Consider the following 47,452-nt stretch of genomic DNA (forward strand, 5'->3'; position numbering starts at 1 on the left):
CGTCCACCTCGATGCGGACGTCCAGGTCGAAGACACCGTCCTCAAGCTGGGTGTCGGCAAGGACCGGAAGAATGGCAGTGCTCATATCAATCTCCTCGGTGTGGTTGTCGGAGCGGTAAGCCGTGCGAGGGGAGGCTAGCCACGGCGGCCTGAGCGGCGCTCGAGCCGACTGGCCGGGCGCTGGCTTTGTTCACGACTTCGAGCAGCACTTGTTCACAGCTCCGGGAGGCGCCTGGCGACCCCGAGAGCCGATGTTCACGAAGACGGGAGGCACCCGCCCGCGGTCGGCAACGGCGCGACGGCCACAGCCGCCTCCGCGCGTAGCCAGCGCTTTTGCCCGGACCGCCGTGGCGCCGTCGACGGCAACCTGCCGGCCACCACCGCGGTGCTGTCCGTTCTCGTGAACGTCGGACGCAGGCGGGCGCCTCCCGAACTGCTGTCGAAACGCTGCCCCGCGACGTGAGCAGAGCCAGCCGGGGAACGACGGTTCGTCTGTGCTCACGTCGGCTCCTGCGGGGCGCCGTACAGGCCCGCGCAGCACTCGCAGGCCCGCAGGTCGCCGACCGGGAAGCGGAGCGACGCCGCCGTCCCCTCGCACCAGAGGCACGACTCACCAGCGCTTTGCCGGTTGGGACATCACTCCCGCCTCCCCGGGGACGATCGGCCGATACGATCACTTCTGGTGTCGCATCTGTCGATGGATCCCAGGGGGCAGCAGTGGCCGAATTGGTCCGGCAGCAGCAACTGGACGTCGAGGTCGACCACTACGGCTTCGCCCTGCAGGACGCAGACGACACTCACGTGCCCCTGCAGTACCCAGAAGGACGGGAAGCCGGCGGTGCGTTCCTGACGGCTCATGAAGGGCGCCTGGACATCGAGAGCGCCGGTCACACGCACACGGCCGCTCTGGCTGCCGAGGTGTGGGACGCTGAGGCGCCAGCCGCCGGTGATCGCGGGGACTGGGAGGAACAGGAGGAAGCCCTGCTGCACTGCCCGTCGGGCGAGCTGGCCGTGTGGGGAGTTACTGCTGGGCCCAGGGACACCTATCTGCACCTGTCCGACACGGAAGGGATGTGGCAGGTGCGGGTGCATTGCGAGGGCCGTCAGGAAGTGCGGCGTCTGGCACAAGAGGGGGTGCCGGAGGGCATCGAGCGCTACCTGGTGCAGTTCTGGCCCGCCACTGGCTGAGGCGGCCGGGACCCGGGCCGGGTCCCGGCCTGACGGCCTGCTAAGAAGTGATCTTGATGAGGAAGCCGTCGTCCATGCCGTCGATGATGCGGTTCTTCTTGTAGAACTGTGCAAGCAGGATGCCGGCGTCCTGGTTCTGCTGGCTGATCACAGGCATGACGGAGAAATTGTTCTCCTCCGCGTGAGGGGCGAACTCGGCCTGAGCACAGCCCTCGTAGGTGCTCTGGAAGGGGAACTCGTCGCAGTCCTTGGTGCCGTGGTCGGTGTAGTTGGCGCCGAAGTAACGCCGGCAGCTGCTCACAGCGCGCGCGTGGTTGGTCTTGCGGCGTCTGTCGTCCAGGTATAGCCGGTGCAGCGGGTTGGACGGTGTCTGTCCGGCGATCTTCTTGTTGCGGTTCGGCGGCTTCGTCGCACTCGGCGTGGTGTAAGCCTTCTTGATGTGCGCAGCCACGCCTCGTTCGGGCGCGGTGGAGTTGGTGCTGTATACGACAGTGGCCACGTAGCTGAAGGACGCTGCGCCCTTGTTGGCTGGGTTGCCGCCGCCGGTGGGGTTGCCGAGATACTTCCCGGCGTCCCAACGGGGGGCGATCATGGCGGGCTTGCCCACTGCGGGGCTGTTGCCGACCCAGCCGGGCGGCAGTGTGGTGGTGACGACCGGCTGGTAGACGCCGGAAACGAAACCCCCCGGTCATGCACGATGGCGAATCCTTTCGCCACCTGGTCGCCATCGCCCCTATCGAACAAGTGATCAACAATGCGGTCGACACACCGGGACTGGCGAGATCACACCGTCACACTGGCCGAGACACAGTGCTGAGACCGGGGACGGTTCGGATCAACAACCACCTGGCTGTGACGGCGATCGGCCACGGCCGGACAAGCGTCACGGTCCGTGACCAAACTTCCCGGCGTGCCACTTGAACTGGCCGTCAGCGGGACCGACAACTGGCCGTACCCGGGGAAAGGATCTGGCCGCTGACACCTCGTGCCCCCGCCCGTGGGGCCGATTGGCCCTATGCCTCGGGAGGTGATCGATGCGTTCTGGGTCGTAGTACGAGAAGCCCTGGCGACCGCGCTGGCCGACGCACGGTCTGCATGACACGCCAAGAGCGTGCCGTGTGGACGGGATGCGGCAACAGAGGGTTGACGCCGACGACCCCGCTCACCCGGGGTGCTGCCCGCCCTGCCCGTCGTGCAAGGAGGGGGCGTAGGAGATCCCGACGATCAAGCCGTCCGCCGTGAGAAGTCTGGCCACCGTCTGGCCCCACGGCTCGGTGCGGGCTTGGTGTACCAGCTCGAAGCCCGCGCGCTGAAGCTCGGCACCGGCGGCTGTGACGGCTTCCGCGTTCGCCACCTCGAACTCGATCGATGCCTGCGGGACCACCCGGTCGGCGGGCCGCTGTGCCGTGCCGAAGCATGCCTCGGCTGCCTGCGAGAGCGGCCACAGGCCGAAGTGCTTGCTGCCGGGGACGTTCCCGCTGGAGTAGTAACCGTTGCCTTCCCCCTCCAAGGGCAGACCGAGAGCCTCGATGAACAGCTTCCGGCTCAGCGGCGGGTCGGCGACGACCACCGCCACGCTCGTGATGAAGAGAATGTCCATGCCGGTGGTGGCACTCCCTGCTGCGACTGGACTGCAAGGGCCGGAAATTCGGCCGCGTCACCGCCGCCTCCAGCGGCCGGATCCCGCTCAACCTATCCGCCTGCACCCCAAGGACCGAGACCCCGCGCCAACACCGCCCTTGAGTCACCCGACCGCGCTGGCTCTAGTGAATCCGCAGCCGACCCGGAGCCAGGGGCGCGGAAGCCGCCTTCACGTCCCGCGCGGTTTCCCTCTGCGCACCCGGCGCACAGGCACCACGCGGCTGCACCGCTGGGAGTCAAGTCCAGCCGGGCGGGCGGTCCCGCGGACTGCACAGGGCCCGTGGGCTGCACATGCGCCGGGGACTGGGGCCGGCCGGTCCGCCCGCCCGTCTCGTCATCTTGCTGCCTTCGCGGAGGCTGGCCGGTCACGGCGCGCCGGCACCGCACCACCGGCTCCCCGAACAGCTCATAGACACTCACCTCGCAAGGCCACGCACGGCGACGCACTCCGTCGGGGCGGCGCCGGCAACCTTGAGGTCGAGATGGCCCAGGGGCACTTCGCCCTGATCGATGCCGAGACACTGCGCCCGGATCTGACCGGACTGCCCGACCTGGTCACCCTCGCCTACCTCGGACAGGTGGATGTCTCGGACAATTCGTCTCCGGCCAGCCCGTCGCCCGATCGTTGGCCGCTGGCACCCGCGGAACCCGGCGGGCAGTCACCGGCCGCTTGCCCTTTCACACCCCAGTTACCTTGAGCTGGCCCCAAACATGAGGGCGAGTCCAGCCGCAACGGCGCCGACCTGCCCGGCGCTGCCACCCTCGCCGGGCTGCGGCTCGGCCCGGCGGCGGTCTCCCTGCGACAACTCGGCATCGACCTCGTCCGCTCGGTGGAGCAGCGGTGTGCCGAGGGAGGTGCCGTAGCGTCCCTCACCGCCCGGGGCAGCGCGAAGAGTACCCAGTCACCCGAATGGGATGACTCCTTAATTTCACGCGCACGGTGTTCACGCGCGTGAGGTCGCTGGCCAGAAGCGGGCAGGCCTCAAGCCCCGGCGCGTCTACCTCCTCGGCGTCACCGCCCATCCGCGCGGGGCACGCTCGTGCGATGGAACCGACGAGCCGGTTTCACCCCGGTGGAGGGCGGCGGTCAGCGAGAGCAGCAGAGCGAGCGCGGCGAGTACAGAGGCACCCAGGAACGCAGCGGTGAGGTTGGGCTGGTGTCCCGAGGCGGTACCGGTGGCGAGAGCGACCAGGGCGGCCAGGCCGACGGCGCCGCCCATCTGGCGCGCGGTGTTGACCAGGCCGCTGACCAGGCCCGCCTCGCCGGGTGCGGACCCAGCGACGGCCAGCGAGGTGATATAGACGAACGCGGTGCCGATTCCGGCGCCGATCAGCAAGAACGAGCCGAGCAGGCCGTCGAGGAAGTGGGCGTGGGGATCGGCTCGGGCCAGCCACGCCAGCCCCGCCACGAGCCATGCGAGTGCGGTGGCCAGGGCGATGCGGATGCCGAGCGCGGCGGCGATGCGGGGTGCCAGCAGCCCGCCGGCGGTGACGGTCAGGGCGATCGGCAGCTGGGTGAGGCTGGTCGTCATGGGCGTCATGCCGAGCACGTTCTGCTGGTACTGGGGCAGGAAGTAGAACACCCCGGCCGCTGCCGCGCCGAGCATCGACATGATCGCGTTGGCGATGGCCAGGCGGGGACGGGTGAGCACGGGCAGTGGCACCAGTGGCCGTGCGACTCGGCGCTCCAGTGCGACGAAGGCGGCCAGCGCGGCGATGCCCGAGGCGAGCGCGGTGAGCGTGACAGCGGCGGTCCACCCCGCATCGGAACCCTCGACCACTCCCAGGGCGAGTCCCGCCATCGCCAGCGTGACGGTGACCGCGCCGGCGATGTCGAAGGTACCCCCGGCAGCGGGGAATGGGCGCACTGCTGCCAGCACCGCCGCGCCGACGGCCAGTGCCACCGGGACGTTGATGACGAAGATCCATGGCCAGCCGAGCGTCTGGCTGAGGATTCCTCCCAGGAGCACCCCGGCGATGCCTCCCGCGCCCGACACTCCACCCCAGACTCCCAGGGCGCGGGACCGGGCGGGACCGTCGGGGAACAGCGTCATCACGATCGACAGTGCGGCCGGTGCCATGACGGCCCCGCCGGCCCCCTGCGCGATCCGCGCGCCGACCAGGACCGGCCCGTTGGGAGCGAGGGCACAGACCGCCGAAGCCGCCGCGAACGCAGCCAGGCCGCCGAGGAGCACCGCCCGGCGGCCGAACACGTCGGCGAGGCGTCCGCCCAGGAGCAGCAGACCTGCGAAGGCGACCAGGTACCCGTCGACCACCCAGGACAGCTGCGCCGGGGTGAGATCCAAGCCTCGCCGGATCGAGGGCAGTGCCACGTTCACGATCGAGGAGTCCAGGATGACCATGAACTGCGCGGTCGCCAGGCCGGCCAGCGCCAGGCCGCGGCAGGTGGTCCGGCGAGCGGGCGAGGTGTCTGCGGCGGCTTGTGAGGCGTGTGATGTGGGCACTGGCATGTTCCATTCCTTTGCGGATGTCATGGATGGCGGGGGCGGGCGCCCGGTGCGCGAGGGGCATAGGTGGGCGGGCCGATCCACGGCCCGCCCTCTTCATCTCTCGCCTCGCGGGTCAGGCGAGCGGTGGGGACGCGGCGGAGGTGCACAGTGTCGGTGCACCCTGCCGCGGCGGTGATCAGCAGCCGACGGACGGTTCGGGGTCGGCGTCGACGGTCGGTTGTGCGGTCACTCGCCGGGGATCCAGGAGCCGTGGAGTCCGGCGCTCACCCGGTGGGGCAGGTGGACGGTGGCGATCCGGTCGAGGCCGGATGCATCGACGATCAGCAGTTGCGAGGCGTCCTGCTTGAGGTCGGAGACGACGGTGAGGAGGTAGCCGTCGTCCTCGCGGGTGGCTCCGGCAGCAGGGACGAAGACAGCTTCGCTGGGCATGCGGGCGTCGCCGGCCTGGTGGATTCGGCGGGCGCCGGTGGTGCGGTCGTACTTGACGATGCCGTAACCGCCGAAGCCCTCCTCGTCGGGGAAGGAGATGGCGTACTGGTAGCGGTTCTCGGCGCCCAGGTAGTTCTCGTTGAGGGTGGGAAACTCCACTGGCAGGTCGTCGATGATCTGCTCGTCGACGCTACCGTCGGTCAGGTCGATGACCCAGCGGCGGGTGTAGGAGCGGGCGACGGGCTCGGTGCCGCGTCCGGGCGCGCCGATCCACCAGTTCCAGGAGAGCCGGAAGCCCTCGCGGTCGACGGTGGGGCCTTCCAGGACGATGCGGCCCTGGCCGTCCTCGTAGGCGTTGGAGACGTGCAGCATGTTGCCCGGTTCGATGGAGAACCAGCGCACGCTGTGGGTGCCGTCCTGTCCGCGGGGCATGACACCGATGCGGGCGGGCTGCCGGTCGCTCCAGCCGTAGGGGATGCCGGAGTGGTCGGCTGGGTCGAAGGTGACGTTTCCTTCGACGAAGACCACGTGGTGGCGGGTGATGGCGAAGTCGTGCTTGAGGGAGGCGCTCGCCCCGGGGATTTCGGCGCTGTGGACGATCTCGCCCTTGGCGTCGGCGACGTAGTACACCAGGCGGGGCGGGAACGGCGAGGATCCGAAGAAGTGCAGCTCTCCGGTGACCGGGTCCTCCTTGGGGTGCGCGGTCATCGCGGTGCGCAGCTTGCCGTTGAAGTCGAAGGCGCCGACGGTGTCCAGGTCCCGGGTCAGCTCGAAGGGGAGGTTGGCCTCGCACAGCGCGAGCAGGCGGCCGGCGTGTTCGATGACATGGGTGCCGGCAGTGCTGGCCGTCAGGTCGGGGCCCGTCTCGGTCATGTACGGGGCGCCGTCGAGGGCGGGGGTGCGCACCCAGCGGTTGCGGTACCACTCGGCGCGGCCCTCGCGCAGCCGGATGCCGTGGACCATGCCGCTGCCCTTGAACCAGTGGGTGGGAGTGATGGCGGGCTTGGGATTGTGGCCGTTGCGGAGCAGGGCGCCGGTCAGCTCGGGGGGCACGTTCCCTTCGACGGTGAGTTCGGTGGCGGTGATCTCGTCGGCGACGGGGGTGTAGTGGCCGGTCAGGTACGGCTTGTCAGCGGTCATGGCAGCAATCTCTTTCAGAAGGTGTGATGGGTATCGGGGAATCCGCATGGATCGGGTGTGGGTGTGCTGGTTCGACAGGCGCTGCCGGACGGGCGCCACCAGGCGAGGCGGGTGGAGCGGATGCGGTGGCACCGGTATGCGCTTCCGGCTGCCGGTCAGTTGGTGGGCGGCGTCCAGTCGGCGGGCAGGCCGGACTGGGCGAGCACGGCGCTGAGGCTGTAGTGGTCGTGGTCGGAGACGATCTGGCAGCGGGCGTTCAGGTCGAGGAGCGTGGTCATCGGGACGGCGAAGGGGTTGGGCGCGTCCTTCAGGTGGCCGGAGTAGACGGCGTCGACGGTGATGCGGTCGCCATCGCGGTGGGCTGCCTGCACGGTGACGTGGACGTTGTCGATGAGGTCGTCGGCGCGGGCCTTCCAGCCGGCGATCTCCGGGCGGCCATGGAAGGTCACGCCCACGGCCTGGTCGGTGTAGGTGCCGTCGGCGGTGAAAAGGGCGCCGAGCGCCTGGGGATCGGTGCCGTTCCAGGCACGGGCCCAGTCGGTGACGACCTTCGGCAGGCGCTGTTCGGCGTCCTGCGCGGCGAAGGCGGAGGTGCCTAGCGCCGCGTAGACGGTCGCGGCACTGATCAGCACGGTCATGACACGGGGCGAACTCGGATTCATGGTGACTCACATTCGGTTGATGATGTGTCAGGTGATGGATCGACGGACAAGGGTTCCCGCACAGCTACGGGCCGTTGCGGGGTACCGGCGTGGCCGGGACGGCCTGATGCGGTCCGGAAGCCGGCGGCCGGCGTCCCGGGACGGTGCGCGTCGGGGAGCCAGCGCGACTTCGATGGTGGTCACGCCAGCGTCCAGCGCTTCCTGGTCCGTGGCCGGGGCGAGCTCGGCCGGGGTGATGGCGGCGGCCGCGGCATGGAGGACGGGGCGGCGATCAGCACGCTGGAGGAGGCGGCCGGTCCTGCTGCCAGCGAGGTGGCCGCGAACAGGGCGAGACCGGCGATCAGCATCCGGCGAGGTCGGCCGCCCGCCCGCCAGGAGGGGTGCCCCGAACGCCAGTCCGTGGGCGTTGACCACCCAGGGGGCTGCGCTGTCCGACAGGCCCGGCCCGGCGCGGATGCGCAGCGCCATGTTCACGATCGAAGTGGCGAGATTGGTGATGAATTGAGCTGCGGCGAGCGTCGCGAGCACCGCTCCCGGCCGGTGGGCTCGGCCTGCTGCCTGGTCAGTCTGCTGTCTGCGTCGTTCATGGCAGACAGACTCGTGTCAGGCGGTGTCCACTTTCCAGGCCCGCCAGGCCCCGGGGACTGTCCACTGCTGTCCACATCTGTCCACCGCCTGGCCACGCAGTCTGGCCGGAGGGTGCCTCCGCGGTGACTACCGGGGGTCGTGCAGCTCCTGCTGCCACAGGGTTTCGCAGAGCAGGTCCAGGCCCTGGCGCAGGTGGCGGCGGTAGGTGCCATACGGGAGGCCCAGGCGGCGGGCGGCGGCCTCCTGGGTGGGCGCGCCGGAGAAGTAGCCCGCCGTCAGGGCCTCGCGGGCGCGCACGCCGCGCGGGACGCGGGCGAGGTCGTCCACGCTGTGGCGCAGAAGGGCGCGCAGCCCCTCGGTGGGGTCGTCGAGGTCGGCCGCCAGCCGGGTGCGGGTCAGGGCGCAGGCGGCGAAGGCGGCCGGGTCGCGCCAGTACGACAGAGCCTCGCGCACGGCCTGGTCGAACGAGGCGCGCGAAAAGCCGGAGGGCCCGGACGGGGGTGGCACCTCGGTGGACGCGATGAAGTGGCGCAGCCAGGTCTCGACGGGCACTTGGCGCCAATCGACGCAGAACACCCCGTAGGTGTGCTCGCCGACCCGCGGCCGCGCACCGGTGTCGGCGAGGCTGCCCTTGACCCGCGCCGCCCAGGCCTCGGCGTCCCGCCAGACGGCGAAGCCGTAGGCCCGTCCGCGGGCACGGGCGGACTCCGCCTGGGCACGGGAACTGCTCAGGTCGATGACGCGCGAGGGGACTTGGTACCGCTCGGGGTAGATCGTGAAGCGGCTGATGCCGATGTGCTCGCCCGGGCTGACCGGCGCGGCGGCGTCGGTGTGCGCCCAGGCGGCCGCCACGACGGGGTCGGTGGCCAGATCCTCGGGGTCGGGCGGGGCGGGCAGGGCGAGCCGGGCGGTGAACGCGACGATCCGGCCGGTGCTCACCAGGCGGTAGACGCTGAAGGCCTGCGGCTGGCGCTGCGCCCAGTAGCGGACCAGCTCCGCGGACTCGGGGCCCTCGGTCTCCTCGGCCATGCGCAGCACCACGTCGAGGTCGTCCGGGTGCAGGGGGCGGTCGTGCACCTCGTCCTCGCGGGACCAGGTGCGCAGCCGCGCCACGATCTGCCCGTCCCGGAAGAGGTAGAACAGTTCATCGGTGACGGTCCAGACCCGCTCCTCGGGTGCCTCGCGCAGCAGGCGCAGGTACTCCTCCGCCAGCTGCCGGCGCATCGACACGAAGGCGTTGGGGGCTCGCCAGCGCAGGTCGGCGGCGAGCGTCTCGCGGGCGGCGTCGTGCGGGTGAAGCCCCCGGTGGGTGGACTCCATGAAGGGCAGGTCCCTCAGCCAGGCGAAGAGCAGGTGGGCGTCCTCCTCGGGCAGGACCGCTGTCAGCAGTTCCTCGGAGGTCGAATAGGCCTGGGCCGCCACCTCCAGGGCGCGGCGGTGCGCTGCCGACGGCACCTCACCGATCAGTCCCACCAGCAGGGTGCGCAGCACGTCGGCCGACGGCGCCCAGGTCTCGTCGTAACTCCAGCCGGTCGCGCCTGTCGCCGCGGCGAGGGACAGCGCCAGCGGGTTGCCGCCGGCGAAGCGGAGCACCAGCTCCCGCAGTTCGGGCCGGACCTGTGCCGTGGCCAGCAGACCGCGGGCCTGCTCCTCGGAGAACGGTTCCAGTTCGGTCACGTGCAGCAGGCCGGCCCAGGCGGGGTCGGCGGTCCACTGCGGCTGCGGCGCGAGCCGGCCGCCGAGGACGACCAGGGCATCGTCCGCGGCGCCGGGCAGGAAGTGGTGCCACAGCCAGCTCTCCAGCCACTGGCAGTGCTCGAAAGAGTCCAGGAACAGGACCGTGCCGGGGACCTCCAGAAAGGGACCGGCCGCGCGCTCGAAGTCGGCCGGGTCCCGGCCGACGAAACGGCCGTCGAGCTCGACGAGCAGCCGGCCCGCCGCGCGGGCATGGTCCGCCATGCGCCGCAGCAGCGTCGATTTCCCGATTCCGCCCGGCCCGAACAGGTAGAACGCGAACGGTGCCTGCGGATCTCCGGCCAAAGCCTGCGCGAAGCGCCCGAGTTCCTCATCCCGTCCGATGAAGGCCTGTACGCGCGCAGTGCTCAGTCTCTCTCCCACGGACACCATGGCGGCTCCCGCTTTCCCTGTTGTGTCTGCAACGGATTCCGCCCCCGGAGCTGCCACCGCGTCAGGGATGCCAGGAAGGGGGTCGGGTATGTCAGTGACTCGATCACTTGACGAGTCCTCGGTCGCCGTCCACGGGGTGACCGGTGATCAGGAGGGTGGTTTCCTCGGCGCGTCGAAGCGACCGCCGGGGCGAACCGGGTGAAGGGCACGTGCTGGACCGCCCGGTCGGGGCGGGGCGAGGAGTCCGAGTCAGCCCTGGCCGGTGACCCCTTGGCGGACAGGCGTGAGGCGCGTCTTGCGGTGGTCCGTCCGCCGCCTCTTACGCCGTCCCGCTGCAACTGACCGGGACTACGCCACGCACTCGTTCAGATAGACGGCTTTCAGCCTCTCGAGGTTCGCACGGCCCCCATGAGGACCTCCAGAAGGCAGCACGTGCCGAAGGTCCCGTCCGTGTCACTTCACGAGACCCAGGTTCCCGTCGTCGGGATGGCCGGTGACCAGGAGGGTGGTCTCTTCGACGCGCTGGAAGCGACCGTCGGGCGCGAACCGAGCGAAGAGGTAGACCTCGGTGCGGGAGGTGCGGCCGTTGTGCTGAGTCACGGTGACGGTGTGGCGGTCGGCGTAGCGCAGCCCGTCGAGGAGTTCGTCGTGGACCTCTATGTGTCCGCTGCGGACCAGGGAGCGGAGACGTGTCATGTGCTGTGCGAAGGAGGTCCGGTCACTCCACACGCCATCCGTGCGCTGGCGATAGTCGGGGGTGAAGTGCCGGTCGAGGGCTTCGTCGAGGTCGAGGGCCGGTTTGAAGAGCAGGTCTGTGATGGCGCGGGTGATGTCCGTCGGTGTCATCGCTGTTTTCTCCTGAAGAGGATGGCGGCGCCGACCGGTGGGGCTGCTGCGGACGGGAAAGGTGCCGCCCGCCCCGCCGGAGGTCAGTGAAGTTCGGGCGTCCTTCGGGCGGGGGTGAATTCCACGCAGAGGGAGGCGGGGCCGCGGGTGTACAGGCCGGTCTCCCGGTAGCCGAAGCCGGGCGTGTAGCGGACCTGGTCGAGCAGGGAGCGGAGCATCGCGGCGACGCTCTCGATCTCGGCGCGGGCGAAGGCTGCGCCGACGCACTGGTGGAGTCCGGTGCCGAAGGCCAGGTGTTGGGCGGCGGCGGTGAAGGAGCGGGCGGTGCCCAGGTCCGGGCGGTGGATGTCGAAGGTGTCCGGGCTGGTGAAGGCGTCGGGGTCGCGGTTGGCTGCACCGATCATGCAGAAGACGGTGGCACCTGCCGGGACGGTGCTGCCGGCGAACACGGCGTCCCGCTCCGCCCGGCGGGGGACGAGCTGGACGGGCGGGGTGTAGCGCAGGGTCTCGGCGATCGCGGCGGGCAGCAGGGTCGGATCCTGGCGGACCTGGGCCAGCTGCTCGGGGTGGTCGATGAGGTGCTTGAAGAGGAGGGCGAGGGTCTTGTCGGCGGGCTCGGTGGCGGCGGCCAGGACGTTGATGATCAGTGCGGTGACCTCGCGGTCGCACATGGCGATGCCATCGAACTCGGCGGTGCACAGCCTCGATATCAGGTCCTCGCCGGGGTGACGGCGGCGCTCTTGTATGACGGGAACGAGGTAGGCCTCGAGTTGCTCGGCGCAGTCCATACAGTGCCGCCGGCGTTCGGGGGTGAGGGCGATGCTGGTGATGAACTCGGCGACCCCGCTGTGCCAGGCGGCGACCTGCTGCCAGTCCTTCTTGTCCAGGCCGAGGACGTCGAGCGTCACGCGGACGGCCAGGGGTTTGCCGAAGTCGTTGACGAGGTCTAGCCGTCCCCGGGGAAGAAGGGGTGCGATGAGCTCGGCGGCGTTGGCGTGGATGGCGCGTATCTGGTCTTGGAGGGCCTGCCCGGTGAACGCGCGCACGACGATCTTCCGCTTGGCGGTGTGCTCGGCGCCGGTCATCTGGGCGAGGACCCGACCACGCATCACTGGCTCGGCACGTACCTGAAGCGTTTGGGTGGTGAACTTCTGATCGTCGGTCAGGACCCGCTTCACGTCCTGGTAGCGGGAGAGGAAGTAAGCGTCGATCGCCGGCTCGTAGTGCACCGGTGTCTGGTCCCTCAGCCACGCGAAGTGGGGGTAGGGGGCGGAGGCGAAGTCCTCGGACAGGATGCTGAAGCCGGAGTTGACCATGGGCATGGCTGAGGATCTCCCGAAGGGGGCGGTAGCAGCAACAGACAGGGGCGGAACAGCGAGGGGCGGGTTCAGCCGGGGGATCGCTGTCCGCGATCCAGGAGCTGTGGATGCCGCCGCTGACCGGCGCGCGAGGGCCTGCCGACCTCCGTGGTGCCGCGCCGACGGCCGGGGCGCTGGGTGAGGATCGCGGGCGGGAGGGCGGTCAGCGGGAGCGCGCGCCGGCCCAGCAGGCCCGCCGCTCGGCCGCCTGCCCCCGGCCGGTGCCGCGGCCCCGGACTCTCGTCATCCCGCGAAGCTTCAACATTCGTTTCCATCAGTGGTTAACCACTCAATCATGAGGGGGGAAGGTGAGTGTCGACCACTCGCTTGGCGGGGCAGGTACCTCGCCGAGACCCTGCTCACTCGTGCGTGATGCCCGCCGACAGCGTCCGCATCCAGGGCCCGTCCGCTTCGTCCGCGCCCATCGACACGATCAGGTGGCACAGCATGCCGGCGGCGAAGAATTGCTGGATCTGGCCCTCACTGCCGCCGCAGGCGCCTCGCACGTACTCCACGAGCCGCGCGTAGCCCCGGCGGACCACCTCGCGCACGGCAGGCTCGGAGACGGCTGCGGCCTGGGCGTGCAACTGGATCAGCATCAGGTCGTTGTCGCTGATCAGTTGGGCGTACGCGTCACCCATGGCCTTCAGCACCACCTCGGGCGAGCTGCCCGTGGCCTCGGCAGCAGCGCTCTCCAGACTGGCTCGCACCTGGACGAAGCAGTGCTCGACCACGGCCGCGAACAGCGACTCCTTGCTGGGGAAGAGCCGGTAGACGTACGCCTGGGAGATGCCGGCCGCCCTGGCCACCTCGGTCGTGGTGGTGCCCCAGTAGCCCCGGGCGGCGAAGGCGCCGATGGCGGTCCGGAGCACCGTCTCGCGGCGCTCCTCGGCGGTGGACAGCTGACGGGTTCGCCCCCTGCTCATGTGAGTCCTCAATCACTCACACTTTTCCGGGGTCAATGCCACACCCATGGCGAGATCCTCCTGATCCCGTGCACTCACCGCACGACAGGATGGCCGGGGCGATCTGGCTGTTCGCCCAGCAGAGCCACGCGGCGCGCCCTCGGTCCAGGCGCCCATGAAGAGTAGGACTCGGCCATGCTTGACGCAAACCATTCGCGTTAGAGTGGGTGCCATGGCTATCCGAAACGCAGTACGCCCCGGCGGCCGCAGCGCGCGCGTCCAGCAGTCTGTGCACCAGGCCGTGCGGGAACTGGAGGCCGAGGTCGGCCGGGCCGGGCTGACCGTGCCCCTGATCGCCGCCCGCGCAGGAGTCACTCCCTCGACGGTCTACCGGCGCTGGGGCGATCTGCAGGCGCTGCTGTCCGATGTGGCGGTGCAGCGGCTGCGCCCGGAGGCACCCCCAGCCGACCACGGCAGTCTTCGGGCGGACCTTCAGGCATGGGCGGAGCAGTTCCTGGAGGAGATGTCCTCGCCGGTGGGTGTGCTTTACATCCACGACGCGCTGGCCGGCGACCCGGCGGACGGCGGTGCCGTCCGCTGCTCCGACTACGCGGTCGAGCAGTTGAAGGCCATCGGGGTGCGCGCGGCCGGGCGCGGCGAGGCGGTGCCGGACGTAGAGAGACTGCTGGACCGAGTGGTGGCGCCGGTGATGTATCGCATCCTCTTCCGCCCCGACGGCCTGTCGGTGGAGTACGTCCACCGCCTGGTGGCGGCAGCGCTCGAACCGTCCTGAGCGTCCGGACGCGCGGCCGTCCGTCCTGCCGACGCGACGCCGGCCGCGACACGCCGACGACGTTCACCGACGGCGGCTGCCCCGGCCGCGCCCGCCGCCGACGTTCACCCATAAAAGCGAATCCGTTGCGTTAGTGGCTGCGTGACGGCTAGACTCCTTATCGCAAAGACGTTGCTTTAAGCTCCTTCGGAGACGTTCCGTGCCCGTCCTCACAGCCACCCAGTCCTGCCCCCGCACACTGCGGCGCCGCCAGGGGTCCTTCGCCCTCCAAGCCTCCATCCTGGTCGGTCTGCTGGCCGCCTCCAGCGCGCCGACGCCGCTCTACGCCCTCTATCAGGCCGAGTGGCACTTCTCGGCCCTCACGGTCACGGTCGTGTTCAGCGCCTACGCGCTCGCCCTGCTCGTGACACTGCTCGCCGTCGGCACCCTCTCCGACTACCTGGGCCGCCGCCCGGTGCTAGCCGGGGCACTGCTCGCCGAGGCCGCCGCCATGGCGGTCTTCGCCACCGCGCACGGAGTGGCCGAGCTCATCGCCGCCCGGATCGTCCAGGGCCTGGCCACCGGCGCGGCGTCCGGAGCAGCCGGGGCCGCGCTGCTCGACTTCGAGTACCCCGGCCGCCCGGGCCGGGCCGCGCTGGCCAACAGCGTCACCCCGGTGAGCGGCATGGCGGCCGGCGTGCTGGCCTCCACCGCTCTCGTCCAGTACGCCCCCGCACCGACGCACACCGTCTACCTCGTGCTGCTCGCACTGTTCACCGCCCAGGCCGCCGCCCTCGCCCTCACCCCGGAGACGGCGCACCCGCACCCGGGGGCGTGGCGCTCCCTGCGCCCCCGCATCGCCATCGCTCCCTCCGCCCGCCGGACGATGCTGCTCACCGCCCCCGGTGTGATCGCCGCCTGGGCCCTCGGCGGCTTCTACTCCTCACTCGGCCCCGGCCTGGCCCGCACGATCGACCCCCTCGCGCCCCGGGCCGTCGGCGGCCTGGTCTTCTTCGCCCTGAGCTCCGCCGCTGCCCTGGCGGTGGTCGCCGCCAGGACGCTGCCCGCGAGCACGGCGAACACCGGCGGTGCGGCGATGCTCATCCCCGGCGCCCTGCTGACCCTCAGCAGCCCCTACCAGCACAGCCTGGTCGCGCTGTTCGCCGGCACGGTGCTCTCCGGGGTGGGCTTCGGGGCGGTGACTACGGGCACGCTGCGCCAGCTGCTGTCCAGGGCGACAGCCGACGAGAGCGCCGGAACGCTCGCCGCCTACTACATGCTGAGCTACCTCGCCATGAGCATCCCGGCGATCCTCGCCGGAGTCCTGACGAACCGCTACGGCCTCACCACCGCCGTGTCCCTCTACGGCGCCACCGTCGTCCTCCTGGCCCTGACCGCCCTCGCCGTACCACCCCTGCCCCGGCGCCAGCCCGCCACCAACTGACCCCTCGCACAAACCTCGCCAACTGACCCCTCGCACAAACCCCGTACGCCCCATCGGCCGGACAGCACACCGAAAGGCAGACCGATGACCCACAACCAGCCCAGCCCCGCCGACACTCACGTCTCCTGGGACCTCGGCGAGATCACCGTCCGCCGGATCGACGAGATCGCGCTGCCCCCACAGACCGGCCCTTGGCTTCTCCCCGCGGCCACCAAGGACGTCATCGACGAAGCGTCGTGGCTGCGCCCCGACTTCGCCGACGCCGAGGTGCCCTACCTCGCCAGCCACACCTTCGCCGTCGAGGCCGGGGGCCTGCGTATCCTCGTGGACACCGGCATCGGCAACGGCAAGGAGCGTGCCAACCCCGCCTGGAACGGCCTCGACACCGACTACCTGCGGCGCCTCGCGGCTGCGGGATTCGCGCCCGAATCGGTGGACTTGGTGATCATCACGCATCTGCACACCGATCACGTCGGCTGGAACACCCGCCTGGACGGCGACCGTTGGGTGCCGAGCTTCCCCAACGCCCGCTACCTCACCAGCCGTACAAAGTGGGACTACTGGGCGGCCGCCGACCTGGACGCCAACCGCAGGCAGATGTTTCGCGATTCGGTCCTGCCCGTCCACGACAACGGGCAGTTCGACCTCGCCGACGTCCCCGCCAAGGGACACTGGGTGGCGGCAGGCATCCGCCTGGTCCCCGCCGCCGGGCACACCCCGGGCCAGATCGCCGTGGAACTGCACGGTGCCGACCGCTCGGCCCTGATCACAGGCGACAGCATCCACCACCCCGTGCAGCTGTCCCACCCCCACCTGACCAGCTGCGTCGACATCGACCCTGAGCAGGCCGTGAGCAGTCGCCGCCGTCTCCTCGACAACCTGGCCGACACCGACGACCTGCTACTCGGCACCCACTTCCCCCGCCCGACCGCCGGCCTGGTGCGCCGCGACGAGGGCCGCTACCGCCTGCTGCCCGAACCCGGCACTCCGACCCCAGCCGCCGCGGGGTGACCGGACGGGGCGGTCACCGGCCAAGTGCCTCCTGGCATCCGGGCAGGGCTTGAGCGGCTCGGGAACGCGGGCATGGGTTCCACCAGGACCGAATCCACCGCTCAGGACACTCCGGCGCAGGCACCCGCCATGGTGGCAGCGGATACGCCGGTGACGGTGGCATCCCCGGTCACCAGCACAGGCGTCAAGATCAGCCACCACGTCGCCGGTGTAACGAAGTCGGCCGGAGGGGGCAGCCTGTCGCCTGCGCTGATCGCCAGCACTACGTCAGCTCGGCCACCGGCAAGCACACGCAACTGACGCGGACCGCGGGCGCCGCCGTGTCGCACGACCCCACCCACCCCGACCGCTGGTCCTCCGTCTCCCGCAACGACGGCAAGGCGCAGGCGTTGCAGCCCACTCCCAACCAGGTCGAGTGGGCCGTCGACATGGCCGTGCGCGGAAATCTGCATGCCAGCTCCATCCGGCAGGGCGGCTAACGCCACCAGACCGATTTGAGCAGCATCGACCCGCAGGGCCTGTTTCCTGCGCCCATCCTGAACGGCCCGAAGGACACGCGTATTCTCGCCAAAGTGATGCTCGGCATCCTGGCCTAGTACTGCCACCGCACTCGATGAATCGCGGCAGGTCGAGCGGGGTGCCCCGTCGGCTCTGCGGAGGCCGCCTCCCCCGCTTCGCGCCCGAGGACCGCATTTTTCCTCGCCGGCCCTGCCTCGCTACCTCCGACCGGCATGCCTGCCTGACCGGCACGGGTGCACTTTCCGGCAACGACTACGGCTCACGGCCGCGGCGGCTTCAGCCGACGATGCCGTGTTCCCAGGCCCAGGCTGCGATCTCCACACGGTTGCGGGCCGGTAGTTTGTCCTGGACCCGGCTGAGGTGACTTTTGATGGTGCTGAGCGAGAGAGTCAGCCGTTCGGCAATCTCGCTGTTCGTGTGTCCGCGGGCGACCAGGCTCACGACCTTGAGTTCCTGAGGGGTGAGCCGTCGTGCGGCGGCGGCTCCGGTCTCGGCGCGCGGCGGTCTGCTCAGGTGTTCCAGGAGCCGGACGGTGACGGACGGCGAGATGAGAGCGTCACCGCTGACAGCGGCATGCACCGCTTCGACCAGCAGTCGTGGGCCGGAGTTCTTGACCACGAAGCCGCTGGCGCCGGCGCGGATCGCTCCGTAGACGTACTCGTCCATGTCGAACGTCGTCAGGATGACGATCTTTGTGCCGTCCGTCGCGGCTCTCTGTGCCTGGCGCAGTCGCCTGGTCGCCTCCAGACCGTCCAGCCTCGGCATGCGGATGTCCATCAGGCAGACGTCCGGTCGCAGTCGGTGAACTGCCTCGACCGCCTCGACACCATCGCCTGCCTCCCCGACCACGGAGATGTCGTCCTGCCCCTCCAGGATGAGGCGGAAGCCCATCCGCACCATCTCCTGATCGTCGGCGATCACCACAGAGACACTCACTACGGCTTCCCACTCCCTCACTTCACAGGCATGGACGCAGCCAGCTCCCAGCCGCCCTCGGGCATGCGTCCGCTGCTGAGCTCACCACCCAGTTCGGCCACCCGCTCCGACAGGCCGACCATGCCGAAGCCGCTGGGGCGGAACCACACCCGCCCGCGTTGCTGACCGACCGCGTTGTCACGTACGCGGACGACGAGTCGGTCTCCGTCGGTCTCCAGCTTGACATGCACGGTGGTCGCTGTGCGGGCGTGCTTGCGGACGTTGGTCAGGCCCTCCTGGACCAGTCGTTCCACTGTCTTGGCGAGTTGCGTCGACCAGACGGCACCGTCCACGTCGTCGGCCACGTCCAGCCAGGCGTGTTGTCCGGTGCCGCTGAACTGGCGGACGAGCGCCTCGATCCTCGTCATGACGGGGGTGACGGGTGCCTCCGTCATGGCTCCGTCCGCTTCACGCAGAAGTCGGACCATGCGGCTCATCGCCACCAGCCCTTCCTGACCGGTCTGCTCGATGTTGGCGAACAGCTTGCGTGCCGTGACCGGGTCACGTTCCGCGGTCTGTTCGCCGGCCTGAGCCTGGACGACGACCGCTGTGACGTAGTGGGCCACGTGATCGTGCAAGTCGCGGGCGAGGTCGAGGCGTTCTGCCTGGCGTACGTTCTGCGCCGCGGTCTGGCGTCGGCCGTCCTCGGTTCGCAGGTAACCGCCCAGCAGTGCGAAAGCCACCGGAAGCAGGGTGAACAGGCCGTCGATGTCCTTGAGCAGCGGTAGATCCGACAGCGCTGGCGCGCGGCCCTCGATCCGTACCACCGCCACGAAGAGCGGGACCGCCGACAACACGAGCGGCACAGGCCGCCCGTACCGGCAGGAAAGACACAGCAGCACCAGCAACCCGACGAGTTCCGCCCACCCTGGGGTGCGCTGCAGCACGGTGCCCTCCACCAGGGACGTGGTCAGCAGCGAGAGGGTCGCCACGACGACGGACAGCGCGCAGGCCGTCCACTGCCGGCCGAACCGGTACAGCCGCACCTGCGCAGCGGCGGCGGCCAGAGCCGTGACCCCGCTCGCGACGACCGCCAGACCGACGTAGCTGACGCTCACCACAGCCGTGTCGAGCAGCACAAGCAGCGCACACAGACCCAGCGCGGCTACCGTCGCAGGGCGGGTCAGCCGGAGAGAGCGGGGCATGGCGAGGAGTCTAGACGGCCGCTGACCGACCCTTGGAGGGCGAGGAGCGGTACGTACTTTCGGCCGATGCCGCTGGAGCGAATACGGTCTTTCGACGGCATCGCGACCCGTCGGCCGCTCCGCAGAATGATGCGTGTCCGAGGCGCACTTCCCTCCCCTCACCAGGAGCTGCCGTGACGTTCCCCGCGTTCCGTACTCATGTCACATCCCTGCTGACGGCCGGTTCCCTGGCCGCGGCAGCCGTGTCACTCACCGGCTGCGGCGCGTTGGGCCCCAGCTATGACGTGAAGATGGAGGTGGCAGGCCCCGGCGGTGCCAACGTCGTCTACAGCTTCTCCGGCGACAACAACGGGAAGACCGCGTCCGTTCAGAAGCTGCCCTGGACCAGGGCCCAGAACGTCGGGTTCGGCTTCAACCGAGTGAGCGTCAGCGACCCGGAACCCGGCACCTCCTGCCGCATCTACGTCGACGACAAGCTCAAGGACGAGGAGAAGAAGCCCGACGCCAAGGGATACCTGTCGTGCTCCGTCTCCCTGAAGGGCTGATCCGATGGCCTTGACGAGCGTGTCCGCGCGTACGGCGGTCCGCGCGAGGGCGGTCACCAAGGTGTACGGTCCGGACAAGCCCGGCACCACGGCGGCGGTAGGCGTCCAGGCGCTGCGCGGAGTCGACCTGGAGATCGACAAGGGAAGCTTCCTGGCTGTCATGGGACCTTCCGGATCCGGGAAGTCCACCATGATGCACTGCCTCGCCGGCCTGGACCGTCCGTCCTCCGGCACGATCACCCTGGAAGACACCGAGATCACTGCGCTGTCCGAGCGGCAGCGCACGGACCTGCGTCGCGATCGGATCGGATTCGTCTTCCAGCAGTATCACCTGCTACCGGAGTTGAACGGCTCCGAGAACATCCTGCTGCCGCTGGAGATAGCAGGCCGCCGCCCCGACCAGGGCTGGCTGGACACGCTCGTGAGCGCCCTGCAGATCGGTGACCAACTCTCTCGTCGGCCCTCACAGTTGTCCGGTGGGCAACAGCAGCGCATCGGCATCGCTCGGGCGCTGGCGGCCCGTCCCGCAGTCGTTTTCGCGGACGAGCCCACCGGGAACCTGGACGCCAGGTCCGGCCGGGATGTACTGGAGTTCCTGCGGTACTCCACCCGCGAGTTCGGTCAGACGGTGGTGATGGTCACGCACGACCCGGTGGCGGCCTCGTATTCCGACCGCGTCGTGCTGCTGCTGGACGGCCGCGTCAGCGGCAGGGTCGACGACCCCACTCCCGAGTCCGTGCTCGACGCGCTCCAGAAACCGGTCAAGCGGTGAGGGCGTTGATGGCATCGGGGCTGACCAAGACGGCTGTACGGCAGATCGCGGCCAGGCCGTCACGGCTGCTGCTCACCGGCTGCACACTGATGGTCACCGCGTTCTTCCTGGCCGGTTCGATCATCTTGACCGACACCATGAAGCGGCAGTTGGTCGATGACCTCTCGACGGTCGCCGCGGGGACGGCCGTGGTGGTCAGCGCGGACGGCGACCGGCCGCTCGACGACAAGCAGGTCGAGGAACTCGGGAAGGCACCGGGGGTAGCCGGGGTCCAACCCGTGGCCACGGGCAGCGTGCTTGTGCAGGGCGCGGGCCGTGACCCCTACCTGTTGGTCGGCACGGCACTCACAGGTCCGCAGTCCACCGTCCGCCCGTTGCGGGGCACCCTCCCTGACGGGCCGGGCGAAGTCGTGCTCACGCGGGCGCTGGCCGGCCTCCCGGGGATGGGAGTCGGCAGCCGGATCACACTCGTCGCCCGGGCCGGGGACGGCCCGGCTACCTCCCGGAGCGCTCCCGCCCGCGCGGTGACCGTGACGGTCTCGGGTGTCGTCCAGGCCCCTTCGGCCATGGGAGCCGCCGTGCTCACCACGCCCGCCAACGCCCGTGCATGGCTGGGCACCAACGGCTGGCAACAGGCGCTGCTCCGCGTCACGGACCGCCCCGCCGCCGAGGTGGCGGCTGCGGTACACGGTGAGCTGGGCACGGACTTCTCCGTAAGTACCGCCTCCGAACTGCGAGCGGAGGGGAGCGGATCCAAGCGGGTCGCCACCGTGTCCACCCTGCTCACGATCTTCGTCTTGGTGGCCCTGCTCGCCGGAACCTTCATCGTCTCCACGACGTACCGGGTGCTGCTCGTCCGGGACCAGACACGGGTGGCCCTGCTGCGCTGCGTGGGCGCCAGGCCAGGGCAGGTGGCGCGGTCCATGCTGCTGCAGGCCGCGGGTTCCGGCCTGATCGCCGGTGCGGTCGGGACGGCCACGGCGATCTGCTGCTCCTTCGCGATCACCGGAATCGGAGGCCTGCCCGGCCCCGAGATCTCGCCGCCGGCCCTGTCCGGATGTGTGCTCGTCTCCGTACTCGCCGCCCTCGCCGCCGCCATGCCGGCAGCGAGAGCCGCGGCACGCGTCGCACCGGTCGCCGCCCTGTCCGTGGCGAGCACCCGCCACGTAGCGGACCGTACCGGCCGGACGCGCGCGCTGATCGGAGCGCTCTGCCTGGGCTTGGCGCTCCTCCTCATCGGCCTCGCCGGTCTCGGCGGCGCGGACGGTGCCGCGTCGGCGCTCGGCTCACTCGCCTCCGCGATCGCTCTGTTCGGCTGTCTCCTCGCGCTCGGCCCAACACTGCTCCGCCGCGCGACACGCGCCCTCCACCGGCCCGTGCGGGCGGCGGCCGGGCTGGACGGTGTTCTGGCGTTGCGCAACCTGAGCCGTGCCGCGCGCCGGACCGCGGCCTGCGCGACGGTCCTCACCCTGGGCATCACCATGGTCGCCGCAGTACTTGTGGCACTGGCTTCCGTGGAGAGGGGAACGGACCAGCGGCTGCGGGAGCGCGACCCGCTCGACGTCGTGCTCGACGCGTCGCCCACCGGCTCGTCGGCCCTGACCCCGGCTGTGGTGGACGCCGTGGCGGCACTGCCCGAGACCCGCGCGGCAGTGCCCGTCACCCGAGCGGACGGCGTTGCCCTCGGCGGCAACGGCCGCCACCAGGACATCGATGTCCGTGGCCTCGACCCTGGCGCGATCCCGGCACTGCTCGCCGACAGCCGACCGGACTCCCACGGCGGAGGTCTACGGCACGGCCAAGCAGCCGTCTCCACTTCCCTGGCGGAGGCACTCGGGGTCCGTCCCGGCGACCGGATCTCGCTGCAGGTGTCCGGCGACCGGAAGTCCAGCGCCGAAGTGGGCCTGATCCACCCGGACGACACCTCCCCCATGTTGGGCGATGTCGCCGTCCTGCCAGGGGACTTCGCCGAACTGGCGCCTCACACCCCGGTACGGTCCTTGTACATCAGCGCCGTCCACCCGGACATCCCGTCGTCCCTGCGCGCCCCGCTGGACAAGGCGCTGCCGCTGCACGCCTCGCTCCACATCACCTACCAGGGCGAAGAACGGGCCGCCCTGCGGCAGACCATCGACCAGCTGCGGATCATGGCACTGGGGCTGGTCGGCATCACCATGCTGGTGTCGCTCGTAGGGGTGGCGATCACCCTGACCCTGTCCTCGGCAGAACGCGAGAGAGAAAACGGTGTCCTGCGAGCGGTGGGCATGCGCGGCTCACGTCTGCGCTCCGTGCTGGCCTGGGAAGCCGGACTGCTCGGCTTGTACGCAGCCGTCCCCGGCGTCACGCTGGGCCCGCTCTACGGCGCGATGATGCTCGGCGCACTGCCCGGTCTCAGCAGCCTCACGATCCCGTACGGGCAGTTGGCCCTGACGTTGGTGGGCGCCCTGGGCCTCGTGCTGGGTGCCTCCGTGATCCCGGTCCTGCGTTCGGCAGCGGTCTCACCCATGATGGCCCTGCGGGCGGAATGACCACGTCCCCGCAGTCCCACGCCCGCAAGAACGCGGCCGAAGTCCGCCCGCCGGCTCCGCGCAGAAGCCGTATTCGGATGCGCGCACGAGGCGGCGGGCAGCAACGGCGTCCCCGCCCCCGGCCGCGCCCCGCTCAGCGGCCGGGCGCCCCCGTCCGCAGCCCGTCCATGACGAGGTCGAGGAGCCGGGTAGCGCGCGGCTGCCAGTCGGCGTGCGGGTCGAGCTGCCAGAGGCCGGCGATGGCGAGGAAGAAGTCGTCCGCGGTGACTCCGGGGCGGATGGTGCCGGCCTCCTCGTTGGCGCGGAGCAGGAGTTCCGCCGCGGAGGTCACCGGCGTGTGGGCCGGCTTGGCCGGGCTTCCCGGTGCACCGGTGGCCTGGCGTATCGCGTCGGCCAGGCCGGCCTTGGTCATGGCGAACTCGGCGAGACGGTCCATCCAGGCACGCAGAGCCTGTTCGGGCGCACGGGTCTCGAGCAGCTGGTCCGCACTGTCGGCGACCTGCCGCATCTCGTGGCGGTAGATCTCCAGGACGAGTGCCTCGCGGTTGGGGAAGTTGCGGTAGAACGTGCCCTGCCCGACGCCGGCCTTCTTGGCGATCGCGCTCAGCGGGGCGTCTGCGCACCGGGTCAGCTCGACGAGGGCCACGTCCAGGATGCGCTCACGGTTGCGCTGCGCGTCCGAGCGCAGGGGTGCGTCCTTCTTCTGTGGCACTCGTCCTCCTCAAGGGTTCTGGCCGAACCCCGCCCTTGCTAACCGGACAGCTGTCCGTTACGTTCTCAGGTAGCGGACAGCTGTCCGGTCACGTCCACGATAGCCGTGGACGCGGCCCTACGGCAGTCAGCAGCTGCGACCTTCAGCCCCAGCACTCCGCACTTGGCTCTCTCCCGCGGCAGCGTCGCGCTAGACGCACTCTCCACGGCGTCCGATGCCCCGGCTGCCGTACCACCTACCGTCTGTCCCGGCAACGCGCAACCGTCCTGGAAAGCGAAAGAAGCTGCTCATGGCCTCATCGACGTCCAGTGTCATCACCTTGAAGATCAACGGCGAGAAGTACACACTGCCCGTCGACCACCGCACCACCCTGCTCGACGCACTGCGCGAGCGCCTCGATCTGACCGGCACCAAGAAGGGCTGTGACCAGGGTCAATGCGGTGCCTGCACCGTCCTGCTGGACGGCCGCCGGAGCGTCGCCTGCCTGCAACTGGCGGTGGCGGCCGAGGGGCGTGAGATCACCACCATCGAAGGCGTCGCCGACGGCGATCGGTTGCACCCGGTGCAGCAGGCCTTCCTCGACCTGGACGGCTACCAGTGCGGCTACTGCACCCCGGGGCAGATCTGTTCTGCCATCGGGGTGATCCAGGAGCACGCGGCGGGCTGGCCGAGCGCCGTCACCGGCGACATACGTCCCGAGGCGGGACCACCACCCCTGACTCCCGACGAGATCCGCGAGCGGATGAGCGGCAACCTGTGCCGTTGCGGCGCGTACGTCTCGATCGTCGAGGCGGTGGCCCGGGCGGCCGAGGCCGGGACGGACGCGAGCACAGCTGCGGCCGCGGGCATCGGCGCCGACACCGATGCAGGGTCCAAGGAGGCCGTGGCATGAGGGAGTTCGGTTATCAGCGGGCGTCCGACGTCGCCGGCGCCGTAGCGCTGCTCGGTGCCGATCCGGACACGCGTTACCTCGGCGGCGGCACCAACCTCGTCGACCTCATGAAGACCGGCGTCGAACGACCCGCCCGGCTCATCGACATCCGCGAACTCCCGCTCGACGAGATCGAGTCGACGCCGGAGGGCGGCCTGCGCATCGGCGCCACCGTCACCAACGGCGAGCTGGCGGCCGACCCCGAGGTCCGCCGCCGCTACCCGGCGCTGGCCCAGGCGGTGCTGGCCGGCGCGTCCGGGCAGCTGCGCAACATGGCCACGGTCGGCGGGAACCTGCTGCAGCGCACCCGCTGCGGCTACTTCACCGACGTCACCAAGCCCTGCAACAAGCGTGTCCCCGGCAGCGGTTGCCCCGCCATCGAGGGCGAACACCACAACCACGCGATCCTGGGCGCGTCCGACCACTGCGTGGCCGTACACCCTTCGGACATGGCCGTCGCCCTCACCGCCTTCGACGCCGTCGTCCACTTCGAAACCGCGCACGGGCCGGGCGAGTTGCCGCTTGGCGAGTTCTACCTGCCTGTCGGCGACACCCCGCACCGCGAGACCGCCCTCCCGCCGGGCGCGCTGATCACCGGCGTCACCCTGCCGCCCACGCCCACGGCCGCCAACTCCCGTTACCGCAAGGTGCGCGAGCGCGCCTCGTACGCGTTCGCCATCGGCTCGGTCGCCGCCGCGCTCGACGTCCGTGACGGCGTCGTCCGGGACGTCCGCCTGGCCCTGGGCGCGGTCGCCTCCCGGCCGTGGCGGGCCGTCGCGGCCGAACGTGTGCTGACCGGGGCGCCGGCCGACGCCGAGACCTTCGCCGCCGCGGCGGCCGCCGAGCTGGCGGCGGCGCGGCCGCTGCCGCACAACGGATACAAGGTGACCTTGATGCACAACCTCGTGGTGGCCGTGCTGACCGAACTCGCCGAGGGGGCCGCCCGATGACCACCGTCACCACCGGGACACCCACGCCGACGTCCTCCGTCGGCACCGCGCACACCCGCGTGGAGGGCAGGGACAAGGTCACCGGAGCGGCCCGCTACGCGGGAGAGGTCCCCTTCGCGGACCTCGCGCACGGCTGGCTGGTGCTGTCCACGGTCGCCCGCGGCCGCGTCAGCGCCATCGACACCGCTCCCGTCCTCGAACTCCCGGGCGTCCTGGCCGTCCTGGACCACCGCAACGCACCGCGCGTCGTGACCGATTACGCCGGCTTGCTCGGATCGAAGCCCGACCCTACCTGCGCCGTCTTCCAGCACGACCGGGTGCCGCACCTGGGCTGGCCGGTGGCCCTGGTCGTCGCCGAGACGTCCGAGCAGGCCAGGGAAGCCGCCGAGGCGCTCGTGGTGCACTACGAACAGGAGCCCCACGACATCGAGTTCACGGGCGAGCACCCGGACGCCTACACGCTCGACGGCCACATGCCGGCGGTGACGGAGAAGGGCGACCTCGACGCCGAACTGGCCGCGTCGGCCGTCGTCCTGGACGCCGAGTACACCACCCCCGAAGAGCACCACAACCCGATGGAACCGCACGCTGCGACCGCCCGCTGGGACGGCGGCCGGCTCGAGGTGATCGACTCCAACCAGGGCGCGACCTGGGTCGTCGGCGAACTCGCGAACCTCTTCTCGCTCGACCCGGCCTCCGTGCGCGTACGCTCCGAACACGTCGGCGGCGGCTTCGGCAGCAAGGGCGTCCGCGCCCACCAGGTGGCCGCCGTGATGGCCGCGACCGTCCTGCAACGCCCCGTACGCGTCATCCTGACCCGCCGTCAGATGTTCTCGCTGGCCGGCTACCGCAGCCCCACCACCCAGCGGGTCCGGCTCGGCGCCGACGCCGACGGACGGCTGCGCGCGCTGGAGCACCGCTCGGTCAGCCTCACCTCCACCGTGCACGAGTTCGTCGAACCGAGCGCCGCGGTCGCCCGGGTGATGTACGACGCCGAAGCCCACCACACCGCCAACCGCGTCGTACGGCTCGACGTACCGACCCCGACGTGGATGCGCGCCCCGGGAGAGGCACCGGGGTCGTTCGCGCTGGAGGCGGCGCTCGACGAACTCGCCGAGAAGTGCGGGATCGACCCGATCGAGCTGCGCCTGCGCAACGAACCCGACAGGGGGCCGGTCTCCGGCCTGCCGTTCGCCGGCCGCAACCTGCCCGCCTGCTTCGCCGAGGGTGCGCGCAGGTTCGGCTGGGCCGACCGGGAACCACGCCCCGGCCTGCGCCGGGACGGACGCTGGCTGCTCGGCACCGGCACCGCGGCAGCCTCCTTCGGCGCGGGCGCCATGCCGTCCACGGCGACCGCGACCGCTCACCCGGACGGCACCTTCACCGTCCGTATCTCCGCGGCCGACATCGGCACCGGGGCCCGTACCGCACTCACCCTGATCGCCGCGGACGCGCTGCGCGTGCCGACGGAGCGCGTCCACGTCCGCATCGGCGACAGCGACTTCGGACCGGCGATGATCGCAGGAGGCTCCATGGGCACCCGCTCGTGGGCCTGGGCGGTCACGGCCGCAGCCGACGAACTGCGCGACAGGCTGGCCCTGGGCACCGACATCCCGCCGGAGGGAATCACGGTACGGTCGGACACCACCGCGGCCATCGGCGCCCTCGCCCCCGCCGAACGCCACTCCTTCGGGGCGCAGTTCGCCGAGGTGGCCGTGGACGTCACCACCGGCGAGGTGCGCGTGCGGCGCATGCTCGGCATCTTCGCGGCGGGCCGGATCGTCAACCCGCTCACCGCGCTCGGCCAGTTCAGGGGCGGCATGATCTGGGGCATCTCCATGGCCCTGCACGAGGAGGCGGTCCGGGACCGCGCCTCGGGCGGCCATGTCGGCGCCGACCTCGCCGGCTACCACGTGGCCACGCACGCCGACGTACCGCACATCGAGGCCGACTGGATCGACGACCCGGACCCGAAGGACCCGGTCGGGATCAAGGGCATCGGCGAGATCGGCATCGTGGGCGCGGCGGCCGCCATCGCCAACGCGGTCTGGCACGCGACCGGCGTACGCCACCGCAGCCTGCCCATCCGGCCGGACCGCGTCATCGTGGCGGGGACGCCAAGTGCTTGACATCGCCGAGGAGTTGCTCCGCTGGGTCGAGGAGGGCCGGGACTTCGCCATCGCCACGGTACTGGCGGTGGGCGGCAGCGCGCCGCGCGGTCCCGGCGCCGCCCTTGCCGTCGACAGCGAGGGAACCGTCATCGGCTCGGTCTCCGGCGGGTGCGTGGAGGGCGCGGTCTACGACCTGTGCCGGCAGGCGCTCGAGACCGGCGAGAGTGTCACCGAGCGGTTCGGCTACAGCGACGAGGACGCCTTCGCCGTAGGACTGACCTGCGGCGGGACGATCGACATGCTGATCACGCCGGCGGGCGGGCAGACGCCCGCCCGGACCGTCCTGGCGTCGGCCCTGTCGGCAGCCGTCCGGGGCGAACCGGCGGCCCATGCCCAGGTGGCTCGCGGCCCGGCGGAACTCCTCGGCCGCGCCCTGCTGGTACGGCCCGACGGCACGTACGAGGGCGGTCTCGGCGGCCACCCGCAGCTGAACCGGACGGCGGCGGCCGAGGCCCGGGCCCTGCTGGAGGCAGGGCGGACCGGCACGGTGGGCATCGCGGCGGACGGCTCGCACTGTCCCGGTGGCCTCACCCTGCTGGTCGAGTCGAACGTGCCGCCCCCGCGCATGATCGTCTTCGGTGCGGTGGACTTCGCGTCGGCGTTGACGCGGGTAGGCAAGTTCCTCGGCTACCACGTGACCGTCTGCGACGCCCGCCCCGTCTTCGCCACCCGGGCCCGCTTCCCCGACGCCGACGAGGTCGTCGTCGACTGGCCGCACCGCTACCTGCGGCGCACCTCGACCGACGCCCGCACGGTCCTGTGCGTGCTCACCCACGACGCGAAGTTCGACGTGCCCCTGCTGAAGGCGGCCCTCGGGATGCCGGTGGCGTTCATCGGGGCGATGGGCTCGCGCCGCACGCACGAGGATCGCGATCGGCGCCTACGGGAGGAAGGCGTGAGCGAGCGGGAGCTGGCCCGGCTGCGTTCCCCGATCGGCCTCGACCTCGGCGCCCGCACGCCCGAGGAGACGGCCCTGTCGATCGCGGCGGAGATCGTCGCGGCCCGGCGGGGCGGCTCGGGCGTTCCCCTGACCGGCACGAAGACGCCGATCCACCGCGACCCGGGAGCACGCGACGGGGCCACGGCCGCCTGAGGGCGCCGTCGGCCGCGCCCGGCTCAGGTGTGGGGGCAGAGGACGAAGTCGGCGTAGGGGCGCCAGGTTCGGTCGTCGCCGAGTTGGGTGAGCGCGTCCCGGATCCGGTGGAGGTGGGCGGGGGTCAGCTGGAGCGGAGGCTCGTCGGGCTGGTAGGTGGTGCGGACCGGGTAGTCCACGCCCGGCTCGGTGGTCATCTCGATGTGGCAGCCGAGCACATGGGTGACCGGCCGGCGGTCGGCGAACTCGATCAGACGGTCGATGCTGCGGGCGAAGGCAGGAACGTCCTCGATGTAGAGCCGCCCGGGATACACGCTGTCGCCCGTGAGCAGGAGGCCGGTGGCCGGGTCGTAGTAGGTGACGGCCGCCTCGTGATGGCCCGGGGTGGCGAGGCACTCCAGTACCCGGCCGCCCAGGTCGACGCCGGCGACGGCGTCCGGGTCCGCGTCGAACCCGAAGTACCGCCAGGCGCCGGCGCGGTCGGCGCTCACCACCGTGGTGTCGGGGCGGCCCGCGAACTGGCCGTCACCCGCGATGTGGTCACCGTGTCCGTGGGTGTGCAGCACGAGCAGTTGGTAGCCGTCCCGCGGGTGCCGGGCGAGCCAGTCCGCGAGGAACTCGTCCACCACCTGGCGCAGGGGGAAGAACTCGGCGGACTCGGTGGCGCCGGTGTCGATCAGCACCGCCCGTTCGTTGCCGCACAGCAGGAACAGGAACGGCGCCTCGTAGTGGACCGCCATGTTCTGCCTCAGGATGAACGTGTGCTCGTCGTAGGCGTGGACCTGGATGTCCGGGTCGGTGTTGTGCTTGGCCGACGGCGAGCCGTGGATCCACCTCACGTCCAGAGGCCGCGCCTGGGGAGGGGCGGCGGTGAAGTCGATCGGATGCGTGCCGGTGTCCACGATGCCTCCGCGTATGCGTCGTCTTGGCGGGCCGGGTACGGCGCACATCTCGTCCGGGGCAGGCGCGTTCGAGCCTCCGCCGGGACGCTACCACGGGCCGCCGGGAGGCCAGGACGTCGCCCGGTGCACGGAATCAGCTCGGCTCGCCGCCTCCGCCCGCCTCGCCCGTCGGCGGAGGCGGCGTGGTCGGCTCGTCGGCGAGCAGCCAGACGGTGAGCGCGGCCGTGTCGTCCTGCAGGCGGTTGTGGCTGTACGCCATCAGGCCGCGGTGGAGCTGCTCCAGCAGCTCCCGGGGCGGTAGGGGGCCCAAGGAGCGCCCCTTTGCCGGAGCAAGATCGGCAACAGGCCGCCGGACCCTCGTTGACCTTGATTCGGTTCTCAGAGGGCAATAAGCGAGTCTTCTACCATTTTGATTTACACCGTGTCCTACATGGTCAGTTTGTTGAGCCGTTTGTAGCAGCAGAGGGCCGCGGCGAGGCCCGAGGAAGGCCAGGTAGTTGCGGGAATGTCGCTCGTAGCGCGGTGACAAGCGGCGGTAGCCGGTCAGCCAGGAGATCGTGCGCTCACCCACCGGCGGCGTCCCAGTCGTTCGCTTGAGTCGATTCCCTTGCGGGCGATGCGGACGCCGATGTGCTGGCTGATGGTTGCGGCTGCCGCGTCCGGCGATCGTGCTGCCCGTCGTGGCGGCGGCCGTGGCGGGGGTGGCCGTCGCCGGGAACGCGATGTTCGACCGTGGCGGAGCCGATGAAGTGGGTGTCGCCACCGGACCGGCCCTGACCACGCAGGTCGGCGCCGCGACCACCAACGGTGTGCCTCAGTTGCTCGACCAGATCTCGCTGGCGGCAGCCGACGTGTCCCACCCGGACGTCAAGCCCGGCCAGTACATCTACATCGACTCGAAGACGGCCGACACCTTCGTGAAGACCGTCGAGACAAGAGCAGCCTGGCCAGCCACGAGCTGCACCGTCGGCAGGTGTGGTTGTCCCCGGGCGGCACCAAGGGCTGGCTGATCGACCCCTGGTCAACCGGAGTTCAGAAGGTGAGACGTTGAGTCTTCCCGATGAGCAGGGAAACACGCCGAAGGCGTACCTGAACAGCCCCTCGTACGACTACCTGGCCAAGCTCACCACCGACCCCGACGCGCTGCTGGCCAAGATCTACAAGGAGACGAGGGGGCACCTTCAGGCGCTTGGCGGCCTGGCTCGCGTCGTACTCGGTTCGTCGCATGAGATCACCTCTCGTTCACCGGAAGCGGAGGGACGGAACATGACAGAATACATGAAAAGCTGTCAATACTCTCTGGAAACAGGCAAGTTGGGAGCATGCCGCTAGGACTGCGCCCGCGTACGCAAAGGAAAATCACCCGCCCGAGTGCTGCTCCAGGCAGCCGGGCCGGACCGCCGCGGTGGGGTCGACCACAGGCGCGACCATGAGGCCGACCGCGCCCGGCGCGACCCCGGTCACGGCTCTGGTCGGGGCGCGTCTGATGTGACACCGAATTCGAACAAGTGATTGAATCCGTCATGCGGCCGATTCCTGATGACCTCATCCGGGCCCACGAGGAGTGGCACTGCACCTACCGGCAGCTCGCGGTTTGCCCGAGCCCTGAGCTGCGTCGGCGTCTGATCCGGCTGTCGGCTCAGGTGGTGGTCCACCCGTACTGGCGTGGCCGGACCTCGCAGGCGTGGGCGGCGCTGCACGGTGCCCGTCATGTCCGACCTGCCGCCTGATCCGCCCCGCCTGCGGGCGATCCTCGAGCATCTGGAGCGGCAGGTCGCCGAGACCGAGACCATCGGCATCTACCTGCGGCTCCAGCGCGACGAGGTGCGCAAGGCCCTCGCCCGCGCCTCCTCGGCTCCCACCCGGGCACGCACACCACGATGCCCTGAACCCCAGCAGCGCACGCCGTCGGCCGAATACCTGATGGAGTCGAAGCTCGGCCCGGACGATCCCCTGCCGGTCGTCGTGCACGTCGGTGCCTGCACCCTCCGGCAGGGGTGCCGGACCCCGTCCGCGATCAGCGCGCAGCAAGCCCGCATGGTGCTTACCGACACGGTGATCGGGGCCGCGCCGTGCCCGATCTGCAGGCCGGACAACAAACTGGGGATCGTCCTCGCACAAGAAGTGCGACGGCATCGGCCGCGTCCAGCGTCCGGTCCGCGATACCGCTGTCGGTGCGGTGGTGGTGCTACACGACGGTCGGGCGCACCGGGTGCGCATCGGCCGTTGCGGGGTGCGCATCGACGCCGACGGCCTCCAACTGCCGGAGGGCATCAGCAACGCCCTCGTGGCTCCACTTGTTCGGGCGTCACCTCTGTACGGGTGCCACCGGTAACGATCGGCCTCGGAGGCTGGGGTGACTGTCGGTGGCGGCTGGGAAGCTGGCCCCAGACCAACTCCTGGCGGTGTTTCGGTTCCTTCAGTGCCGTCCCGTTCGGCCGCGGCGTGGTTCGGCACGATCGACCTGCCGGGTAGCCAGTGGCCGCGGGGGCGACCGCGCTCTCCACCCCAAGGGATCGGATCTCCACCCGGTGACCGGCCCAGGGGCCGATGGCAGGGCCGGGCGTTGCGGCGAGGGTGGGTGCATGACAGCGAACATCGTGATCATGCAGTTGGCGATCCTGGCCGTGGTGCTCGAGTCGGATCTCGGCCGCCGCAAGATCGGCTGGTTCCGGGTGGGACGGCCGGTCGTCGGCGTCGCCGCGATCGTGCCGTTCTTCTTCACCTCGCTGCCCACCGGCGGCACCGACCTGCTGCTTCAGGGCGCCAGCGCGCTGGCCGGGGCGACGCTCGGGCTGTTCTCGGTCTGCCCGCTGCTGGTGGCCGTCGACTACGACCCGGACTGGCGACGCCGTTGGCCGCGCACCTCGCCCGCCCCGGGCAGGCCCGCTGCGGTCAGCCGCTCCGGGACCGGTTACGCGGCGGTCTGGATCGCCGTGACCGCCACCCGGCTCGGCTTCGCCTACGGCGCCCAGCACATCTTTCCGGTGGGGCTCGGCGTGTTCCTGACCACCCATCACCTGAGCGAGGCCGCTCTGACGAACGGCTTCATCTTCCTGTCCGTGAGCATGAGCCTGTTCCGCAGTCTGGGGCTGTGGGTGCGAGGCCGGGCGCGCCTGGCCCAGGCCGGCGCGGTGGTGGCCCAGGGACCGGTCGTGGGCGCCGCGCGTGCGACGGGCGGTGCACGGTGATCCTCGTACCGCTGCTCACCGGTATTGTCCGGGCTGTCCGCGCGCTGCGGGCGCGTTCTTCGGGCACACCGTCCTGGAATACTCCGTACCGATGAATATTGTCGGCAGATTCAGCTCGGCCGCGGACCATCCAGGGATCGGGCTGAGCGGCATGATCCGTGACCCGCGGGCGCGCGCTGCGGCCATGTTGGTGGGACTCGGCGTGTCGGTCTGGGTCAACGTCGCCACGCTCCCCGCCGACCCGGGGATCGTGGCGCCCGTCGCGCTGGCCGTCGCCGCGCTGGCCTGGATCGTCCTGATCGTCGGCACCCGAGGTGCGCGTGTGGCCGCAGTTGTCCCGGTGATGTGCGCGGCCGGGGCGGTGATCGCTGTCACCGATACCAATGGGCTGATCTTTACCGGCGTCGCGGCGAGTACAGCCGCCGTCGCATTCGAGCCTGCCGCCGCCCTCGTACTGTCCACCGCCGGTCCCGTCGCCTACTGCCTCGCAACTATTCCCCACGGGTCCCTTCCCGGGCACCTGCTGACCACAGCCGCCGTGGCCCTTGCTGGACTGGTAGCCGGTGCGAGCCGACGCGAGATCGATCAGCGTGCCCGGCACAGCACACTGGTCGCCACCGAACGCCGACGTACCGAGCTCGCCCGGGCCGAGGCGGAACTCGCCGCTGAACGCAACCGTCTCGGCCGCGAACTGCACGACGTACTCGCCCACACCCTCGGCGCCCTGTCGATCCAGCTCACCGCGATCGACACCCTCGCCCGCAACAACGCACCGCGCGACAAGCTCATCACACAGATCGAACTCAGCCACGAGCTGGTCAGCACGGGCCTGGACGAGGCACGCCAGGCCGTCCGCGCACTGCGCGGCGAGAGCGCACCGCTGGCCGTTCAAATCAAACGGCTCTGCGAACTCCACCAGGCGGAGCTGAAGCTGGACGGCAGCCCGCAGGAGTGCGATGCCGACACCACGCTCGCGCTCTACCGCCTCGCCCAGGAAGCACTGACCAACGCCGCCAGACATGCCCCCGGTGCGCGCGTGAGCGTGCGCATCGGCTTCGGCCCCAGGGCCGTGACCGTACAGGTCGGCAATACCAGACCAGCGCCGGGCGCGGACACACCCGCGGCGCTGCGTTCGAGCGGAGGGGGGTTCGGGCTCCAGGGCATGAGGGAACGCATCCAGCAGGCAGGCGGTGATCTTCAGGCCGGCCCCACACCCGACGGCGGCTGGCGCATCGCCGCATGCATCCCATGCCGACGGGACAACCTGGGCAACCGCAGTGACGGGAGCGACCGATGAGCCCCACACCGATCTCCGTGATCATCGCCGATGACCACCGAGTCGTCCGCGAGGGCCTGGCCACCATTCTCGGCGCCGTCGACGCGGTGCATGTCGCCGGGCTGGCCGCGGACGGCATGCAGGCCATTGATCTTGCCGTCCGGCACGAAGCCGACGTGGTCTTGATGGACCTTCACATGCCCGGTATGGGCGGCGTCGAGGCCACACGCCGACTCAAGACCGAGCGTCCGGCCACGGCCGTCGTGGTACTCACCACCTACACCGACGACGACTCCATCCTCGCCGCACTCGAAGCCGGCGCCACCGGCTACCTGACCAAGAACGCCTCCGCCGCGGACATTCACCGCGCCATCGAGGCCGCCGCCTGTGGCCACGCCATGCTCGACCCGATCGCCGCAGCCCGACTGATCCGCGCGAGCCGCCGCAACGACCCGGGCCACACCGCGAAGAACGCAGCCCTCCCCGACGGCCTCACCGAACGCGAGGCCCAGGTACTCGGCCTGATCGCGCAGGGCCTGTCCAACGCGGAAATCGCCGCCAGGCTGTATCTGAGCCGTTCCACGGTGAAGACCCATATCCATCAGATCTTCGCCAAGACCGGCAGCCGCGACCGCCCGCAGGCCATCGTGTACGCGCACCGGCATGGGATTGATGCCGAGGATGATCCAGCCCAGCACAACGGGTGACAGGCCGCCAGCCAGCGACGGAATCCGCCGACGGGAACATCCTCGTCAAGGCGATCAGCCGGGCGCGCGTCCGGGGCGGCACCTGAGTTCGCGGCCCGCCCCGGCGCTTGTCCTCCAGACCGGCAACACCCCGCTCGGCATAACGCGCTTTGCAGCGGCCCACCGTCAGCGGTGCCACACCGGCGAGCTCGGCGATGTCCTTCCGGCGCCGCCCTTCGGCCGACCACAACACGATCGGCGCGCGAAGCGCTACGACAGCCGGCACATCCCGCGAACCCGCCACCTCCCGCAACTCAGCCATCGGGACTGTAACACCGTGTCCTACATGGTCAGTTTGTTGAGCCGTTTGTAGCAGCAGAGGGCCGCGGCGAGGCCGAGGAAGGCCAGGTAGTTGCGGGAATGTCGCTCGTAGCGCGGTGACAAGCGGCGGTAGCCGGTCAGCCAGGAGATCATGCGCTCAATGACCCACCGGCGGCGTCCCAGTCGTTCGCTTGAGTCGATTCCCCTGCGGGCGATGCGGACGCCGATGTGCTGGCTGTGCAGCCATCGCCGCAGGTCAGGAAGGTCGTACGCTTTGTCGGCGTGTAGCCGCTGGGGATTGGAATGGTCACTGTGGGATTCGTGTCCTACGTGGAAATGGGCGACCATCGGCTTCAGTCCGAGGCTGTCGTGAGTGTTCGCCGCAGAGAGGCCGACGCGTAGGGGCAATCCGTTCGCGTCCGACAGGATGTGCATCTTGGAACCCGGCTTGCCCCGGTCCACGGGCGACGGACCTGTAAGTTCGCCCCCTTTTTGGCGCGGACGTGAGCGGAGTCGAGCACCGCCCGGGATAGGTCGACCAGGCCCCGGTCGGCGAGTAGTACGAGCACTTTCTGGTGCAGCCGTCCCCAGACACCGGCGCGCGACCAGATCAGGAACCGGCGGTGCACCGTGGACTTCGATGCTCCGAAGCACGGCGGCAGGGCCCGCCAGGCACACCCGCTGACCAAAGCGTAGATGATCGCCGCGAAGACCGCCTCGTCATCAATGTTGGCCACCCCTCCACCCTGCGGTCGCACCCGCGCCGGCGGCAGCAAAGGCCTGGCGATCTCCCAGAGGCCGTCCGGCACGATCCATCCCCACCGCCCACTCCTCATGGCCCAACCAACGACCAACTGACCATGTTAGGACACGGTGTTAGGCAGTTCGTGTGGGCTTGGCGGGTTTCGGCTCGTCAGCGGGCTTGGCCGTGGTGCGCTTGGGCGGTGGGTGAGCGCAAGCCGTACAAGACCGACCTGACCGAGCCGTGATCAAGCCGCTGATCGCGGCGTGGAAGGCACGACATCCATCGGTTTCCGGCCATCAGGGGCGTTACGAGATGCGGGAGATCGTCAGCGCGCTGCGGTACCAGAACCGGACTGGCTCCGCGGCTCCGTTCGAGTACTGCGGGTCAGGGCTGGTCGCCTACGAGAGCGATGGCGCGCGTCTCGGGAACTCCCAGCATCAGCAGGCTCGTGATCGTCGCTGCTCGGGCGCCGAGGGTCCCGTTCGACAGGTCGCTGTCCGCGATGGCGAACACGACGCCGTGGGCGACCTGGCTCAGAATGCCCGACGGCAGGTGCTGTGCGAACACCTCGGTGTCCTGGCCCCGTTTCACGAGGTCGGCGAGGAGTTCATCGACTGGCCCGAGCAGGGCGTGGATCGCCTCGCCGTACTCGCCTCGGCGCAGCGCCAGCAGCACTCGGTACCGGTGCGCCACCGGCCAGAGGCGGGCGATGAATTCGACCCACGCCGCGTCCGCTTCCGCGTCGGAGGCGTTGACTTCGGTGAGCACGGCTGTCATCTCGGCGACGGCCCGTTCCGTGAGTGTCCGGACCAGGTCGAGGCGCGAGGGGAAATGGTCATAGACCGTGCGACGGACGACGCCGGCAGTGGAGGCGATCTCGCCCATTCCGGCGTCTGGGTTCTCTCCGAGCAGTCGGTGAACGGCTTGCCGATGAAGATCCCGGCATTGTTGACCAGCGTGTCGACGCGGCCGAACCGGGCCAGTGCCTGATCCACGACCTGGGCGCCGGTGCCGGGCCGAGCGAGGTCGCCGGGCACGGTGAGCATCTCGGGATCCTCGGAGGGACGGATGGAGCGAGCGGTGGCGACAACGCCGTAGCCGAGCTTGCGGTACGCGGCGACCGCGGCTGCTCCGATGCCCTGGGAAGCGCCGGTGACGATGGCGATCTTCTTCGCGGAAGCCATGCCTGGTCCTCGCTCTCGATGATCTTTCGCATTACGGACTGCGGCGGGTGGCGCATGATTTCCACCGTCGGGGCGCTGGGGCGGCCGATCATCGGGCAAAATCACTGGCCGCCCCTCGGCCGGAGACTTCCCCGGGCGCAAGTCCGGCCGTCGAGCGGGACAGTGGTGCCAGCGGACTGCGAGACGTTTCCCGAGGACAACGCGCGTCTTGATCTCACAGACCTCGACGTCGACCCGGCTCCCGGGGAACCGGGCAGGAGGCTGCCGATCACCGAGAACCCGTTCACGACGGAATGAGCGCCACACCGCCGTTCCCGAGGACATCCGACCTCCGTCCCGACGTGGTCGGCCGGATCACCATCGAGACCGGTGACGATGCCTATCGGTCAGAAGTGGCGGCGACGCTCCCTTCCGGGACACCTGGCTCGGCCGTGCCGCGCGGCGGGCCACTGGAGGACCAGAACGCTTTCGCTGGCAAGAACATCCAGCGCTTGGCCCCGCACGTGCCAGACGGCATGCTCGGCCGCGATCCGGCGATCGGCGTGTGGGCGACGGTCAGTGTCCGACGCGAGAACGCACCCGCCCTGCTCCTGCTCCTGCTCCTGCTCCTGCTCCTGCTCCTGCTCCTGCTCCTGCTCCTGCTCCTGCTCCACGATTTCCCACCCTCGTGGGGGATGTACGAGCCGCTGCCGGCGCGCCATGCCGACCGCTGACGTCTGATGGCACCCGAGTACCCCGACTTCGGGCACAGCAGCGCTCCCGCACCGGCCGACTTCGGGTACGCCTTCGAGCACCTGGCGGAGGTGACGAGCCGTTTCGCGGACGCGCTGGGCATCGAAGCAGCCTCCTGCTCCCTGAGTGCCCGGCATGAGCAGATGGGCGGTTTGAATGCCCGTTCGTGGAGCCTGACACGGAGCCAGCAAATGCCGCTGAATGGTTGCGGCCGCGGTGTGCTCGCGGCGAACCGACGGACGTTGTCGAGGCACACTGCCGTGTGAGCCGCCGCTTCCATGCCCAGCGCGCATGTGGCCACCGCAACACCTGTGAGACTCGGGCCGCGGAGAAGGAGCCGCTGGCACGCTTCCGCAGTGGGAGAAGGCGTCGCAGACAGCGCAGGTACGCCACACCGGTCACCCCGCTCAGGGGGCACGGTGCGGCGCAACCTGGTGCGAAGCGCCCGTTGAGCGGGCGTCAACATCCGCCAGAAACGAGGTCGGTTGATCTGGCCGAACAGGCTAATCCAGGCGGGATACCTGATAGTGGCCGATGGACCAGCCGTCCCCTGTGCGGACAACGAGGACGGAGAGTTTCACGTCCAGCGGGGGCCGGTCCGTGAACGAGAACTCGACGGCGAGGTAGCCGAGGACGAGGTCGTCGGCGTGCCGCCTGGTCTCGAGGATCCGGTATGCCGCCTTCATGCCGAGGGGCTGGGAGTCGTAGTAGTCGGCGACGCCCTGGCGTCCGACGCTGTAGGGGTGCAGCCCCTGGAAGACGGCGTCCTCGGTGAAGAGGGCGGCGACGCGGTCGGGCTGGTGCGCGTCGACCGCGGCCTTCCACTGGTCGAGCACTCCGCTAAGGATCTCCGCGTCGTCGGTCGTGGCGGTCATGTCCACTCCTTGGTCCAAGACTCGGTGTACGGTCAGTGTCCGGTGCTCATGCCTCCGTCGACGTGGAGGATCTCGCCGGTGACGAAGGGCGCCTTCTCCAGGTAGAGCACGGCGTCGACGATGTCGCTCACTTCACCCATCCGGCCGACCGGGTGCAGGGCGGCGAGGAACTCGTGGGTCTCCTCGGGGTGCATGGGGGTCTTGATGGTGCCCGGCGACACCGCGTTGGTGCGGATGCCACGACGGGCGTACTCGATGGCGAGGGACTTGGTCGCGGACTGCAGGCCACCCTTGGTCAGAGAGGCAAGCACCGAGGGCACCCTGGAGTCAGCGCTGTCCACCAGGCTGGTGGTGATGTTGACGATGTGACCGCCGCCCTGGGCGAGCATCTGCTCGACCGCCAGTTGAGTGATACGGAAGAAACCGTTCAGGTTCACGCCGATCACGGCCGCATAGTCGTCGAGGGTGTAGTCGGTGAAGGGCTTGGCGACGAAGACGCCCGCGTTGTTCACCAGGGTGTCGACCCGGCCGAACCGCTCCACCGCGGCGGAGATGACACGGCCGGCGGTGGAGTGATCCGCGACGTCCCCCTGGACGGTGACGACCTCCGCGTCGTCCGAGGGTGCGATGGTGCGGGAGGTGGCGACGACCGCGTACCCGAGTGCGCGGTAGCCGTCCACCAGTCCGGCGCCGATGCCCTGTGACGCGCCGGTGATGACGGCGACCTTCTGCTGCGCAATGCTCACGGTGATCTTCACTTTCGAGGTGGGAGGACTGTTCCGGACCGATGGAAGAATTACTAGCCGACCGGTCGACTATACGACGATAGGCAGCCGTGCGCCGGCGAGGCAACGGTTGGCGGCCCCTCCGCTGGGACTCGATTCCTCCCGTCTGGGAGGCCGTGGCTCTCAGTGCAGGTGAGGACGTCGCAGGTAGAGAACCACGGAGTGCGTCGGCACCCGACGGATCGCGTCGGGACCGACGGATTGCGTCGGTGCACGGGAACGGCGGCTTCCGTCGGCGGGGACTCGGTCTCTACTGTCGGTACGGGTCGCCAGCGGGCAGCCAGGCGTCGGCGGCGTGTATGCCGAGGTCTACGACGCCGTCACACAGGGCGTCCATGGCAGCGATGACCGCCGCGCGTGCCTCGTCCTCGCGCCGGACGAGGGACCAGGTCCAGTAGACCTCGGGGGCGACGACGGGGCGTGTCGCACCAGGTCGGCCGGGAGCGCGCAGGTCTGACCCTTGGGCGAGTTGATGATCGGACGGTCGCTGCGGCGGACGTGGTCGAAGAAGGCCGGGCCGGTGATGCCGCCGTCCGATATGGGCACGGCTCGGGCTCCGGTGTCACGGGCGAGTTCTTCGGCGTAGATGTTCCAGGACGACCAGGACGTGATGTCGTCGTCGAGGAGAACCGCGGTGTCCCGGGTCCGCACGGGGCTCGTGTCGTCTCCCTTGGCGACGGCATAGAGCCGATCGGCGCCGAGGATCCGGGCGTTCAGGCGGTGCCGTTCCACGCCCTCGGCCCGTACCCAGCACACCGCGAGATCGAGGCTGCCGTCGGCCACCCGGGCTGCCTGGGTGTGGGAGGGGGCGACCCAGGCGTCGATGTGGATCTGAGCCACCGCGGAGGTACGAACGGTCAGATCTCCGGGCAGCCAGTTGACGTAGCCGAGCCGGACCGGTTCGGAGCCGGACAGCCGGCCGGCGCGGCGCTGGAGGTCATCCGCCCGTTCCAGCAGAGCGCGGGTGTGCGGGAGCAGTTCCGCACCGGCCGGAGTGAGGGACACCGAGCGGCGATCGCGCTCGAAGAGGCGCACCCCGAGGTCGCGTTCGAGGGCCTTGATCTGCTGGGAGAGGGAAGGACCCGCGATCAGAAGCCGCGCGGCGGCCCGGCCGAAGTTCAGCTCCTCGGCCACCGCGATGAAATACCTCAGTTGGCGCAGCTCCACGCCCGTCATGCTACGCGCGCTGGGAGGTGTCACCTATCAGCAAGGAGGGAGCCGGTCGTGGCAACGTCCCTGGTGGCAGGGCCAGGATGGAGGCACGAAGGCGAGGACGGGGCACCGAACGGCCCTACGACGCGGATCCAGTGACTCCGGCGTGGATCCGAGAGGAGCGAGGAGATGCCAGAGTTCCTGGTGCAGATCACCACCACCGTCCCCGAGGACGTCGGTGCGGACGAGGTCGGGCACCGCCGAGCCGCCGAGGCCGTCCGCGCGGCGGAACTGGCCGCTTCCGGCCATCTGTACCGGCTGTGGCGTCCGGTCGGCGAGCCGCGCAGCATCGGCATCTGGCGGGCCGCCGACGAAGCCGAGCTGCACGAGAAGATACTCGGCACACTGCCGCTCCGGTCCTGGATGACCTTCACCGTCACCGCACTGGTGCCCCACCCCAACGACCCGGGCACGGTCGGCGCGGCGCAGTGACCGGCGCCTGTGCCGGGGCCATCGCCGTCACCCATGGCTGCGGCACCGAGGCCTTCATCAACCAAGATCTGCACCGCATCAGAGGGATATCCACATGAGTTCGCCGGACCTGGGCCTGTCGTCCGTTCGTCCGCACCGCACGCTGCACTCGCCGCGCGGCCACGCGGCCCAGGCCGCCGCGGCACTGGCGGCAGGCATGGGCGTCGGCCGCTTCGTCTACACCCCGATCCTGCCGCTGATGCACGCGCAGGCAGGGCTGTCCGCGAGTGCCGGTGCGAACCTGGCCACCGCCAACTATGTCGGCTACCTGATCGGCGCGCTGGCGGGCATCCTCGTCCCGGCACTGGTCCGCTCCCGTCTGCTCCTTCGCGTCTCCCTGGTGGTACTGACCGCCACTCTGGCGGGGATGCCCACCGTCCACAGCACCGGCGCGTGGCTTGCGCTCCGGCTGCTCGCCGGGATCACCAGCGCCCTGATCTTCGTCATCGCGGTCAACTCCCTCCTCGGCCACCTCAGGCAGCACCCCGCCCACCTGACCGGCTGGGCCTTCGGAGGCGTCGGCGCCGGGATCGCCCTGTCCGGTCTGGTCGTCCTCTTCCTGCGCGCGTTCGGCGACTGGCGCGCCGCCTGGTGGGCCTCGGCCGTGCTCTGCGCGCTCATGACCGTCGCCTGCTGGACCTTGCGTCCGGAGGAATCGCCCGCACCCTCCGGCGGCGGGGCGGGCTCGCATCCCAGGACACGGGTACACCGCTGGTTCAGCGCTCTGTTCGTCAGCTACACGCTGGAGGGCATCGGGTACATCGTCGCCGGCACCTTCCTCGTCGCCGCGATCGGACAAGGCTCCCCGGGCTGGGTCGGCAGTGGCGCCTGGGTGCTGGCCGGACTGGCCGCCGTGCCGTCCTCGGCGCTGTGGGCATGGTTCGGACATCGCTGGTCCCGCCCCGGCCTGCTGCTCACCGCGCTGGTCATCCAGGCCGTCGGCATCGCCCTGCCCGCCGTCGTCGGCGGGGTGCCGGCCGCGCTGGTCTCCGCGATCCTGTTCGGCGCGACGTTCATCGGCATCAGCACCCTCACCCTTGCCGCGGGCGCTCATCTGCGGTTCCCGCGGTCGGTCGCGCTGCTGACCGCCGGCTACTCGGTCGGCCAGATCCTCGGCCCGCTGGCCGTCACCCCCTTGCTCCACCACGGCTACCACCAGGCTCTGATCCTGGCCTCGACGGTGGTCCTGGCCGGCGCGGTCGCCGCCGCCGTGCTCCGCGTCGGCTTCCCCCACGCGATGCCGGTCGTGGACCAGAGCCCTGCGGCACGGTCTGCCGGGCAGGTGGGGCAGTCCGCACCGGTGTACGCCTGCCCCGTGCCGGACGAGGACGAGGCCTGAGGAGACCGGGCCCTCCCGGGCCGCCGCAGCCGCCGGGAGCAGTCGCGCAGGCGAAGATCGGGCCTCAGACGCCGGCCACGGCCTCCTGCGTCGGCCGTCCGCCGATGAGGGCCAGGCAGTTGGACCACAGGGGGCCGAGCCGGTCCGTGTTGTTGTACAGCTTGGCGAACATCACCTGGCCTTCCAGCTGGGCCACGACGGCGCGCGCCGCCTCACGGGTGTCGGCCACGCCGACCTCGCCGCGCTCACGGGCCTCGGCGATGACGGACTCCACCATGTCGACCTGTGCGTCGAAGATCTCCTGCAGCCGCTCGCGGACCGCCTCGGTCTGGTTGCTCAGCTCCAGAGTGAGATTCCCGAACAGACAGCCCGCCACGGTGCCGCAGCCCAGCTGGACGGCACGCTGGCCGGCCTCCGTCTCCTCGAACAGCCGCCGCAACCGCCACAGCGGCTCCGCGTCACCGGTCAGGGCTTGTGTCCAGTCGCGCTTCTGGGCCGCCCAGTGTTCGTCGACGACCGCGAGTGCGAGGGCCTCCTTGGACTCGAAGAAGTAGTAGAAACTCCCCTTCGGCACCCCGGCGACCTTGCAGATCTCGGCCACGCCGAGCGCCGAGTACCCGCGCTCCTCGATCAGCGAGCGGGCTGCGTCCAGGATCTTCCGCCTGGCGTCAGAGGTACGTCCCATGACATCAGCGTACGAAATAACCGACCGGTCGGCTACCTTCAGCGAGCGAACCTCGGGCGGCCGCAGGACGCCGATGCAGGGAGAGGCTCTCGGCCCGGTCAGCGCGCGAACAGAAGCACAACGGTCTCGGTTCGTCCCCACAATCACCCTCCTCCCGCCTGTCGAACTGGGCACTGGTCGGTTCCGCACGAGGAACCGTTACGCCGATACGCCGTCTCGCGCGCGGAGGTCGATCACGTCCTCCGGCGGCCACGGTCCTGGGGCGAGTGCCGCACCGCAGACCTCTCAGCCGACGTGGCGCGGTCGACTCAGCGGCTTTCTGCCGGTTTGCCGCGCAGCAGCGCGGCCACCTCGGCGGCCTCGGCCGTGACACGGGTGGCGGCGCGTGCGGCTCGCCCGGTCATGCGCCAGGCGATCATGCGGAGTGCCGTGGGCGGCGCCGGCGGAAAGACACCGAGCTGGCCCAGCATGGTGATGTCGTCGCGTACCGCCTCATGGCTCACCACCTTGCCGTCACGGAGGCCGAGTACATGGATCTGCTCGAAATCGATGTCATGCCCGGTGGGGGGTATGGCTTGATCGAGTGCGCCGTCGCGGTAGCGGACGAAGGGCCCCGTGTGGCGGCCCCGCATGCGCAGCCGCACCCACACCTGGTCGTCATTGCGTGCGATGCCGAGGACCGGGAAACGCAGATCACTGAAGGCGGAGCGCATCCACGCACCCGAGGCGAGGACCCCGGCCGGGCCGGGCGTGCGATCCACCACGGCTACGTGGCTGGTCAGCCGGCTCCTCACCCGCTTTGTCGGCCGATCACAGATCGAGGACGACCTCGGTGGTCGGCTTGCTGCAGCAGACCAGGACGGTCCCGGGCTCGGGGAGTTCGAGGGGTGGGGTGGTGTAGGTGATGTCGCCTGCGACGAGGTGGGTGATGCAGGTATGGCACACGCCGGTGCGGCAGGACCAGCGGGTGGGGATGTCGCAGGCTTCGGCAAGATCGAGGAGGGACGCGTGGGCGGGTGACCACGGGGTCGTGATGCCGCTGCGGGCGAAGGTGATGAGGGGGCCGGTGCCCGGTGGACCGGATGGTTGGTGCGGCCGCACCACGGCGGTGGGGGTGACGCCGGGATTGATGGCCGGGAGGGCGCTGAACTGTTCCGTATGGATCCGCTCGGGGCGCAGACCATGATCGCGCAGGAAGCCACCGATGTCGTCCATGAAGGCGGGTGGTCCGCACAGGTAGGCGTCGGCGTCGGTGGGGATGCCCATGGCCGTGAGTGATCGTGCGGTCGGACGGCCCTGGGTGATGTAGTGCTCGCCGGGATGCGGGGTCTCGGAGGTGTAGTAGATGTGCTCGTGGGCGTTGGGGAGTTGCGCCAGAAGGGCGTGGCTCTCCTCCGCGAAAGGGTGGTGGGCGCGGTCGTGGGCCGTGTGGATCCACCAGACAGGGCGTGCGTCTGTTGTGGCGGCGAGTCGGTGGAGCATGGCGAGCACGGGGGTGGCACCGATCCCTGCGGAGATCAGGAGGATCGGGCGGGTGCTTTCTTGGAGTACGAATGTTCCGCGGGGGCTGGCGATGTCCACGAGGTCCCCGGGGCGGAGCGTGGCATGGATGTAGCTGCTGACCGTCCCGTGGGGCTCATGCTTGACGCTGATGCGGTAGGTGTCGGCTGTGCGTGCGGAGGAGAGTGAGTAGCTGCGCACTGCGGGGGCGGCATCGCCGACGGCGAGGCGGATGGAGAGGTACTGGCCCGGACGGGCTTCGGGCAAGGGTGTGCCATCAGTGGCGGCGAGGTAGATCGACGAGACGGTGGGGGTCTCAGGAACGATGCGGGCGATGCGCATGGTCTTGAACCCCGGCCATTGCGGCTCTTGTCTGGGCTGCTGGCAGCTGGCGCGTTCGCCCGGCCATCCCGGTTCCTGTTTAGGCTGCTGGGCGGCGGCGAGTTCGCGGAAGGACTGCTGCCATCCGGGGCTGAGAGCGGGGATGTTCAGTGCTTTACGCAGCTTCGCGGGGTCGCGACCGGGGAGGTAGAGCAGCGCGTCGATCTCGGCAACGCTGAGTTGTTCGGGACCTTTGCGGATGAGGCTGATCTCATCGCCGACTTCGACGCGCCCCTCGGTGAGGACGCGCAGGTAAAAGCCGGGTCGGTGGTGGGCGACCAGCAAGGAGGCCATGGTCGGTTCGCCCAGGCGCATGCCGACCCGGTAGCAGGTGACGCGGGGCTGGGAGACTTCGAATTCCGCTTCGCCGATGCGGTACCGGTCACCAATGCATACTTCGTCGTCGGGCAGGCCGTCGACCGTGAAGTTCTCCCCGAAGATCCCGAAGGTCAGGTCGTCGCGTCCGAGCTGTTTTTGCCAGTACTGGTAGGACTGCAGCTGGTAGACGAGGACGGCTCGCATTTCGCCGCCGTGCCCGGCCAGATCTCCTTGACCGTCTCCGTCGACGTTCAGCCGCCGGACCATGCGGCAGCCCTGGACAGGGGCCTTCCACGCTCCGGTGTGCACGGTCCTTCCCTGCCAGGGCACATCCTTGGGCAGTCCTACGTTGACGGACAACAGCGTCGCCATGGTGGACCTCCTGCGCGATGGTAGCCGGGACACCCCCCTCATGACGCTGTGCCTCGCAGAGAAGCGCGCTCAGCCGCACATCAGCCCCCGCGCTCAGCCGCACATCAGCCCCATCGTATGCGTGCCTTCCGACGGCTGGCCGTCAGAAGGCGGACCTGTCACTCCGTGTCGATGCATGCGGCTCGCCCTGCGAACGCTCGATCGCGCCTGACGCCCGTCCAGGTGGCGGGCTGGAAGACCTTTGCCTCCCAGCAGGGAGTAAACAGGTCGTAGTCTCGGTACGACTCGAAGGCGCACGATGAGCCCAGGCAAATCCGACGGTTCGCGGCCCGACCCCTGCTACGACCGGCTCGCCGACCGCTTCGGAGCATTCACCGACCAGCGCTCGACGGAGTACTGGCGTCCGCGCCGCGCACGTCCCGGAGCCACCTGATGAACCACAAACGCCCCGGACGGGGCCCGACCACCGTGACGGTATTCGTCTTCACCCGGGGTGCGGCTCTTCGATGTGGCCGGTCCCATCGAGGTGTTCGCTGCGGCCAACGAGTTCGGCGGTCAGTGTCAGGTGCGGATCGCGTCCGAGGGGTACGGACGTGATCACCTCCGCCGGGACCCGCCTCGGCGCCGATGTGCGGGTCGATGATGTACGGGAGCCATGCGACGTCCTGCTGATCCCGGGGCCCGGAATGGGAAACGCTGATCAAGGACGTCGCAGTCGATCTCGCCCGCTGTAGGCCAGGGGCTGGATTTGCCGCAGAAGCCGCGCCCAGGTGCCGTCCGCCGACCACAGCCGATGGCGTGGAAAACGAGCAGATCAAGTGACGTCACACGATCGGCCGGACGGCTCCTGGGTGTCCAGTCCCGGACCGAGGTGCTGGCGCATCAGCGCCTGCGCGGTCGTCTCGGCGGCGGCGAACCTGGAGCGTCCTGCGTCGGTCAGGGTCGCCTCGACCGTCCTGCGGTCTCCGGCACGACGATGGCGATCAATCAGTCCGGCAGCCTGCAGACCCCTGAGGAGGTAGGACATCCGGTCCCCGGATTCCTGGAGGAACGCCGCCAGCTTGGCAACGGGCACAGATCCGCTCGCGGCCTCGGCGAGCGCGCCGAGAATGAGGTAGTCATGGAGCGACAGTCCGTGCCGAACCCGCAACTCACCGTGCACGAGACTCAAGGTCCGCAGGACCCCTGGAAACTGCCACCGCGTGGTGTCCGACAAATCGTAGTCGACCATATTCCTTCCCACGGGTCGGTTCTCCGGCCGCAAGCCTGTGGCGGCAGCATCACAACCAGATTCCACTACGACGTCGATCCCGGGCCGGACGGACACGAAGCCCTCGGATCAGGACGGCGTCACCCGCCCGCACTCCGACTGTGCGACGACGGCAGGCAGCAGGCGGTCACCCGGCCGATGTCCTGATGTGAGGCCGTCGTGGCGCGCCCGGCCATCCGTCTCCGCACTCCTGAGGTTCCCCCGACATGCGGGGCGAGGTGACAGCAGGTCAGATAGGGCTCATGAGAGGAGCTCTGACGATGCCTGCCCCGAGGAAGTACCCG

45 protein-coding genes, 5 pseudogenes and 1 riboswitch are annotated in these 47,452 nt (G+C 70.1%); of the genes and pseudogenes, 23 read left to right on the plus strand and 27 right to left on the minus strand.

Annotated features, from left to right (window positions below; all coding sequences use genetic code 11):
- Positions 1-717: 717 nt before the first annotated feature.
- Positions 718-1,188 (plus strand): hypothetical protein, encoded by a 471-nt coding sequence (locus ACWC2T_RS37415; protein ID WP_450674791.1) that lies wholly within the window; start codon positions 718-720, stop codon positions 1,186-1,188.
- A 40-nt stretch (positions 1,189-1,228) separates the two neighbouring features.
- On the opposite strand, the gene ACWC2T_RS37420 is transcribed toward ACWC2T_RS37415, so the two are convergent.
- The 10 genes from ACWC2T_RS37420 to ACWC2T_RS37465 form a co-directional block, all read right to left on the minus strand.
- On the minus strand, positions 1,229-1,780 hold the full coding sequence (locus ACWC2T_RS37420) for a NucA/NucB deoxyribonuclease domain-containing protein (protein ID WP_450674792.1): 552 nt from the start codon (positions 1,778-1,780) through the stop codon (positions 1,229-1,231).
- A gap of 570 nt (positions 1,781-2,350) precedes the next feature.
- Entirely contained in the window at positions 2,351-2,788 is a 438-nt protein-coding gene (locus ACWC2T_RS37425) for a VOC family protein (protein WP_450674793.1), read from the minus strand.
- Positions 2,789-3,827: 1,039 nt separating this feature from the next.
- Positions 3,828-5,300: an MFS transporter gene (locus ACWC2T_RS37430; protein WP_450674794.1), complete on the minus strand. Its 1,473-nt coding sequence runs from the start codon at positions 5,298-5,300 to the stop codon at positions 3,828-3,830.
- 225 nt (positions 5,301-5,525) lie between these two features.
- Positions 5,526-6,869 (minus strand): carotenoid oxygenase family protein, encoded by a 1,344-nt coding sequence (locus ACWC2T_RS37435; protein WP_450674795.1) that lies wholly within the window; start codon positions 6,867-6,869, stop codon positions 5,526-5,528.
- A 155-nt stretch (positions 6,870-7,024) separates the two neighbouring features.
- Complete coding sequence (locus ACWC2T_RS37440) at positions 7,025-7,507, minus strand: nuclear transport factor 2 family protein (protein WP_450674796.1); 483 nt, start codon at positions 7,505-7,507, stop codon at positions 7,025-7,027.
- A 51-nt stretch (positions 7,508-7,558) separates the two neighbouring features.
- Positions 7,559-8,059 (minus strand): hypothetical protein, encoded by a 501-nt coding sequence (locus tag ACWC2T_RS37445; protein WP_450674797.1) that lies wholly within the window; start codon positions 8,057-8,059, stop codon positions 7,559-7,561.
- A gap of 186 nt (positions 8,060-8,245) precedes the next feature.
- Positions 8,246-10,246 carry an ATP-binding protein gene (locus ACWC2T_RS37450; protein ID WP_450674798.1) on the minus strand — a complete coding sequence of 667 codons (2,001 nt, stop codon included), beginning with the start codon at positions 10,244-10,246 and terminating at the stop codon, positions 8,246-8,248.
- A 453-nt stretch (positions 10,247-10,699) separates the two neighbouring features.
- A complete protein-coding gene (locus ACWC2T_RS37455) occupies positions 10,700-11,092 on the minus strand; it encodes a nuclear transport factor 2 family protein (RefSeq protein WP_450674799.1) in 393 nt (130 codons plus the stop codon).
- Positions 11,093-11,175: 83 nt separating this feature from the next.
- Positions 11,176-12,414: a cytochrome P450, cyclodipeptide synthase-associated gene (locus ACWC2T_RS37460; RefSeq protein ID WP_450674800.1), complete on the minus strand. Its 1,239-nt coding sequence runs from the start codon at positions 12,412-12,414 to the stop codon at positions 11,176-11,178.
- A gap of 395 nt (positions 12,415-12,809) precedes the next feature.
- Complete coding sequence (locus ACWC2T_RS37465; protein WP_450674801.1) at positions 12,810-13,376, minus strand: TetR/AcrR family transcriptional regulator; 567 nt, start codon at positions 13,374-13,376, stop codon at positions 12,810-12,812.
- A gap of 211 nt (positions 13,377-13,587) precedes the next feature.
- On the opposite strand from ACWC2T_RS37465, the gene ACWC2T_RS37470 reads away from it, so the two are divergent.
- From ACWC2T_RS37470 to ACWC2T_RS37485, 4 genes are all read left to right on the plus strand, one after another.
- Positions 13,588-14,148, plus strand: coding sequence for a TetR/AcrR family transcriptional regulator (locus tag ACWC2T_RS37470; protein ID WP_450674802.1), 561 nt, complete (start codon positions 13,588-13,590; stop codon positions 14,146-14,148).
- 199 nt (positions 14,149-14,347) lie between these two features.
- On the plus strand, positions 14,348-15,571 hold the full coding sequence (locus ACWC2T_RS37475; RefSeq protein WP_450674803.1) for an MFS transporter: 1,224 nt from the start codon (positions 14,348-14,350) through the stop codon (positions 15,569-15,571).
- An 84-nt stretch (positions 15,572-15,655) separates the two neighbouring features.
- Complete coding sequence (locus ACWC2T_RS37480) at positions 15,656-16,582, plus strand: MBL fold metallo-hydrolase (RefSeq protein ID WP_450674804.1); 927 nt, start codon at positions 15,656-15,658, stop codon at positions 16,580-16,582.
- A gap of 320 nt (positions 16,583-16,902) precedes the next feature.
- Positions 16,903-17,061, plus strand: coding sequence for a hypothetical protein (locus tag ACWC2T_RS37485; RefSeq protein ID WP_450674805.1), 159 nt, complete (start codon positions 16,903-16,905; stop codon positions 17,059-17,061).
- Between the two features lie 316 nt (positions 17,062-17,377).
- On the opposite strand, the gene ACWC2T_RS37490 is transcribed toward ACWC2T_RS37485, so the two are convergent.
- The gene (locus ACWC2T_RS37490; protein ID WP_450674806.1) at positions 17,378-18,037 is read right to left on the minus strand and encodes a response regulator; all 660 of its coding nucleotides are present in this window, start codon (positions 18,035-18,037) and stop codon (positions 17,378-17,380) included.
- Between the two features lie 17 nt (positions 18,038-18,054).
- A complete protein-coding gene (locus tag ACWC2T_RS37495) occupies positions 18,055-19,221 on the minus strand; it encodes a sensor histidine kinase (RefSeq protein ID WP_450674807.1) in 1,167 nt (388 codons plus the stop codon).
- Positions 19,222-19,394: 173 nt separating this feature from the next.
- On the opposite strand from ACWC2T_RS37495, the gene ACWC2T_RS37500 reads away from it, so the two are divergent.
- From ACWC2T_RS37500 to ACWC2T_RS37510, 3 genes are read left to right on the plus strand one after another with little or no spacing between them, the layout of a single operon-like run.
- Positions 19,395-19,766: an MmpS family transport accessory protein gene (locus ACWC2T_RS37500; RefSeq protein WP_450674808.1), complete on the plus strand. Its 372-nt coding sequence runs from the start codon at positions 19,395-19,397 to the stop codon at positions 19,764-19,766.
- A gap of 4 nt (positions 19,767-19,770) precedes the next feature.
- On the plus strand, positions 19,771-20,538 hold the full coding sequence (locus ACWC2T_RS37505) for an ABC transporter ATP-binding protein (protein ID WP_450674809.1): 768 nt from the start codon (positions 19,771-19,773) through the stop codon (positions 20,536-20,538).
- 8 nt (positions 20,539-20,546) lie between these two features.
- On the plus strand, positions 20,547-23,066 hold the full coding sequence (locus ACWC2T_RS37510) for an FtsX-like permease family protein (protein ID WP_450674810.1): 2,520 nt from the start codon (positions 20,547-20,549) through the stop codon (positions 23,064-23,066).
- A 133-nt stretch (positions 23,067-23,199) separates the two neighbouring features.
- Here ACWC2T_RS37510 and ACWC2T_RS37515 read toward each other — a convergent pair whose 3' ends face one another.
- The gene (locus ACWC2T_RS37515; RefSeq protein ID WP_450674811.1) at positions 23,200-23,778 is read right to left on the minus strand and encodes a TetR/AcrR family transcriptional regulator; all 579 of its coding nucleotides are present in this window, start codon (positions 23,776-23,778) and stop codon (positions 23,200-23,202) included.
- A 289-nt stretch (positions 23,779-24,067) separates the two neighbouring features.
- Here ACWC2T_RS37515 and ACWC2T_RS37520 point away from each other — a divergent pair, with 289 nt between their 5' ends.
- Genes ACWC2T_RS37520 through ACWC2T_RS37535 form a run of 4 tightly spaced genes read left to right on the plus strand, consistent with a single transcriptional unit; the run spans position 24,068 to position 28,923 of the window.
- Positions 24,068-24,670 carry a 2Fe-2S iron-sulfur cluster-binding protein gene (locus ACWC2T_RS37520; protein WP_450674812.1) on the plus strand — a complete coding sequence of 201 codons (603 nt, stop codon included), beginning with the start codon at positions 24,068-24,070 and terminating at the stop codon, positions 24,668-24,670.
- The gene (locus tag ACWC2T_RS37525) at positions 24,667-25,659 is read left to right on the plus strand and encodes an FAD binding domain-containing protein (protein WP_450674813.1); all 993 of its coding nucleotides are present in this window, start codon (positions 24,667-24,669) and stop codon (positions 25,657-25,659) included. Before ACWC2T_RS37520 ends, ACWC2T_RS37525 begins: the two co-directional genes overlap by 4 nt.
- Complete coding sequence (locus tag ACWC2T_RS37530; protein ID WP_450674814.1) at positions 25,656-27,788, plus strand: xanthine dehydrogenase family protein molybdopterin-binding subunit; 2,133 nt, start codon at positions 25,656-25,658, stop codon at positions 27,786-27,788. Before ACWC2T_RS37525 ends, ACWC2T_RS37530 begins: the two co-directional genes overlap by 4 nt.
- Positions 27,781-28,923, plus strand: a complete 1,143-nt coding sequence (locus ACWC2T_RS37535; protein WP_450674815.1) for an XdhC family protein — start codon at positions 27,781-27,783, stop codon at positions 28,921-28,923. The genes ACWC2T_RS37530 and ACWC2T_RS37535 overlap by 8 nt, the downstream gene beginning before the upstream one ends.
- Positions 28,924-28,946: 23 nt before the next feature.
- Here the strand turns inward: ACWC2T_RS37535 and ACWC2T_RS37540 are convergent, their stop codons facing one another.
- The 3 genes and pseudogenes from ACWC2T_RS37540 to ACWC2T_RS37550 form a co-directional block, all read right to left on the minus strand.
- Positions 28,947-29,825, minus strand: coding sequence for an MBL fold metallo-hydrolase (locus ACWC2T_RS37540; protein ID WP_450674816.1), 879 nt, complete (start codon positions 29,823-29,825; stop codon positions 28,947-28,949).
- A 12-nt stretch (positions 29,826-29,837) separates the two neighbouring features.
- A riboswitch (guanidine-III (ykkC-III) riboswitch) is annotated at positions 29,838-29,905 on the minus strand.
- Between the two features lie 53 nt (positions 29,906-29,958).
- Positions 29,959-30,135, minus strand: a complete 177-nt coding sequence (locus ACWC2T_RS37545) for a hypothetical protein (RefSeq protein ID WP_450674817.1) — start codon at positions 30,133-30,135, stop codon at positions 29,959-29,961.
- Between the two features lie 116 nt (positions 30,136-30,251).
- Positions 30,252-30,455: pseudogene (locus ACWC2T_RS37550) on the minus strand (IS5/IS1182 family transposase); the annotation flags it as partial.
- Positions 30,456-30,469: 14 nt separating this feature from the next.
- Between ACWC2T_RS37550 and ACWC2T_RS37555 the strand changes: the two are divergent.
- From ACWC2T_RS37555 to ACWC2T_RS37580, 6 genes are all read left to right on the plus strand, one after another.
- Complete coding sequence (locus ACWC2T_RS37555) at positions 30,470-30,835, plus strand: hypothetical protein (protein ID WP_450674818.1); 366 nt, start codon at positions 30,470-30,472, stop codon at positions 30,833-30,835.
- 37 nt (positions 30,836-30,872) lie between these two features.
- Positions 30,873-31,157, plus strand: a complete 285-nt coding sequence (locus tag ACWC2T_RS37560; RefSeq protein WP_450674819.1) for a hypothetical protein — start codon at positions 30,873-30,875, stop codon at positions 31,155-31,157.
- Between the two features lie 591 nt (positions 31,158-31,748).
- Positions 31,749-32,300 (plus strand): DUF6233 domain-containing protein, encoded by a 552-nt coding sequence (locus ACWC2T_RS37565; RefSeq protein ID WP_450674833.1) that lies wholly within the window; start codon positions 31,749-31,751, stop codon positions 32,298-32,300.
- A 110-nt stretch (positions 32,301-32,410) separates the two neighbouring features.
- Positions 32,411-33,016: a hypothetical protein gene (locus ACWC2T_RS37570; protein WP_450674820.1), complete on the plus strand. Its 606-nt coding sequence runs from the start codon at positions 32,411-32,413 to the stop codon at positions 33,014-33,016.
- A 151-nt stretch (positions 33,017-33,167) separates the two neighbouring features.
- A complete protein-coding gene (locus tag ACWC2T_RS37575; RefSeq protein WP_450674821.1) occupies positions 33,168-34,313 on the plus strand; it encodes a sensor histidine kinase in 1,146 nt (381 codons plus the stop codon).
- On the plus strand, positions 34,310-34,999 hold the full coding sequence (locus ACWC2T_RS37580) for a response regulator (protein ID WP_450674822.1): 690 nt from the start codon (positions 34,310-34,312) through the stop codon (positions 34,997-34,999). Before ACWC2T_RS37575 ends, ACWC2T_RS37580 begins: the two co-directional genes overlap by 4 nt.
- 73 nt (positions 35,000-35,072) lie before the next feature.
- Here the strand turns inward: ACWC2T_RS37580 and ACWC2T_RS37585 are convergent.
- Positions 35,073-35,300, minus strand: a pseudogene (locus ACWC2T_RS37585) (helix-turn-helix domain-containing protein); the annotation flags it as partial.
- A gap of 20 nt (positions 35,301-35,320) precedes the next feature.
- Positions 35,321-36,135 (minus strand): IS5 family transposase gene (locus ACWC2T_RS37590; protein ID WP_450674834.1). Its coding sequence is split into 2 segments (ribosomal slippage): positions 35,321-35,793 and positions 35,793-36,135, totalling 816 coding nucleotides; the frame shifts between segments, so codons are not numbered across the junction.
- Between the two features lie 108 nt (positions 36,136-36,243).
- Between ACWC2T_RS37590 and ACWC2T_RS37595 the strand changes: the two are divergent.
- Positions 36,244-36,401, plus strand: a pseudogene (locus tag ACWC2T_RS37595) (IS5/IS1182 family transposase); the annotation flags it as partial.
- A gap of 27 nt (positions 36,402-36,428) precedes the next feature.
- On the opposite strand, the gene ACWC2T_RS37600 reads toward ACWC2T_RS37595, so the two are convergent.
- Together ACWC2T_RS37600 and ACWC2T_RS37605 are read right to left on the minus strand one after the other, a co-directional pair.
- Complete coding sequence (locus ACWC2T_RS37600) at positions 36,429-36,821, minus strand: hypothetical protein (protein WP_450674835.1); 393 nt, start codon at positions 36,819-36,821, stop codon at positions 36,429-36,431.
- A 134-nt stretch (positions 36,822-36,955) separates the two neighbouring features.
- Positions 36,956-37,228: pseudogene (locus tag ACWC2T_RS37605) on the minus strand (SDR family oxidoreductase); the annotation flags it as partial.
- A gap of 491 nt (positions 37,229-37,719) precedes the next feature.
- On the opposite strand from ACWC2T_RS37605, the gene ACWC2T_RS37610 reads away from it, so the two are divergent.
- Entirely contained in the window at positions 37,720-37,941 is a 222-nt protein-coding gene (locus ACWC2T_RS37610) for a hypothetical protein (protein WP_450674823.1), read from the plus strand.
- 522 nt (positions 37,942-38,463) lie between these two features.
- Here ACWC2T_RS37610 and ACWC2T_RS37615 read toward each other — a convergent pair.
- From ACWC2T_RS37615 to ACWC2T_RS37625, 3 genes and pseudogenes are all read right to left on the minus strand, one after another.
- On the minus strand, positions 38,464-38,835 hold the full coding sequence (locus ACWC2T_RS37615) for a nuclear transport factor 2 family protein (RefSeq protein ID WP_450674824.1): 372 nt from the start codon (positions 38,833-38,835) through the stop codon (positions 38,464-38,466).
- Positions 38,836-38,867: 32 nt separating this feature from the next.
- A complete protein-coding gene (locus tag ACWC2T_RS37620) occupies positions 38,868-39,581 on the minus strand; it encodes an SDR family NAD(P)-dependent oxidoreductase (protein ID WP_450674825.1) in 714 nt (237 codons plus the stop codon).
- 289 nt (positions 39,582-39,870) lie between these two features.
- Positions 39,871-40,796 (minus strand): annotated as a pseudogene (locus ACWC2T_RS37625) (LysR family transcriptional regulator).
- Positions 40,797-40,961: 165 nt separating this feature from the next.
- Here ACWC2T_RS37625 and ACWC2T_RS37630 point away from each other — a divergent pair.
- Positions 40,962-41,264: a muconolactone Delta-isomerase family protein gene (locus ACWC2T_RS37630; RefSeq protein WP_450674826.1), complete on the plus strand. Its 303-nt coding sequence runs from the start codon at positions 40,962-40,964 to the stop codon at positions 41,262-41,264.
- 94 nt (positions 41,265-41,358) lie between these two features.
- Complete coding sequence (locus tag ACWC2T_RS37635; RefSeq protein WP_450674827.1) at positions 41,359-42,642, plus strand: YbfB/YjiJ family MFS transporter; 1,284 nt, start codon at positions 41,359-41,361, stop codon at positions 42,640-42,642.
- A 64-nt stretch (positions 42,643-42,706) separates the two neighbouring features.
- Here ACWC2T_RS37635 and ACWC2T_RS37640 read toward each other — a convergent pair whose 3' ends face one another.
- The 3 genes from ACWC2T_RS37640 to ACWC2T_RS37650 form a co-directional block, all read right to left on the minus strand.
- Positions 42,707-43,327: a TetR/AcrR family transcriptional regulator gene (locus tag ACWC2T_RS37640; RefSeq protein WP_450674828.1), complete on the minus strand. Its 621-nt coding sequence runs from the start codon at positions 43,325-43,327 to the stop codon at positions 42,707-42,709.
- A gap of 308 nt (positions 43,328-43,635) precedes the next feature.
- Positions 43,636-44,121 (minus strand): ester cyclase, encoded by a 486-nt coding sequence (locus ACWC2T_RS37645; RefSeq protein WP_450674829.1) that lies wholly within the window; start codon positions 44,119-44,121, stop codon positions 43,636-43,638.
- Between the two features lie 16 nt (positions 44,122-44,137).
- Positions 44,138-45,898 carry an MOSC domain-containing protein gene (locus tag ACWC2T_RS37650; protein ID WP_450674830.1) on the minus strand — a complete coding sequence of 587 codons (1,761 nt, stop codon included), beginning with the start codon at positions 45,896-45,898 and terminating at the stop codon, positions 44,138-44,140.
- A 298-nt stretch (positions 45,899-46,196) separates the two neighbouring features.
- Here ACWC2T_RS37650 and ACWC2T_RS37655 point away from each other — a divergent pair, with 298 nt between their 5' ends.
- Positions 46,197-46,331 carry a hypothetical protein gene (locus ACWC2T_RS37655; RefSeq protein ID WP_450674831.1) on the plus strand — a complete coding sequence of 45 codons (135 nt, stop codon included), beginning with the start codon at positions 46,197-46,199 and terminating at the stop codon, positions 46,329-46,331.
- Between the two features lie 381 nt (positions 46,332-46,712).
- On the opposite strand, the gene ACWC2T_RS37660 is transcribed toward ACWC2T_RS37655, so the two are convergent.
- Positions 46,713-47,129, minus strand: coding sequence for a MarR family winged helix-turn-helix transcriptional regulator (locus tag ACWC2T_RS37660; RefSeq protein WP_450674832.1), 417 nt, complete (start codon positions 47,127-47,129; stop codon positions 46,713-46,715).
- Between the last annotated feature and the right edge of the window lie 323 nt (positions 47,130-47,452).

It is taken from the genome of Streptomyces sp. NPDC001393 (assembly GCF_053597455.1).

Coding starts and splice junctions, on each gene's coding strand:
- ACWC2T_RS37495 (WP_450674807.1), bottom strand. CDS start 19,221: ATGCCCCGCTCTCTCCGGCTGACCCGCCCTGCGACGGTAGCCGCGCTG.
- ACWC2T_RS37505 (WP_450674809.1), top strand. CDS start 19,771: ATGGCCTTGACGAGCGTGTCCGCGCGTACGGCGGTCCGCGCGAGGGCG.
- ACWC2T_RS37440 (WP_450674796.1), bottom strand. CDS start 7,507: ATGACCGTGCTGATCAGTGCCGCGACCGTCTACGCGGCGCTAGGCACC.
- ACWC2T_RS37425 (WP_450674793.1), bottom strand. CDS start 2,788: ATGGACATTCTCTTCATCACGAGCGTGGCGGTGGTCGTCGCCGACCCG.
- ACWC2T_RS37640 (WP_450674828.1), bottom strand. CDS start 43,327: ATGGGACGTACCTCTGACGCCAGGCGGAAGATCCTGGACGCAGCCCGC.
- ACWC2T_RS37450 (WP_450674798.1), bottom strand. CDS start 10,246: ATGGTGTCCGTGGGAGAGAGACTGAGCACTGCGCGCGTACAGGCCTTC.
- ACWC2T_RS37460 (WP_450674800.1), bottom strand. CDS start 12,414: ATGCCCATGGTCAACTCCGGCTTCAGCATCCTGTCCGAGGACTTCGCC.
- ACWC2T_RS37600 (WP_450674835.1), bottom strand. CDS start 36,821: ATGACAGCCGTGCTCACCGAAGTCAACGCCTCCGACGCGGAAGCGGAC.
- ACWC2T_RS37465 (WP_450674801.1), bottom strand. CDS start 13,376: ATGAGCAGGGGGCGAACCCGTCAGCTGTCCACCGCCGAGGAGCGCCGC.
- ACWC2T_RS37570 (WP_450674820.1), top strand. CDS start 32,411: ATGACAGCGAACATCGTGATCATGCAGTTGGCGATCCTGGCCGTGGTG.
- ACWC2T_RS37525 (WP_450674813.1), top strand. CDS start 24,667: ATGAGGGAGTTCGGTTATCAGCGGGCGTCCGACGTCGCCGGCGCCGTA.
- ACWC2T_RS37650 (WP_450674830.1), bottom strand. CDS start 45,898: ATGGCGACGCTGTTGTCCGTCAACGTAGGACTGCCCAAGGATGTGCCC.
- ACWC2T_RS37660 (WP_450674832.1), bottom strand. CDS start 47,129: ATGGTCGACTACGATTTGTCGGACACCACGCGGTGGCAGTTTCCAGGG.
- ACWC2T_RS37435 (WP_450674795.1), bottom strand. CDS start 6,869: ATGACCGCTGACAAGCCGTACCTGACCGGCCACTACACCCCCGTCGCC.
- ACWC2T_RS37655 (WP_450674831.1), top strand. CDS start 46,197: ATGAGCCCAGGCAAATCCGACGGTTCGCGGCCCGACCCCTGCTACGAC.
- ACWC2T_RS37510 (WP_450674810.1), top strand. CDS start 20,547: ATGGCATCGGGGCTGACCAAGACGGCTGTACGGCAGATCGCGGCCAGG.
- ACWC2T_RS37520 (WP_450674812.1), top strand. CDS start 24,068: ATGGCCTCATCGACGTCCAGTGTCATCACCTTGAAGATCAACGGCGAG.
- ACWC2T_RS37480 (WP_450674804.1), top strand. CDS start 15,656: ATGACCCACAACCAGCCCAGCCCCGCCGACACTCACGTCTCCTGGGAC.
- ACWC2T_RS37615 (WP_450674824.1), bottom strand. CDS start 38,835: ATGACCGCCACGACCGACGACGCGGAGATCCTTAGCGGAGTGCTCGAC.
- ACWC2T_RS37635 (WP_450674827.1), top strand. CDS start 41,359: ATGAGTTCGCCGGACCTGGGCCTGTCGTCCGTTCGTCCGCACCGCACG.
- ACWC2T_RS37580 (WP_450674822.1), top strand. CDS start 34,310: ATGAGCCCCACACCGATCTCCGTGATCATCGCCGATGACCACCGAGTC.
- ACWC2T_RS37575 (WP_450674821.1), top strand. CDS start 33,168: ATGATCCGTGACCCGCGGGCGCGCGCTGCGGCCATGTTGGTGGGACTC.
- ACWC2T_RS37565 (WP_450674833.1), top strand. CDS start 31,749: ATGGAGTCGAAGCTCGGCCCGGACGATCCCCTGCCGGTCGTCGTGCAC.
- ACWC2T_RS37630 (WP_450674826.1), top strand. CDS start 40,962: ATGCCAGAGTTCCTGGTGCAGATCACCACCACCGTCCCCGAGGACGTC.
- ACWC2T_RS37420 (WP_450674792.1), bottom strand. CDS start 1,780: ATGATCGCCCCCCGTTGGGACGCCGGGAAGTATCTCGGCAACCCCACC.
- ACWC2T_RS37530 (WP_450674814.1), top strand. CDS start 25,656: ATGACCACCGTCACCACCGGGACACCCACGCCGACGTCCTCCGTCGGC.
- ACWC2T_RS37470 (WP_450674802.1), top strand. CDS start 13,588: ATGGCTATCCGAAACGCAGTACGCCCCGGCGGCCGCAGCGCGCGCGTC.
- ACWC2T_RS37430 (WP_450674794.1), bottom strand. CDS start 5,300: ATGCCAGTGCCCACATCACACGCCTCACAAGCCGCCGCAGACACCTCG.
- ACWC2T_RS37455 (WP_450674799.1), bottom strand. CDS start 11,092: ATGACACCGACGGACATCACCCGCGCCATCACAGACCTGCTCTTCAAA.